The sequence below is a fragment of the Sphingobium sp. TomTYG74 genome (assembly GCF_055393875.1).
In genome coordinates this window covers 2540240-2596558 of record NZ_AP027341.1, presented here as the reverse complement: position 1 = coordinate 2596558, position 56319 = coordinate 2540240, and the positions used below count along the sequence as shown (strand labels likewise).

Sequence of the window (56319 nt, the reverse complement as noted above, 5' to 3'; positions counted from 1 at the left end):
AAACAGTCGACCCCCATCAACTGTGCCCCTGCCGGGCAGGGACCATCAGACGCAAAAATCCGTTTGGAAAAGCGGGAGCTTCCCCAACAAGTCTGCGCAAAAACAACCTAATGACGATCACCGGAATCGATTCGAGTGGCGATCAGAGAACTGAAAATAGACAGGCAATCTTCGCCTGATCAAGGGCGAGGCCCTTCAAAAATATGAAATAAAGACGTTGACGCGGAAAACCGGGGAAAATGGCGAAATGAACAGAATATCAAGTAATTTCAGATACTTAGCAAATATACACCTCTGTGCCCTTTTGCTCGAATCGTGAGGGAATCGCGGGAATCTGCGGATGTCCGTTACGGCTACGTGACGGAATCATGAAAAAACCCGCCCCAGAGCGGGACGGGTTTTTCGACTTTTACGTGACGATCGAGTGGAGCGGCTCAGGCGAGCGCGCTGACCCGCTTCGTGAGACGGCCGAACTTGCGAGCCGCAGTATTCTTGTGCAGCACGCCGCGTGCGACGCCACGGGCCAGTTCAGGCTGGACCGACTGAAGCGCCGTGGCCGCAGCCGACTTGTCGCCAGCGGCGAGAGCGGCTTCGACCTTCTTCACCAGGGTACGGATCCGGCTGATGCGGGCGCCGTTGATTTCGGCGCGGCGTGCGTTGCGGCGGATGCGCTTCTTGGCTTGCGGCGTATTGGCCATTTAAAGTCCTCGGTCTCGTCAAATCTCGTGAAAGGGTCAGCCGGAATCGCCAGCCGTCCCCCGTGAAGGTGCGCCCCTTACAGGGGATAAGCCCAAGCGTCAACGGGAAGGCGCGTGCTATTTCTGGCATTTCGGGCAGTAGAAGGTCGATCGCCCGCCGTCCACGCGACGCCGGATCACGCCGCCACAGGCGCAGCTTTCGCCTTCCCGGCCATAGACGCGCCACTGTTTGGAGAAATAGCCAAGCTCCCCATCGGGCCGGGCATAATCGCGCAGGGTCGAGCCTCCGGCCGCAATCGCGGCTGTCAGCACTTCCCGAATCGCGTCGGCCAGCAGCCCGAGCCGCGCCCGACTGATCCGCCCCGCCTCGCGCGTCGGAGAAATACCCGCCATGTTGAGCGCTTCGCAGACATAGATGTTACCCAGTCCCGCCACGATTCGCTGATCGAGCAGCGCCGCCTTGATCGATGTCGCCTTCCCTTTCAGCACCTGCGCCAGATAGTCAGCCGAAAAATCAGGCCCGAGTGGCTCTGGCCCCATGCGGGTAAAGGGTCCGTAGGCGTGGAAGCCATCGGTGCGCACGAGGTCGATCGAGCCGAAGCGCCGTGGATCGTTCAGGGAAAGCAGGTGGCCGTTTCCGGTCTCGATCAGAAGATGGTCATGCGTCCCGATCTCGGCAGGATCGATTCGCCAACGTCCCGACATGCCGAGATGGAAGATCAGCGTGTCGCCGCGATTGGTTTCAATGAGCCCATATTTGGCGCGGCGGGACAGCGATGTGACGGTCGCGCCAGTCAGCCGCTGCCGCAGATCGACAGGAATGGGGAAGCGGAGATCCGCGCGGCGTGCCTCGACACGGGTCAGAACCGCGCCCTCCAGAACCGACCGAAGGCCAGCGACAGTGGTTTCGACTTCGGGCAGTTCAGGCATTAAATCTCTCTTGGATAGCGATCGGATCGTCAGGCCGAATAATGCCGACAAGTCACTGAACATTTTCGCCGATCTGGGGTGTTTCCACCGGACATGCAAATGCTCTAGGAGGCTGACCCATGAACAACACTGCTTCTTTCGGCTATCGCGATGTGGATGCCTCTGAAAAACAGGGGATGGTGCGCGCGGTCTTTTCCAACGTCGCGTCCAAATATGACCTGATGAACGACGCCATGTCCGTCGGCGCGCACCGGCTGTGGAAGGACCAGTTTGTCGGGCGCGTGAAGCCGCGCAAGGATGAAGCGATCCTCGACATGGCGGGGGGCACTGGCGACATCGCCTTTCGCATGGCCAAGCATGGCGCGCACGTCACCGTGTCGGACATCAACCCGGAGATGCTGGCCGTGGGCGTCGAGCGGGCGAAGAAGAAGGGTCTCGAAGGGCTGATCTGGTCGGAGCAGAATGCGGAGGAACTGACGTTCAAGGACCGCAGCTTCGACGCTTATACGATCGCCTTTGGTATCCGCAATGTGACGCATATCGATAAGGCGCTGCGGGAAGCGCACCGCGTGCTGAAATTTGGCGGGCGCTTCTTCTGCCTGGAATTTTCGACGACGACATGGCCGGGCTTTTCCGATGTGTATGATGTCTATTCGCACCGGCTGGTGCCGAAGCTTGGCAAGCTGCTCGCCGATGATGAGGACAGCTATCGGTATCTGATCGAATCGATCCGGCGCTTTCCGCCGATGCCGGAATTCGAGCGGATGATCCGGGAGGCTGGTTTCGTGCAGACGAAGGTCGAGCCGATCCTGGGTGGGTTGGTGGCGATCCATTCGGGGTGGAAGATTTGATGGTGGCGCATTCAAAGCCCCTCCCCTTCAGGGGAGGGTTCGAAGTAGTCACGTGCCTGCTTCGAAGGGTGGGGTCTGTCCACCTGGCACAGCGCTTGGGGCGTTCCCCCACCCCCAACCCCTCCCCTGAAGGGGAGGGGATTAGGTAGATGCCCTCCCACATTACGCATATTTGGCGGCTGCTGAAATGGGGCCGGACGCTGGCGCGACATGGGGCGCTGCGGGGGATTGAGCGCGATCCGTTGACGCCTACGCCCGTAAAGCGGCTGGTGCGGTTGGCGCGGGTGGGGGCGCGAGTGCCCAAGCAACCGCGCTATGCCGATGCCTTTCAGGCGATCGGGCCTGCAGCGATCAAGCTGGGGCAGACGCTGGCAACACGCCCCGATCTGGTTGGGGATGAGGCGGCGAACGACCTTTTGCGGTTGCAGGACGCACTGCCGCCCGTGCCTTTCGCCACCATTCGCGCGCAGATCGAACAGAGTTTCGGACGTCCGCTGGAGAGCATCTATACCAGCTTCGATGAAGCACCGGTGGGTGCTGCGTCGATCGCGCAGGTGCATCGCGCCATTACCACGGACGGCCGCGATGTCGCGGTGAAAGTGATTCGGCCGGGCGTCACGGACCAGTTCAACCGCGACATCCAGACCTATGAATGGGCAGCCGCTCATGTGGAGATGCTGGGCGGTGAGGTCGCGCGATTGCGGCCGCGTCTCGTCATCGCCAACATGAAGCGCTGGACCGCGCGCGAACTGGACCTGCGCCGGGAAGCTGCGTCCGCATCCGAACTCGCCGAGGCGATGGAGGCGATGCCGGGCTATCGCGTGCCCATGATCGATTGGGATCGCACGACAGGCAAGGTCATGACGATGGAGTGGATCGACGGGATCAAGATTTCCGATCGCGACGCCCTGATCGCTGCCGGTCATGATGTGAAGGAGCTGGGCGCGCGGCTGGTCAACGCTTTCCTGCGGCAAGCGATCGCCGAGGGGTTCTTCCATGCCGACATGCATCAGGGGAACCTGTTCGTCACCGCCAATGGCGATATCGTGGCGATCGATTTCGGCATCATGGGGCGGATCGACCGGCGGGCGCGCATGTGGCTGGCGGAGATTCTCTACGGGCTGATCACCGGCAACTATAAGCGGGTCGCCGAAATCCATTTCGAGGCGCAATATGTGCCCGGCCACCATAATGTCGAGGAGTTCGCGACCGCCCTGCGCGCCGTGGGCGAACCGATGCGGGGCAAGCCGGTGCGCGAACTATCGGTCGGGGGCATGTTGGACGGGTTGTTCGCCATCACCCGCGACTTCGACATGCAGACCCAGCCCCATTTGCTGCTGCTCCAGAAGACCATGGTGATGGTGGAGGGTGTAGCGACCGCGCTCGATCCCGACATCAACCTGTGGGAGACGAGCGGCCCCTATGTGAAGGAATGGCTGCGCGCGGAACTGGGGCCGGAAGCCAAGGCGGCGGATGCGCTGATCGAGAATTGGCGGACGCTTCAGCGGCTGCCCGGCCTTGTACGCCGGATCGAGGAAGCCTTCCCCGAGAAGGGCGGTGCGCCGCCGCCGCCGCCGCTGACCGAGGTGAGGCTGATCCGCATCGGCGGAGGGTGGCGCTATGCGGCCGTGGCGGGGTTTGCCGCAGTGACTGGAGCGGTCGTTACGGCCCTGCTACACCTGCAATTATGACTCAGCGTCGCGTCCTCCTGATCGTTGCCGGCGGCATCGCTGCTTATAAGTCGCTGGAGCTGGTGCGGCTGTTGAAGAGGCGTGGCATCGCTGTGCGCGCGGTGCTGACCGACAGCGCCACCCATTTCGTGACGCCGCTGTCGCTTGGCGTACTGACCGAGGACCATGTCTATGGCGACATGTTCGACCTGAAAGAAGAGCGGGAGATCGGGCATATCCAGCTGAGCCGACAGGCTGATCTGGTCGTGGTCGCGCCCGCGACGGCGAACATTCTCGCCAAGATGGCGAATGGCATTGCCGATGATCTGGCGACGACGTTGCTGCTGGCGACGGACAAGCCGGTGCTGGCGGTGCCCGCGATGAACGTGCGCATGTGGCATCATGCCGCGACACAGCGGAACCTGGCGGGGTTGCATGCCGATGGCGTCCATCTGATGGAACCCGATAGCGGCGAGATGGCTTGTGGCGAGTTCGGCAAGGGGCGTTTGCCTGAACCCGAAGCGATCGTTGCGGAGATTGAGCGGCTACTTGAACATCCGGCTGTGAAAGACCCGCTTGCCGGTCAGCCGGATTTTGAGGGGGCTGAACTGCCGCTTAAGGGGCGGCATATCCTGGTTACCGCTGGACCGACGCATGAGCCGATCGACCCGGTGCGTTACATCGCCAATCGCTCTTCGGGCAAGCAGGGCTTTGCCATTGCGGCGGCGGCGGCGCGGGCGGGGGCGCGGGTGACGCTGGTCGCCGGGCCGGTACATCTGGCGACGCCTGCGGGCGTGGAGCGCCTCGATGTGGAAACCGCGCGGGAGATGCTGGCGGCGGTCGAGGGTGCGCTGCCAGCCGATGCGGCGATCATGGTGGCGGCGGTTGCCGACTGGCGCACGGCTGACGCTTGCGAACAGAAGCTGAAGAAGGATGGGTCAGGCAAGCCTGCGCCGCTCTCGCTGGTGGAGAATCCTGACATTCTGGGCACCTTGGGCAAACATGCGGGGCGTCCTGCCCTGCTCATTGGTTTTGCCGCCGAGACCGAGAAGGTTGCCGAACATGCCGAGGCCAAGCTGGCGCGCAAGGGTGCGGACTGGATCATCGCCAATGATGTGTCAGGTGACGTGATGGGCGGCGACAGCAACAGCGTGCATATCGTCACGGCGAACGGCATCGAAAGTTGGGAGCATTTGCCCAAGGACGCCGTCGCCACCCGAATCATGGAAAAGGTTGCTCATGCCCTCGCCGCTCTCTCCGATTGAAATCCGCCTGAAGCGCCTGCCCCATGGTGAGGGGCTGCCGGTGCCCGCCTATGCGACCGAACATGCGGCGGGCATGGACGTGGTGGCCGCCGAGGATGTGATCATCGTGCCGGGCGGGCGGCATGCCGTGGCGACGGGCTTTGCGATGGCGATTCCCGATGGCTATGAGGTGCAGGTGCGGCCACGGTCGGGGCTGGCGCTGAAGCATGGGATCAGCCTGCCCAATACGCCGGGCACGATCGATGCGGATTATCGCGGGGAACTGAAGGTCATCCTCATCAACCTGGGCGCTGAACCCTTCGTCATTTCACGCGGTGACCGCATCGCGCAGCTGGTGGCTGCGCCTGTGCAAGTGGCGCGCTTTGCCGAGGTCGAGGAACTGGACGAGACGGTCAGGGGTTCGGGTGGTTTCGGATCGACGGGAGTGAGTAGCTCATGACCCTTTCCGACGAGCAGCTGGAACGCTACGCGCGCCATATCGTCCTCAAGGAGATTGGCGGCGCGGGTCAGGCGCGGCTGCTGTCGGCCGATGTCGCCGTGATTGGCGCGGGCGGGATTGGCAGCCCGGCGATCCTCTATCTCGCGGCGGCGGGCGTCGGCACGATCCGGGTGATCGACGATGATCATGTCGCGCTTTCCAATTTGCAGCGGCAGGTGCTGTTCGGCACCGGCGACATCGGTGTCGCCAAGGCCGAGGGCGCGATGGCGGCGGTGGCGCGGCTTAATCCCGATGTGAAGCTGATCCCCATCAATGCGCGGATCGATGCGGATAATGCCGCGCTCATGCTGCGGGACGCGGATGTCGTTCTGGACGGGTGCGACAGCTTCGCGACGCGGCTGGCGGTGGCGGACTGCGCGCAGCGGCTGCGCATTCCACTCGTGTCGGCGGCGGTCGGGCCGTTCGAGGGGCAGCTCGCTACCTATCGCGGCTGGGAAGTCGATCAGCCCTGCTATCGCTGCCTCGTCGGCGACCCGCAGGACGCGCCGGAGCGGAACTGCGCCGAAACAGGGGTGATTGGCGCTCTTACCGGCATGATGGGAAGCCTGGCCGCGCTGGAAGTCATTCGCGCACTGGTGCCCTTCGGCGTCGATATGGCGGGCAAGCTGCTGCTTGCTGACCTGCTCTCCATGCGGTTCCGCACGGTGAGCGTCGCCAAGGACCCCGGCTGCAGGGCGTGCGCCACCGAACTATGCGCGAGCTGAGGATTATCGTCGCCACGGCTGACGCAGAGCGGCTGCGCGGCGCGCTGGTGCTGGCAAGCGCGCAGGCGGCGTTAGGCGGAACAGCGAGCATCTTCCTGCAACTGGATGCGGTGGCGCTGCTGCGGCAGACCGCTCAAGCGTCAGAAGATGCCGCGCATCTGGCGGCGGGCCTGCCTTCCCTCAGCCAATTGATCGCCGAGGCGCTGGCGCTGGATGTCCGCATCCTGGCCTGCCAGAGCGGCATGGCGCTGCATGATGTCGCCGCCAGTGAATTGCCGGAAGGCGTTTTCATCAGCGGCCCCATCGCCTTTCTTCAGCAGACCGGGGATCAAGCGCGGCTGCTCTTCGCCTGATCAGAAGGGCTTTCCCCAGAATTTCGCAACCTTGGGGTCGGCCGCGCAGGAGGAGCGCAGCGCCTGCCATGAACCGCGATCGAGGGCCGGGCGATAGGCAGAGCCCAGCTTGACCGCATCGACGAAACGGCGGCGGCGATCGGCGGAGAGCGGGTGCGAGGAGAGCCATGTCATGGCCCTTTCTCCGCTACCGGCCTCCTTGCCGCCGAGCTTTTCGAAGAAGGCCGCGGTGGCGGCGGGGGAAATGTTGGCGGCGCGCATCTGATCGATGGCGACGCCGTCGGCTGCCGCTTCCGCATCCCGCCCATAGCTGAGCGCAAGCACACCGTTGAGGTAGCTGCCTGCACCGCCCCCCGCTCCGCCCAGCACAGCGCTAAGGCCAAGTTGGCGGACAAGGCCGGTCAAGGTGTCGCGGTGACGAACATGGCCAAGTTCATGACCCAGTACGCCCACGACCTCGTCGGGCGAGGCCGCCTGCTGAATGAGGCCGTCGAACAGGATGATACGACCGCCGGGCAGCGTTACCGCATTGACGATCGGGATGTTGGCAAGCGTGATTTCGCGCGCTTCATGATGGGGGTCGATCCTCTCCGCCAACGTCCGCAACGCGGCATCCCCGGCGGGCGTGTGGCAGAAGCGGCCGCCGAAATCCCCGACCATGGTATCGCCCATCCGGTTTTCCCAGGATTGCGGAATCAGTGGGGCGATGGCGCCGGGCGCTTCGAGTGCGCCCCAGACAACCAGTCCCGCCACGAGCGTGAACGCCCCCGCCGCGCGCCAGAAGCCGAAGCGGTCGATCCAGCGGCCATAGCGTTCGCCCTGGGGCAGATGCGCTGACAGACCCGCTGGTGGCTCTCCTGAAAAACCCATGCGCCATCCGGGAATGGCGCTGTGCCCATAGGCAGAACGCCCACCTTCCGAGCCGATAACGGTCAGGTCGGACCAGATGGCTGGCGCACCGGCCCATCCGCTTTCCGGCTCCTCCAGCACGAAGCCGTCCCCGACCGGGCGGAGAAGCACGCTCCGCCGGGTCGCGGTGACGCCGTCATAATGCCAGAGCCGGAAATCGGCCAGGCCGGTCAGAAGGCACCTACGTCGAGCGCGTCGAGCAGGCCTTCGCCGTGGCGGCTGGTCTTCGTCTGCGACTGGGTAAGTTCGTCGGTATAGATTTCGCCGGTCGCATTCATGTGGGTGATGAAGAATTTCCAGTGGCGATATTGGAGGAAGATCGACCCGATGCCGAGGGTGCAGACGACCAGTGCGATGTCGCCGAAGAACAAGGCAAGCCAATCGTCCGTACTGGCCTCAAAGGAAAATTCCAGGCCCGCGAGGGTCAGATTGCCGATCGTTTCGCGCAGGAAGGCCGCATAATAAGCGAGCGCGATGAGGCCAAGCAAAGCATAGACGCCCACGAAGATGACGATGAACGACAGGATGCGCAGCAGCGGCGGGAAGCTGGATGTCACCCAAACGCCGCCAATGGCCCCTCCGAAAGTGCCCGCCATCGCGACGCCGAGCAGGACGAAAAGCAGCGGAGCAAGATAGAAGAGCAGGAACCTCTTCATGAGCGGCCTCGCGCGACCGACCGCAACGAATGGATGCGAGCCGAAGCTCATAGCGTTCATGCGCCGGTTCCAGAGCGAAACCATCGACCATGGGATAAGGAGGCCCAAGGGTATGTAGGACACTATGGTGCGCCACATATATTGCAGGCCGAAACCGAAGCCGCTGTCGTCGGCGCCACCTCTGATGCCGTGCCACCAGGTGCGGCTGAACCGATAACGCAGCGCGCGGAAGCGGGCGACGCCCGTTAAGTAGAAGATAGTGAAGGCCGCCGCCATGGTGAGCACGGCCGCGAGGCCTGCATGCCCCCGAAGGACCAGCGCCTGCGCGCCGAACTGAAGAAACATGAAGGGCACGCCCATGAGCAGCAGCACCATCAGGAATCCCAGCAACAACTCCTTGCCGGTGCCCGTCCATTCGAGCCGATCGTCGATGAAGCGCGTATTCGCCCAGAGATAGCGCCGCGTCCGCGTCGTCGCCCAGAAACGATAGATGCCCAGTGTGACGATCGTCAGCAGCAGGTTGGTAAAAGCGATGGGCGCATATTCGCGCCAGCTTCCTTCAAAGGCGAAGCTCTCGCCGTAAAAGCGTTCCTGGTCCATGATCCCCCCGTAGTCCCCGGCAGCAAAAGACTATGCACCGGGCGACTGGTCAAGGGGGATCATGTTGGCGGGCGGTTTCTGTCAGAAGGTGGCGTAGCGCTCGTTGCCAACAAAGCCCATATTCTTGACGCCCGCTCGGCGAATGTCGGCGAGCACTTCGTCCACCACGACATAGCGGGCGTCAGCGGCGGGCTGGAACTGCAACTCCGGTTCGACAGGCTTCGCAAGGGACGCGGCGAGATATTGACGCAGAGTGAGCCGATCGATTGCCGCCCCGTTCCAGCGCAGCACCCCCTCCCCATCGATCGTCAGCCTGTTCTTGACGGGATTTATCGGCGGCTGCGTCACCGTGTCAGGCGTTTGGGGAAGGTCGACGCCAACACTGTGCGTCTGGATCGGTATCGTGATGATGAACATGATCAGCAGCACCAGCATCACGTCGATCAATGGGGTGGTGTTCATCTCGCCCATCGGTTGTTCGGGCTGAGACGTGTTGGATTGCGCAAAGCTTGAAGCCATGAACCCCTCCTGTTGAATGATATATCAACACATTCAGCATGCCTGTATCAGCGTTCCTTGGCAAGGGTCCCTTCTATTGACAGACGGGGCCGCCCATTTATGGGGAAAGCGCGGCATTTTGCGCTGCCATCCAATCACAGAAAGACCTGTCCCTTGTCCGCCATGCTCAAGATCACCCTGCCCGACGGTTCCGTGCGTGAAGTCGCGCCCGGCACTACTCCGGCAGATATTGCAGCGGCAATCGGGCCGGGTCTGGCCAAGGCGGCAATCGCGGCGCGTGTGGATGGCGAGCTGCGCGATATCATGCGGCCTTTGGAAGGCGACGCGCAACTCGCGCTGGTGACGAGCAGGGATGAGGCCGACGCGCTGGAACTGGCACGGCACGACTTTGCGCATCTGCTGGCAGAAGCTGTGCAGGCGTTGTTTCCGGGAACGCAGATTACCTTTGGCCCGGCGACCGACGATGGCTTCTACTATGATTTCGCGCCGAAGGATCGCCCCTTCACCGAGGAGGACCTGCCAGCGATCGAAGCGAAGATGCGGGAGCTGATCGCCGCCAACAAGCCTCTGCGCCGTGAGGTGTGGACGCGCGAGGACCTGATCGCGCGCTGGAAGGCGGAAGGCGAGACGTTCAAGGCGGAATGGGCGGCAGAGCTTCCCGAGGGCGAGGAACTGACGGTTTACTGGTCTGGTAGCGAGTGGCTCGACATGTGCCGGGGGCCGCATCTGGCATCGACGGGAAAGCTCGATCCGGCAGCGTTCAAGCTGACGCGGGTATCGGGCGCTTATTGGCGTGGCGATCAGAAGAATGCGATGCTGTCCCGCATTTACGGCACCGGCTGGCTCAACAAGAAGCAGTTGGCCGAGCATCTGACGCGGCTGGAGGAAGCGGGCAAGCGCGACCACCGCAAGCTGGGCGCGGAGATGGACCTGTTCCACCTTCAACAGGAAGCGCATGGCTCGGTCTTCTGGCACCCCAAGGGCTATCTGATCTGGCGTGAACTGGAAGCCTATATGCGCCGCGCCATTGACGATGCGGGCTATCGCGAGGTCAAGACGCCGCAGGTGATGGACGCGCGCCAGTGGGAGCAGTCGGGCCATTGGGGCAAATATCGCGAGAATATGTTCGTGATTCCCGACGAGGTGCCGAACGTCGCTGACGAAGGGCCGCTGGTGTCGGATGATGCCGACTGGATGGCGTTGAAGCCGATGAACTGCCCGGCGCATGTCCTGATCTTCCGTCAGGGGATCAAAAGCTATCGCGACTTGCCGCTGCGCTTCTATGAGAATGGCTGCTGTCACCGGAACGAGCCGCATGGGGCGCTGCACGGGTTGATGCGGGTGCGCCAGTTCACGCAGGATGACGCGCATATCTTCTGCCGCGAGGACCAGATCGTCGCCGAAGTGCAGGCTTTCTGCGAACTGGCGGATCGGATCTACAAGGATTTCGGCTTCACTTACTCGATCAAGCTGGCGTTGCGCCCGGAGAAGCGCTTCGGCACCGAGGAGATGTGGGACAAGGCCGAGGAGGAACTGCGCAACGCTGTCGCCGCTGCGGGGTTGAACACGCCCGAATATGGCTGGGAGGAGCTGCCGGGCGAAGGCGCCTTCTATGCGCCGAAGCTGGAATGGCATCTGACCGATGCGATCGGGCGGACCTGGCAGGTGGGCACGATCCAGTCCGACCGCGTGCTGCCGGAGCGACTCGACGCGTCCTATGTCGGTGAAGATGGCGAACGGCATCGGCCGGTGATGCTCCATCGGGCGATTTTCGGCTCCTATGAGCGCTTCATCGGCATCCTGATCGAACATTATGCGGGCAAATTCCCGCTCTGGCTGGCGCCGGTGCAGGCGGTCGTCGCAACCATCGTTTCGGACGCGGATGACTATGCGAACGCGGTGGTGGAGAAGCTCCGCGCCGCCGGAATCCGGGCCGAAGTCGATGTTCGGAACGAGAAGATCAACTATAAGGTGCGCGAACATAGCCTTGCCAAAGTGCCGAATTTGCTGGTTGTCGGCCGTCGCGAGGCCGACGAGGGCACGGTGGCGCTGCGTGAGTTGGGTAAGGAAGGGCAAAGCGTCCTTGCCGTCGATGATGTCATCCAGCGTCTTGCAAAAGAGGCGCTCGCCCCCGATATGCGGTGAGGCAGCGATGCCACATGGGGCCGGTGAATCCGTAACTGCGGACTTGCCGCCCCTTTCGGCTTTGCGCTAAAGGCCGCCAGAGCCGTTTTGGAACAACCATAGGAGAAGCCGCTATACGTCCCCCAATGATGCGCCGCCCGATGGCGCCGCCGCCTAAGTCCGGTCCCCGTTACAATGAGTTCATCACCGTGCCCAAGGTGCGCGTGATCGACGACGAAGGCGAAAATCTGGGCGTGATGTTTACGCAGGAGGCCATGGAACGCGCGTACGAGATCGGGCTGGACCTGGTCGAAGTGTCGCCGACGGCCGATCCGCCGGTCTGCAAGTTCCTGGACATCGGCAAGTTCAAATACGAAGCCCAGAAAAAGGCGAATATCGCCCGCAAGACCCAGAAGACGCAGGAACTCAAAGAGATCAAGATGCGTCCGAACATCGACGATCATGACTATGATACGAAGATGAAGAAGGTCCATGATTTCATCGGCGACGGGGACAAGGTGAAGATCACCCTGCGCTTCCGTGGCCGCGAGTTGAGCCACCAGCAGCTCGGCATGCAGTTGCTCCAGCGCGTGGCTGAGAATGTCGGCGAAATCGCGAAGGTCGAAGCCTATCCGCGCATGGAAGGCCGCCAGATGCTGATGGTGCTGGCGCCGAAATAAGGCTTGCCGGTTTTGGTAGATGCATTTCGGGCGGGGTCTGGGGTCAGACTCCGCCCGATGTGTTTTGGGCAGAGCTTTACGAACCGCTGACTTTAGCCCATTATGTCGGCGTTCGCGCGACTGGCGAGAAGAGGTGGATGACCACCGGGGAACGCGAACTTGATACGCCGCTCGCCTGGGCACCCCTTCCTACGCGGAGCAGTGTCATTGCCCAAGATAACAGAGAGAGCGACCCCAGCGGCATTTTCAACTGGCAGCGGATAGATGATCGGCTGACGACTTCCGGTCAACCGAGCGAGGAGCAATTGACTGCTCTGGCAAACCTCGCTGTCACGCACATCGTGAATCTTGGCCTGCATAGCCATGAGAAGGCGCTGCCTGACGAAGAAATGAGCGTCCGTGCGCTGGGCATGAACTACATCCATATTCCCGTCCCATTCGACAACCCTGCCGAGAATGACTTCGAGCGGTTTAAAAACGTGATGGAAGCTTTCTCCACCAAGACGATCCATATCCACTGCATCGCCAATCTGCGGGTTTCAGCCTTTTTCTACCGATATCGGCGAGACATGCTGGGTTGGGAGGAGGCGAAAGCGCGCGACGAAATGGAGCGGATCTGGCGGCCCGGCGGCGTATGGGCAGAGTTCATCGGCGACGCCGCGAGCGCTGGATTGCCTCACAGCTATGCCGGGCGGGATTATTGAGTGCCCCCGGCAACAACTCAGTTCGGGACGATCAGATATTTCTCCCCGGTGCGCCGGGCGTTGTAAGTAAGCACGGCTTCGCGGCTAAGCGCTTCGGACAGAGAGATATGGCCCTTATAGTGGCTGGCGAAGGTCGTCGTGATATTGTCCATCACGCGCCGCTTCATCCGTTCGATGGTTTCCGGTCCCGCCTTTTGCAGGAAGGGGAAGAGCAGCCAGCCCCCAACGGACCAGCCGAAACCGAAGCTACGCGTCAGGATGGTGGGGGACAGGTCGAGGGCGCCGTAAATATAGGCTTGCTTGGGACTGTCGGAGCCATAGCGGCTGTAGGGCGCGTCCTTGCTCGCGACCTGTTCCATGGCATGCAGTATCTGGCTGACGAGATCGCCGCCGCCGATCGCGTCGAAGGCAATGGTCGCGCCGGTGGCTGCGATGGCGGCTTCAAGCTGAGCGGGGAAGTCCTCTGCCGAACTGTTGAGCACATGGTCCGCGCCGATCCCTTCGAGGATGGCCACCTGCGCATCGTTGCGCACGATGTTCACCAGCGGAACGCCGTCTTCCTGAGCGATGCGCACAAGCATCTGGCCCAGGTTGGAGGCAGCGGCGGTGTGGACGATGGCCTTGTGCCCTTCCCGCTTCATGGTTTCTACAAAGCCAAGGGCCGTCATGGGGTTCACGAAGGCGGAAGCGCCCTGCTCCGCCGTCACGTCATCGGGCAAGACCATGCAGGCGCGGGCGTTCACGACGCGATATTGCGCGAACATGCCGCCGCTGATCAGGGCGACGCGCTTGCCGAGCAGGGCCTGCGCTTCTGGCGATTCGCCAGCGTCGATGACGGTGCCGGCGCCTTCATTGCCGATCGCCATGGGCTGACCCACCCGGCCCGCCAGCGCGCGACGGGCTGCGTCGGGCATGGGGGCGACGATGCGGCCTTCGCTGTAATCAGCATTTTCAAGGTCGGCGGAGGCGAAAAGGAGCGCAAGGTCTGACGGGTTGATGGGTGCCGCTTCTACGCGGACCAGCACCTCGTCCGCCCGAGGCGGCGGCAGCGTCTCCTCCGCCAGTTCCACGGTCAGCCGACCATCCGCATCCAAGGTCGATAGAAGCTTCAATCCTTGGGTCGGGGTCATGGCTATGTCCTTTTCAGGCTGAGGGGCGGGCGCTGTAGAGGTTGGGGTACATCGCCTTGAACGCGGCGAGCTTGGGCACGTCCCAACGCCTGATATAGGGATGGCGCGGGTTGCGGATCATGAAATCCTGATGATAGGCGTCAGCGGCCTGGAAGCCAGTGAAGCGCTCGACCTTGGTAACGATCGGGTCGCGCCATAGGCCTGCCTTGTCCAATTGCGTCAGATAGGCGCGGGCGGCCTTGTCCTGCCCCGGAGTAAGGGGGAAGAGCGCGCTGCGATAATGGGTGCCGCGATCGGGGCCTTGATAATTGAGCGTGGTGGGGTCGGCGATCACTGAAAAGAAGACCCGCAGCAAGGTAGCGTAGCTGACCTGCCGGGGATCGTAGATTACGCGGACGGCTTCGGCGAAACCGGTGCCGCCCTGGCTGACGCGCTCATAATCGACCTTGAGTTTGGCAGGGCCGCCAGCGAAACCGGAGGTGACGAGACGCACGCCCTTGATGTGGGAAAAGACGCCCTCGACTCCCCAGAAGCAGCCGCCCGCGAAGACTGCGGTCTCGAGCTTTCGGGTTGCTGGAGCATCTATCGCGGGTGCTGGTGCGAGGACGGGACGCTCGGCGCGCAGGGGAGAGGCGACGGCGGCGGCCGCAGAGAGGGCGATGAGGAAGGCGTTAAAGGGCCGCATTTGCATTCGCCTGGGGGGCGCTGTCGGACGCGGCCATGGCCGGGGTCGTCAGGGCCGGAGGATCGGCGAGATGGAGGGCGAAGACGCCAGCGGACCCGATCGCAAACCCGCCGAGAAAGCGCAGGAACAGGTCGGATCTCAGGAATGCCAGCACGGCCTTCTTCCTTTCTATCATTTCCCGGAAGGACGGGGTTAGCAGTGAGCGGCTTAGCCCCCGGTTAACAGGGACCCCTATTAAGTTTCGAGTTGAAACGCGATATAGGCGGCCTTGTTCTGGCTGCAAGACGGTGTGCCGGACGGGAGTCCGTTTTTTTTGCAGAGGATGAGGGGAACGGCGATGTTGCGCGCTTTTCCCCTCCACCAGCTTCGCTGGTCCCCCTCCCCATCTTTCGATGGGGAGGATATTCAGGTCACTTCAGGGCGGCGCAGGCTTCCTGGATGCGCTTGCACGCCTTGGCCAGCACCTCTTCCGAAGTTGCATAGCTGATGCGGAAGGCGGGCGAGAGGCCGAAGGCCGCGCCGTGGACGGCAGCGACGCGGGCTTCGTCGAGGAAATAGCCGATCAGCTTTTCATCGGTGTCGATCAGCTGGCCCTTGGGCGTGGTCTTACCCATCAGGCCGCTGGCGTCGGGATAGACGTAGAAGGCGCCTTCGGGCGTCGGGCAGTCGAGGCCCGGCGCGTCGTTCAGCATCGAGACGACCATATCGCGGCGCTTCTTGAAGGCGGCGTTGCGCTCTTCAAGGAAGTCCTGCTCGCCGGTCAGCGCGGCGACGGCGGCCGCCTGGCTGATCGAGCAGGGGTTGGAGGTCGACTGCGACTGGAGCTTGCCCATCGCCTTGATGATCCATTCGGGGCCACCGGCGAAACCGATGCGCCAGCCGGTCATCGAGAAAGCCTTGGAGCAGCCGTTCACCGTCAGGGTGCGATCGTAAAGGTCGGGGCACACCTGCGCGATGGTCGCGAAGGGGGTCGGCGCGTACCAGACATGCTCATACATGTCGTCGGTCATGATGAGGACGTGGGGGTGACGGCGCAGAACCTCGCCCAAATCCTTCAGCTCGCTCGCCGAATAGGCGGCGCCCGAGGGGTTGGAAGGCGAGTTCAGGATCAGCCACTTGGTACGCGGCGTGATCGCGGCGTCAAGCTGGGCGGCGGTGATCTTGTAGCCCTGGCTCGCGGGACCTTCGACGAAGACGGGGGTGCCGCCCGCGAAGTTCACGATGTCGGGATAGCTGACCCAATAGGGTGCCGGGATGATGACTTCATCGCCCACATCGACGGTCGCGACCAGCGCGTTGAACAGGGTGTGCTTGCCGCCCGAGTTCACGCTGATCTGGCTGCGCTTGTAGGTCAGGCCATTGTCGCGGTTGAACTTGAAAGCGACCGCGTCCTTGAGGTCGGCGGTGCCGTCCACATCGGTGTAGCGGGTCAGGTTCTTGCGGATCGCGGCAATGCCCGCTTCCTTGACGAAGTCGGGGGTGTCGAAATCGGGTTCGCCCGCCGAGAGGCCAATGACATCGACGCCTTCGGCTTTGAGGGCATTCACACGCGCGCTCATCGCCAGGGTGGCGGAGGGCTGGATGCGACCGAGGGCAGCGGAAGTCTGGCTCATCGTGACACTCTTTCTGATGGATAGTGAGTCCGCGCGGGCGGACGCGAGGCTCCTTAATGCGCTATCGCGCAGGGGGCAACCGCCAGTTGGGGTGGGGTGGCTTGCATTGCGCAACAGTCGTCATTCCAGCGGAAGCTGGAATCTTGGGAGGCTTGGCGCGAGCTGGCCTGAGATCCCAGCGTTGGCTTCGCCGCCCTTCGGGTCGCTGGGATGACGGGATGTGGGGCATTTCCCCTCCACCACTCGCTTTGCGAGCGGTCCCCCTCCCCATCTGCGATGGGGAGGATTATTTGACGAGGGACGCAGCGACCATGCCCCGGGCGGCGTTGCCGATGAAGAAGCCGTGCGCGAGATCGCGGGGTTTGAGGTCGGCTTCGACCGCTTCGCCCATTTCGATGAGGCTGCGGCGCAAGACGCCGGGCAGGATGCCGCGCGACAGGGGGGGCGTTACCAGCTTGTCGCCGCGTTCGACGAAGATGGAGGAGAAGCAGCCTTCGGTGAGGAAGCCTTCCTCATCGGTCATCAGCACTTCGTAAGTGCCGCCGCGTTTCAGTGCGTCTCGATAGATGGCCCGGTCGGTCGTCTTGTGCGCGAGGCGGAGGTCATCGGCGGAGCTTTGACGGGGCACGATCGCCACCTGCATGATCGCCTGCGGCCAGGTGCGATGTTCGCGCACTTCGATGGCGATCGAGCCGCGCCGCGAGACGAGAAGGCGCAGGCGGCTGCGTTCACGCAGGCGGAAGGTCGCGGCTTGCAGTTCGTTGCGGACTTCATGGCGGTCGAAGCTGAAGTCGAGTGCCGCAGCGCTCGCCTTCAACCGTTCGAGATGCAGTTCGAGCAGCCTGATACCGTCGACCGGATCGAAAGCCATGGTTTCGAGCAGGTCGAACCGTCCGTCAGCCAATGACATCGAAACTATTCAAGCCCCCTACTGTCCTGCGGTCGTTAGGAAGCGCCCCTTGGCCAGGCATTCCGCCCACTCGGATGCCGCATCCGAGTCCGCGACAATGGCCGAACCCAATCCCAGGCGCCCCTCCCTGCTGCCTTCTTCAACCCAAATCGTGCGAATGGCAACATTGAAGGCGGCGTCTCCGTTCGGATCGATCCAGCCCATGGTGCCGGTATAGATATCGCGCGGATGTACCTCCACCGCTTCGATAATTTCCATCGCCCGCACCTTTGGCGCGCCGGTGATCGATCCGCAGGGGAAGAGAACGCGCAAAATATCGACAGGCGACAGGCCCGGCAGCAGCCGCGCGCGGATGGTCGATACCATCTGGTGCACCGTCGGATAGGTTTCGACATGGAAGAGGTCGGGGACGATCACCGTTCCCGCGCGCGACACGCGTGACAGGTCGTTACGCAGCAGGTCGACGATCATCAGATTTTCGGCGCGCTGCTTGATGTCCTCCTCCAGTTCGCGCGCCAGTGCCGCGTCGCGCATCGGGTCGGTGGAGCGGAGGGCGGTGCCCTTCATCGGACGGGCGGTCAGTTGCCCGCGCACATTGGTGAAGAAGAGTTCGGGCGAGAAGGAGAGGATATTGTGCGCGCCGGTGCGGATGATGCCGCCATAGCCCGCGCGCTGGCGGGGACGGATCGCGGCATAAAGCGCCATGAGGTCGCCATCGAAGCGCGCGGCGCAAGGGAAAGTCAGATTGACCTGATAGATGTCGCCTGCCCGGATATATTCCTGCACCTGAGTGAAAGCAGCGCGATAGGCCTGCTCGTCCAGCAGCGGTTGCGGCGCTTCTATGCTGGCGGTGGCGGGATCGGGCAGCAGGTCCGGGATCAGCGCGGGGTCGATCAGCCGATGCCCTTCGAACAGGCCGAACCATAGCAGCGGCATGGCGGGCGCACGATCACCATGGCGCAGAGCGATCGGCTGGAGGCGATCCTCCAGCATCAGCCCCGCCTCATAGCTCATGTAACCGGCGGCATGGAGGCCCATCTCGCCCGCTTCGGCGATGCGGTCGAGGGCGGGCTGCACATCCTCCAAACAATCGGCGCAGATGATCTCCACCGGGTCGCGATAGAGGCGCGCAGGCGCGGGATTGCGCTCTCGCGCATCGTCGAACAGGACAAAGGCTTCGGAAGAACCCGGCAGTCGCATGGGGGCCGTCTTAACAGCCTTTTGGCCGGGCGAAAGGGAGGCAGGCGTTTAAACCTTTGTTGCACGACCCGCCGCGTGGCCATAGGGACGGCGCATGAGCAATCATCCTTCCGCAGATGCCGTGGCGCGTCCGCTTCGCCCGGCCTTGACTTCAGGACTGCGCGGCCGGTGCCCCGCCTGTGGTGAGGGCGCGATGTTCGCAGGCTTCCTGAAGCCCAGTCCGGCCTGCGATGCGTGCGGCCAGCCATGGGACGTGTCGCGGGCGGACGATTTCCCCGCCTATATCGTGATCCTGCTGCTGGGGCACATATTGGTGCCCTTGATGATCGAGGTGAACCATGCGTTTGCCATTCCACTAGGGATGCAGGCAGCGCTTTGGCCCGGACTAGCCGTGGTGCTGGCGGCGGTTATGATCCAGCCGGTGAAGGGTGCGGTGATCGCCTTTCAGTGGGCGCGGCGGATGGATGGGTTTGCGGGCTGATCTAGCTCCACGCGTTCATCACTCCCCCTTACCTTCTCTTCAAGAAAGGAAAGCCGTTGGCTTCGCCGACCTTCGGCTCGACAAGCTCAGGGCGAACGGAGGTGAGGGTCGTGGTTTCGCCCGAACGAGGGTGAGGGACGGTGGTCCGGGGAGACGGCGCGGGCCAGGCTCACGAGATCCCAGCTTTCGCTGGGGTGACGATTTAAACTGAGGGTGACGCTAGCGGTTCAGGTCGGCTGGCGGAGGAAGTTGCTCTCCATGGCTTCGCGCAGGCTGGCGTCGATGATGCGGCGACCTTCCGCGCCGTGTGTGACGACGGTGGTGTCGCAGGTGGCGACGCAGACGCCCTTCTGGAAGGCGGCGGAGCTGACGGTCCAGCTCGTGCGGCCGATATGCCCGATGCCGCAATGCACTTCAAACGGATAGGGGAAGTGCGATTCCTCGACGAAGTTGAGCGAAACGGCGGCGACGAGCCAGCGCACGCCCTGTTCCTGCGGATGGCGGCCGAGATGATGGTGGAAGCGGATGCGAGCGGTTTCGAAGATGCCCGAGATGGCCACATTGTTGATGTGACCCATCGTGTCGATATCCTGGAAGCGCGTATCGATGCTGGTGATGAAGCTGTAGGCTTCCGGGCTCAGCCGCCAGGATTCGGGTTTTGCCATGTCGTGCTTTCCGATGGTTATCCCTGAAGCTCTTACCCTTCGCGGGCGGGGATTCAATCACTCACGGAAAATTGGCGCAACTGCGACCTTTTTGACACAGCGGCGTTTTGGTCGCTGTGCAAAAGCGCAGGCATCGCGCGGGAGATGGACTTTTGCCCCCGATTTCTGCCAAAGCGCAAACATGACCGGCAAGCCACAGAATGTCCGCATTGAAGATGGCGTCTTTCTGGGCTTCGTCCTGTTGGTCTCGGTGGCCTTTGCGCTGGTGATCGAGCCGTTTTTCGCGGCCATATTGTGGGGCGTGATCGCCGCCATATTGTTTGGCCCCATCAACCAGAACCTGCTGCGGCAGATGCCGGGCCGCCCCAATAGCGCGGCGGGGCTGACGCTCTTGCTGATCGTGGCCGTCGTCATCCTGCCTGCGATCGTCCTGGCCATCGCGCTGGTGCAGGAGGCAACGCTTTTCTACGGCAAGCTGCAATCGGGCGAAATCAATATCGCTCGGATGTTTGCCCAGTTCCAGGCGAACTTGCCGGACTGGGCATCGGCCTTGCTCCGCCGCGTTGGCATCACCAATTTCGCGACAGTCCGCGAGATGCTGGGCCAGGGCATTGCCAACAGCTTCCGGTCGGTCGCAGCACAGCTATTCCAGATCGGACAGAGCGCGTTCAGCTTCTTCGTCGCGCTCAGTGTGACGCTCTACCTTACTTTCTTCCTGCTGCGGGATGGACCGGCGCTGGCGGCGCGGCTGGACCGCGCGGCGCCGCTGCGTTCCACCCACCGCCGGGCACTGATGCAGCAGTTCGTTGTTGTCACCCGCGCCACGATCAAGGGCAGCGTGGTCGTAGCCATCGTCCAGGGCATGATCGGCGGCACCGTTTTCTGGGCGCTGGGGATCACCGGAGCGCTGCTCTGGGGTGTGCTGATGGGATGCTTTTCGCTGATCCCGGCAGTGGGCACGGGCCTCGTCTGGGTGCCGGTGGCGATTTACCTGCTGGCGACGGGCGCGGTGGTCAAGGGGATCATCCTGATCGTCTGCGGCCTGTTCGTCATCGGGCTGGTCGACAATCTGCTGCGGCCCATACTGGTCGGGCGGGACACGCGGATTCCCGATTATGTGGTGCTGATCACGACGCTGGGCGGCATCGACATGTTCGGCTTCAACGGCATCGTCATAGGGCCGGTGATCGCCGCGCTGTTCATCGCGACGTGGAACATCGTCACGCGGATGCGGACGGGCAACGGGCTGGAAGGGCCGTTGACGCAGGAAGAGACGCCGTCCTCTGAGGCAGATCGCTGAGAGCTGGCTAACCGCGCTAGGAGGAGACGTTGTCGGCGATGTCCTCGGCAAGGCGATCGAGTTCGGCGGGCTGCTTCTTCTTGCTGATGAGGGCATAGGCCAGTTCACCCTCCTGCCAATAAGCAACGGTCTTGCCATCGCGGGTGAGCACGGCCGGTTTGGCAGGCGCCACCCGATCGTCGCGGACGGCGAACAGGGATACCGGGCGGCTGACATCGTTGGTGATGGTCATCTGAAGGCTAGGGCCGCTGTCGGAAGGGAAAAGCTGGACGTCGGTGATGCGCCAACCCTGCGGCAGGACGGGAAGCGCGATGCGGGCGAAGGAGCCGACTTCGCCGACATTGAACACCGTGGGCGGCGAACGGCGCAGCGCGTTCCGCATTTCCGCGATTTTGTGCGACTGTAAGGCTTCCTTGATGAAATATTCCTCCGCCTGTCCACGATCGACCGACACGCCCTTGCCCATGGCGAACCAGCCGCCTGCCAACACCAGCAGGGCCGCAGCGACGCGCGCGAGGCGGGATGTTGATCGGGCGGGCGAGAGCGAGACGGGGGCGGCATGAGAAGGCCGCCGACGAAAAGGCGTGACGTTAACACAAGCCGCGACGGGGACTGCGGTGTCAGTCCGGCGGTGGAAAACCGCGTCGAAATGATCGCCTGCCCCGTCAGGATCGACGCGGGTGAAGCCATGGCGCTCTAGCAGGGTGAAGACTTCGCCTGCATCAGCACCATAGCGGTGAAGGTTCCGGTGATCGATTTCGACGACCGCTGCCCGCGTTTGCGGGAGGGCGAGGATCGGCGCCAGCCCCTGAAGGACAGCATGTTCAAATCCCTCCACATCGATCTTCACCGTGATGGATCGCTCGCCGATCAGCTTGAGGAGGCCGGGAAAGTCGCCGATCGACAATGTCATGACCCGTTCCCCATCCTCCACAGGCTCGCTGGCGATGGAGAAGCGCCCGGAATGCCCTGTCGCGCGATTGTCGAGCAGGTCGGGACGGGTCAGGGCCGCAAGGGCCATGTTGAAGGGCAGGACATTGCCGAAGGCGTTCAGGCTGATGTTCCTGACGAGCTTTGCAAAGGTGGAAAAGCAAGGTTCGAAGGCGACCACCAGACCGTCCGGCCCCACACGCTCCGCCGCAAGCAGGGTGAAGATGCCGCAATTGGCGCCGACATCGATGAAGCAGTCGCCGGGATTGAGGCATTCCACCTCATCGGAGACTCGCGCGCCATATTCCCCGGTCAGCCCAAGCACATGAGTCCGGTCACGCACGTCGAAGGCGAGGCGGACATTGCCATAGCTTGACCGAATCGGCGTGCCATCCAGCACCCCGGCGAAAGGCGACAACAGCCGCCACTTCCCGCGGAAGCGAGGCAATCGGTGGACATAGAGGTTCAACAGCCAAGGTCGAACCACCCTGGAACCCGGCATCAGCGCACCTCACTTCCCTTATGGTCGGCAATTTACGTCATGCATGATCGTCAGTGTCCGACTTTTCTGGAGTACCCCCGCAGTTGCCCGTCCCGCAGTTAGCGGAGATGCATGCGGGTCGGGCCGATGCTCCATACGGCGTCAGATAAGTCGCCGCCGTTACTGGAGAATGACGGCGCGCCTCACTTCGCGGCCATGGCTTGAGCGTCGATCGAGGCAGGATCACCGGTAATCCAGTGGCGCAAATCCATCTGGAGGATGTCTTGCAGGATCAACAGGTCCTCGCAGTAAAAATCGCGCAGCATCTGCTGCAATTCATCAGTGAGGGGCGGGTAGCGGATCGGCGCCGCCAGCGATGCGCGCAATTTTGCCAGATGGGGGTTGGAGCGTAGCGGGTCGAGCACCGGGCGCATCGGTTGCAGCATACGGCGCAGGGGCAGCGGCAACATCGGGCTGGCGCTGTCATTTTTCCGGCTGGCGACCTCTTCCGGCGCGATATGCACGGGCACGCCGATATGGGTGCAGACGTCCGCGATGACCTGTTCGGGCTGCTCGCGCAGCGATTCGTAGAGGATCACGTGGATCTGATCGCGCGGATAATGGCGCAGGAAGCGGCGCAGATGTGCGCCGTAAAGCCCGCCCGACAGGAATCGCGACTGTTCAGGCTGGGCGCTTTCCAGATATTTGCGCGGGTCGCCGCCGACCTGTCCGCGTCGGAAGAGCATGCAATAATCGGAATAGGCGCGCTGAACCGGGTCGCGCAGCTGAACGATGAGCCGGGCGTCGGGAAGCATGGCCCCCATACGCTCCGGAGCTTGCGGATGCGCCAGATAGTCGGCCGATTTTTCCCCGATGATGCGGCCGGGCGGAGCAGGATCGAAGAGGGAGGCGTACCATTCCGGGCCGCGATCATATTCCGAACTGAAATAATGCGGTTCGGCGTCAGGGAGCCACAGCCCCGGATGATTGCGGAGTTGATGAGCGATCCATGTGGTCGCGCCCTTCATGGCGCCGATAACGACGAAGCTTGGCTGGCGATCAATCATGTCCTTGAGATAGGGCGGATGTGGGCGCCGGGCAGTTGGGCATAGGTACGATCCGAAGAGGGGTAGCGGCCCTATCCCTTTGAGCAGAAATCAAATCCCGATCCCCATTCCTCATCCGAAAGTATGGGCAGCGCAGGGGTCAGCTGGCCTCAAGTATAGATGCGGAATGGTGCGGCCTTTTCCGGCTGCTTTGTCCTATGCTTGGCCCGTGCCGCCCCCTCTAGCGCGGCGATCCGGGGAGCAGTCACGGGACCGCATGAAGATCATCGTCATCGCCAGCCTCGCCTATTGGGTGATCAATTTTCGCGGGCGGCTGATCGCGGCAATGATCGGCAACGGGCATGAGGTCATTGTCTGCGCGCCCGGCCACGATCCCGAAATCGAGGCAAAGTTGGCGGCGATGGGCGCGCCCTACCTGCCCATGGCCATGGCGCGGGCGGGGATGAACCCCTTTGCCGATATGGGCACGCTGAGCTGGCTGATCGGTTGCTTCCGGAAAAATCGGCCGGACGCGGTAATGGCCTATACGCAGAAGCCGATCATCTACGGCGGCACCGGAGAATCCTGATGGGCGTGAGGCGGCTGATCGACATGTTGTTCGCGGCCACCGCCCTGCCGCTGGCGCTGCCGGTCATGGCGGTGATTGCCGGTGCCATAAGGCTGACCGATGGCGCGCCAGTGTTGTACCGGCAGGTCCGCGTGACGAAGGGAGGGCGACGCTTTTCCGTCATCAAGTTTCGCACCATGACCGACGCCCACGACCGGGATGGTCGGTTGCTACCCGACGCCATGCGGACGACACGGATCGGCGGGTTTCTCAGACGCTCGCGGTTGGACGAACTTCCGCAGCTTTGGAACATCCTCACCGGGACCATGAGCCTGATCGGCCCCCGCCCCCTGCTGCCCGCGACCATAGAGGAAGCCGGAGAGCGGGGACGGCAGCGGTGCGCGGTCAGGCCTGGCCTCACCGGATGGGCACAGGTCAACGGCAACACGCTGCTGGGTGAGCGGGACAAGATCGCGCTCGACCTCTGGTACATTGCAAACCGCTCCTTGTGGCTCGACCTCACCATCCTTGCCCGAACGATCAGCGTGGCGGTGCGCGGCGAACGGTCCAACCAGTCATCGATCAGGAGGGCACATGAAGGCCATAGTCGTTGGCGCGGTTGAAAGCACGCGGGTCGCGGTGACGGCCCTTGGCGCATCCCGCCAATGGGATGTGGCGGCGGTATTCACCCTGCCGCCGGACCTTGCTCATCGCCATTCCGATTTCGTCGATCTTTCGGGCGAGGCAGAAAAAGCGGGGGCGCGGACAGTGCGAACCGCCAATATCAATTCCGATGTGGCGTTGCAGGCGATCCGCGATCTGGCGCCCGATTATATCTTCGTGATCGGCTGGTCGCAGATTTGCGGGGAGGAGTTCCGCGCCACCGCGAGGCGGGGAGTCGTGGGCTATCATCCCGCGCCACTGCCACGCCTGCGTGGCCGCGCTGTCATTCCATGGACCATCTTGCTGGATGAGCCCATTTCCGCCTCCTCCCTGTTCCTGATCGACGCGGGGGTGGATAGCGGGCCGCTGCTTGGCCAGCATTATTTCCATCTGGCGCCGGATGAGACGGCAGCGACGCTCTATGCCAAACATATGGCCGCGCTGGAAGCGATGCTGCCGGACGTGCTTGAGGATATTGCGGGCGGATCGCCGACTCTCACGATACAGGATGAGCGGTGTGCCACCTATGCCGCGCGCAGGCGGCCGGAAGATGCACTGATCGACTGGTCGGCGCCAGGATCGGCGATCTGGCGCTGTGTCAGGGCCTGTGGTCATCCTTATCCCGGCGCCTGGACGAGCTATGCGGGCGAGAAGATCGTCATCGAAGAGGCGGCGCTGGTGCCCCTGCGCCATCATGCCGCCGCCATGCCGGGGCAGATTGTCGAGCGTATGGCGGAAGGCTTCGTCGTGCGCTGCGGCGACGATCAGGGATTGCATGTGTTGCGGTGGCAAACGGCACGGGAGGCGCCCCTACCCAACCACGCCATATTGGGACGGGCCAAGGCTGCGGCATGACGATGATCGATAGCATAGAGCGCGCATTGGTGATCGCGCCCCATCCCGACGATGAAGTGCTGGGCTGCGGGGGAACGATCGCGCGCCTCACTGCCATGGGCCGCCATGTCGAGGTCGTCATCGCGACGCAGGGAAAGCTGCCGCGCTTCACTGCGGCGCAGGTGGAACGGGTGCAGGCCGAAGCGCGCCAGGCGCATGAGCTGCTGGGCGTTGGGCGGACGCATATCCTGGAGTTTGAAGCGGCTGCGCTGGATTGCGTGCCGCGCGCGGAGTTGAATGAGGGCATCGCTGCTGTGGTTGCCGAGAGCCGTCCCGACACATTGTTCCTGCCCTTCCCCGGCGACCTGCATTTCGACCATGGCCTGATTTTTGAAGCCGCGATGGTGGCGGCGCGGCCGGTTGGGGCGCATTATCCAAGGCGCATCCTCGCCTATGAGACAGTATCGGAAACCAATTGGGCGGCGCCTTATCTGACGCCTCCGTTTCAGCCGCACGTCTTCATCGACATCAGCGAACATCTGGATCGGAAGATCGAGGCCTTTGGCTGTTTTGAATCGCAGGCTCGTCCTTTTCCCAATGAACGATCCTTCGAAACACTGCGCGCGCTGGCGCAGGTGCGGGGCAGTTGCGTCAGCCGAAGGGCGGCGGAAGCCTTTGTGCTGATAAGAGAGGTAGCCTGACATTAACGCACCCGCGACCCGGACTGGATGAGCATCGGCGCGTCGAGGGATTTCACGGCGCCCCGATCACGCGGGTGGCAGACGGTGCAGATTGCTCGACCCGACCGTATCATCGAGACGCTGGAAGAGTTCTGACGATCGCGGTTATTTCCGCGCGTCTTCCACCGTCCACGGGGCGGCGTTGATCGCCCGACGCAGACACAGCGTCAAGCCGCCCAGCCAAATCACGCCGAACAACAGATGGGCGATGTTCGCGCCCATTGCTCCGACCAGCGGAACCAGCGGAAACACCGCGCAATAAAATGCCAGCGTGCATGCCATCACCGTGCGAAGAAGCGCGCGCTGGTCACCCAGGGCCAGCAGCCCAGCGCGGCTGGCAGACCCGCTGATCGCGAAGGTGACGGCCAGGATCTGGACAGTGAGCAAGGGGACAGCTCCAGCAAAATGCGGCCCGACCGCAAGGCGCATCAACGGCCCGCCCACTAACAGCATGGCAACGAAGCAGAAGGCGCCAAAGGCCCCCAGCAGCAATTCGGTTTGAACGAGCACGCGGACGAAGGCGTGACGCTTGCCCGCCGCCACCAACCGACTGAGGTCGGGGTAGACCACGGCCTGAACCTGCGCGCCGACCTGGAGAAGGATGCGGCTGATGCGTTTGGCGATGTGGAACAGGCCCGCGCTTGCCGGGTCGGCGAGCCATCCGACGATCAGCGTATCGACCACCTGCACGCTCGACCAAAGGGTGAGGGAGAGGTTCGACCCGAGCGCGAAGCGCCAGATGTCGGGAAAGCGGCCGGTGATCCCTTTCGCCCTTGCTCGTAGCAGCTGGCGAAATCCAGGCTGGGGCAAAAAGCGCATGGCAAAAACGAAATTGGCAATCGAGCCCAAGATCTGGGTGATCGTCCATATGAGGATGATCTGGAGAATGCCCGCGCCCGCCAGATAAGCACCCGCCACGCAGAGGAGGCGGACGAACGCGTTCGCGACCTGAATTTGCGCCACCGCGCGATATTGGCCCGCGAGCCTGAATATAGCGGTTGAGACACCGTTGAAGTTGAACAGTAGCGAGGTGGCGAAGAGGAGCGTATAGCCGACGTGCTGGAAGGAGAAGCCGAACAGATAATGTCCGGCGATCGTCAGCACGCTCGCTATCGCCCAGGCCCCGATGCTGCCGCCGATATCGAGCAGCCAGCCGAATTTGAGCAGCGCGAAATAGGTGGCCGGGTCCGCGTGAGGATCGACGGTCGCGCCGTTGCGGATGAGCGGTTGCCACGACTGAAAGCTGACGAGCCGCTCGCACGCCTGACCCAGCGTCAGGATCATGGCGAAGATGCCATAGGTGGCAGGCCCCAGAAGCCGCGCGACCAAGGCAATGGACAGAAGCGTCAGCGCCAGTGTCGCGGCGGTGCCGGACAGAAGATGGAAGACGGCCCGCGCACGCCGATGAGTCAGCGCATCGCGCAACCAAATCGCGGAAAAGGTCATCTTCAATCGAAATCCCACCGCATTCATCGGCACGCCACCTTCAGTCCTGTTTTTCGAGACTTATGATGGGACCGAAGCAGGGAAGACGCAGCTTCTCTGTCGTCTTAACTCCGAATAGCCGGCGCGGGGGAAGAATTGCGAAACGGGGCCGCGCACTCACCCGCAGGCAAGCGGCGCCCCGTTCGGTTCAGAAACAACCGGTCTGCAACGCCATCAGGCGAAGATGAAATCCGCAGCGGTGAAATTATGGGCGGTCAACGTCCCCAGGGGATCGGCAATGTCGATGCTGAACTTCACCCCCGAAGAGGTCACGACATCCAGCAAGACGTTGCCCGAGGCTCCGTCATGCGCGAACACCGTACCCGGCGTCCCGCCCGCAGCATATTGAGTGACTCCCAGCTTTTCCAGCACGATGCGGTCGGTGCCGTCCTGGAAATCCTCTATCCGGTCGCCGCCGTCCAGCGCGCCCGCACTTTTGAACACGAACCAGTCCGCGCCCTCGCCACCCCATAGCCTGTCGGCGCCCAGATCGCCGGTCAGCTTGTCAATCCCGGCATCGCCGTGCAGTTCGTCGGCACCGGCGCCGCCCAATAGCAGGTCATCGCCATCGCCGCCAAAGAGGATATCGTTTCCAGCCTCGCCATTCAGGGAATCCGCGTCCTTGCCGCCGTCGAGGAAGTCGTTGCCGCCGCCTGATTCCATCTTGTCCCGGCCATCGCCACCGTAGAGCTGATCCATGCCGATCTCGGAATCGAGAATATCGTCGCCGATGCCGCCCGACAGATAGTTGTTGCCGTCGCCGCCATCGACCCGGTCATTACCGCTTCCGCCGTAGACATGGTCGTCGCCCGACTGCCCCTTCAGCTTGTCGTTGCCGTCTTCACCATAGATCCAGTCATTGCCAGCCCCGCCCGCCACGGCCTGTGTCGTCAGCTTGCCAGTGGCCGGATTGATTTCGTTCAGGAACCCGTCATCGCCAGCGCCAGCGTAGATGATGTCATCTCCCGCGCCCCCATCGATATAGTCGCGGCCGCCGCCTGCAAGGATGGTGTCATTCCCGGCGTCTCCCAATATCTGGTCATGTCCGCTCAGGGTTTCGATACGATCATTGCCGTCGCCGCCCGTGACGATGTTGTTGCCCAGGCCGCCATAAATACGGTCGTGCCCCGCGCCGCCGTCGAGCGAGTCGTTGCCGTCCTCGCCCCAAAGCTGGTCATCGCCCAATCCGCCCTTGAGCAAGTCGGCGCCCGCTTCCCCATGAAGCACGTCGTTGCCATCATTCCCCTCAATATAATCGTCGCCCAATCCGCCCCACAGCTGATCATTGCCTGCCCCACCGAATATAGTGTCGATTAAGGATGTTCCCTTGATGACGTCGTTTCCGACAGTCCCGTAAAACTTCGCCATTTCACCCACTCCCGTAGAGGCCCCATACGCATGAAAATGGCGCGGGGCCGACGTGACTGTCGCATGCTAATATAAATGATAGGTTGATTGAAATTGTCGGGCGGGCGCGGATTCCGGCGGGTCGGGGGCGCGAGAAAGCCCATCTGGAGCCGCGCTTCCGGCATTATGCGTTTTAGCGCAGTGACTTCTCCGGACGGGAATCCGGTTCGCAGGCGTCAGGGGGCGCGCGCCGACACGAATTCAGCATCGTTTAGAAGTGTCAAAAACAGGCTGCACCGTTCAGATAGCGACAGGCCTGATCGAGCTTGCCCCGGACTGGCGCGGGGCGATCGCCTCCGTCGCTGCGCGCTCCCATTGGACGAGGACGCGGTCGACGGTGAAACGCTGAGACGCGGCCCGCGCCCCTTCGGACAGGCGGCGTCGCTGATCGGGGTCGGCGCACAATGCGGCGATGGCCGCGCCAAGAGCGGACACGTCGCCATCCGGAACCAGCAGGCCGCTGATCCCGTCGGCGATCATTTCGCCGGGGCCGAAGCGGCAATCAAAGGAAATCACGGGGACGCCCGCCGCCAGGGCCTCGCCCACGACGATCCCCCACCCTTCAAAGCGAGAGGAGAGGACGAAGATGTCGGCTTCACGCAGCCAGCCGCCATGGTCCTTCGTAACGCCCGGCATCGACACCCGGTCTTGCAGGCCTAGCGCGTCCCGCTGCGCTTCGAGCTTCGCGCGCTCCGGCCCCTCCCCCCAGATGGTGAGCGACCAGTCGGGGATGAGAGGGGCCGCGCGGGCGAAGGCGTCGAGCAGCAGGTCGAAGCCCTTTTGCGGCACCAGCCGCCCGACGGCGACGACCTGCCTGCCGCATGGGCGCGCCTCATCGAGTGTGACAGGCGCATAGGTGGGATTGGGAATGACCCACTGGCGGGGACGCATGACCTTGGGGAAATATTGCATCGCGCCTTGCGTCATCGTCACCAGCCCATGCGCGCGCGCATAAGTGTAGCGACGCAGAGCCAACCAGAAAGCGCCGGGTCGTTGCTGGGCGGGATTGTTGCGTTCCGACACGATCACCGGGATGCCGAGCGGCTTTGCGGCAAGAACGGTGACGACGTTGGTGCGTGTCAGGAAGCTGATGATCAGGTCCGGGCGCGTGCTTGCCAGTACCTTGCGGAGCGCGCCGATGCGATTGAAGACCGCGAGGGCGGATCGCAGCACCGGCAAGCGCCCGACGGGAAAGCCCAGCTGCATTATGCTGACCGCCGGATCATGCGCATAATAGGGGCGCGCTCCAGGTTCTTCGAAGGCGAACAGGCTGACCGTCCAGCCCGACCTGCTAAAATGATTGCACAGCAGGCTGACAATATGTTCCGATCCTCCAGCACGCAGGCCGGGTAGAATGAAGGCGATGTGCGGCTTGCCTCTGCCTGAGGCATCCGTCCGGATCGGCATTGTCATCCGCGCACAGTGAGGCCTTGGCCGCGTCAAATCCATGGGACTTGCGGATTATCGCCAGTTGGTCGCGGCGGCCAAGCGGCTTAGCCAGAACCGCAGGCTGCTCGCATTTGGGCTAATCCCTATTGGCCTGCGTCATAGCCAAGCGCCCACTTCATGACGCCGCCACACATTGTAGGCTCAACGGCTATGATAGTAGCAGCAACAGAATTTTTCTCGCACCCGGCAGAAGCCCTTCCGCAACAGGTGGAAGACGCCTTCTTCAGTTCCATCAAGAACCCGAACAACACGTTCAAATGCACGTGGGGCGGACGGTTCGGCGCGCTGGACGGCCGTCTGGTGGAAGCGGTCAAGGCACGTGGGCTGAATGTGCGGGAAGTACTGGACGTCGGCGTATCGTCGGGGACGACCACGCTGGACCTGTGCGACGCCTTTGCACGCGAGGGATGTCGGCCGCGCATCACCGGCACCGATTACGCCATCCATGCGTGGATCGTCCCGCTGGGCAAAAGGTGTGCGGCGCTGCTGAACCCCGAAGGTCAGCTGTTGCAGGTCGATCTGTTCGGCCGGTCGATACAGCCATGGCGCCGTCGCCTGGATTATCTGACCGGCATGTGGCTGGTGCGGCCGATCCTGTCCCGCATCGTCGGCGGTCTGGCGGCACGCAGGCTGCGCGGGGGTGTGGGCGTCAGGAAGGTCGAACTGGTCAGCCCGCGCGTCCGCAACCATGGCCTCATCACGATTGTCGAGGATGATGTGCTGGCCCCGCGTGACGGTTTCGGTCGGCGTTTCGATCTGGTTCGCGCCGCCAACGTCCTCAATGAAAATTACTTCGCCGAAACTGACCTTCGGAAGGCGGTGGATAATCTTCGGTCCTATCTCAAGGGTCCAGGATCGCTGCTGTTCATCGTGCGCACGCGGGTGTCCGGGGACCATCATGGGACGCTGTTCGCCATGAGCGACAGTGGCACCCTGGAGGTGGCGGAACGGATCGGTGCCGGATCGGAAATAGAAAAGTTGCTGACCGCAATGTGAGCGGCACGGCTTCAGGAGCCCCCATGAAGATTCTCCACGTCATAACCGCTTTGAATGTCGGGGGCGCGGAAACCATGCTCGCGAAGCTGGTGGATCATGAACGCAAACAGGGCGGCGCGATGCAGCCGTCGGTCGTGTCGCTGATGCCACCGGGTGTCGCTGGAGACCGCATCCGTGCGAGCGGCGTGCCGCTTCGTCATTGCGGCATGAAAAGGGCCATCGACCTGCTACCGGGACTCGCTCGCCTGCGCGCCGTCATCCGGCAGGAACAGCCAGCGGTCATCATGGCGTGGATGTATCACGCCCATCTCGCCACCCGGCTGGCGACCTTGGGAAGCGCGGACACTGTGCCGGTGATCTGGAATGTGCGCCACAGCATCGACGAGTTGTCGCAGGAAAAGCCTCTGATGCGGGTCATCGTGCGGCTGGCCGCCGCATGTTCATCCTGGCCGCGCACGATCATCTATAACTCCCATGCGGCGGCGGCGCAGCATCAGCGGCTGGGTTTTCACGCGGAAGATATGGCGGTCATCCCCAATGGGTTCGATTGCGACCTCTTCCGCCCGCGCGAAGAGGCTCGCGATGCGCTTGTCCGTGATCTGGAGATTGCACCGGGCGCGCTGATCGTCGGGATGGCGGCGCGCAATCATCCGATGAAGGATGCGGCCAATCTGGTCGAAGCAGTGCTACGTGCGCGCGAGCGTGGCACGGATGTTCACCTGCTGCTGACGGGTCAAGGCATGGACGAACCCACCGGAGCGCTTGCGCGTCTGCTGGCATCCATGCCCGCCGATCGCTTGACCCTGCGGAGCCATGACCGGAAGCTTGAGACGTTGCTGCCCGGCCTCGACATAGTCGCGCTGCCTTCGGCCTGGGGTGAAGGTTTCCCCAATATTCTGGGCGAGGCGATGGCATGCGGCGTGCCCTGCATCGCGACCGACATTGGGGACAGCGGCTGGATCGTCGGCAAAAGCGGGATGGTGGTTCCTCCCCGCGACCCGGCGGCACTTGCCGAAGCGATCATGGCCATGGACCGGCTGGGTCCCGCTGGCCGCCGCCAATTGGGCGAGATCGCCCGCAAGCGCGTGCAGGAGCAGTTTTCGATGAGCCAGATCGCGGCGCGTTACCACCAGCTTTACCGGGATGTATCCGGCTCCTCCTTTCAGGAACGGGGAGCCACCGCCTCGCCACGCCGCGCACAGGTGATGTGAACATGTTGCAGGTCTTGCCCGCCTCCCCCTCTCTGTCCGGAACCACCGCGACGCTGGACCGCGAAGCCGGGAGCGCTGCCCCAGCGCGCATCTGCTTCCCCTTTGCCGGGGGCGCCATGGGGGGGAGCCATATCTCCGCGACCAAGCTCATCCATCAGCTGGATCGGAGCCGCTTCTCGCCCCTCATCGTCCTGCATTATGGATCGGGGCAGTTCGGCGATTTCCTGCGATCTGAGGGACTGGAGTTCGTCACTCTGCCCGACACCCGATTCTTTGGCGAATCCCCTGGCGTTCCCAAGGCGGGAGGCAAGGCAGAGACGGTGAGCGCCTTGATCGATCAGTGGCGCATGACCCGCTTTCTGAGGCTGAACGACGTCCGGATCGTCCATACCAACGATGGGCCGATGCATATATCTTGGGCACTACCCGCGCGTCTGGCGGGGGCCAAGATGCTGTGGCACCATAGGGGCAGTCATGATGCCCGGGGCGTCCGCTTCGTCGCCCCCTTCGCGGCGGATCGCATCGTCGGCGTATCAGCCTATGCCTTGTCCGAAGTGCGCCGTCGAAAGCGCACGGCGCGCAAGACTTCCGTCATCTACAGCCCCTTCGACGCGGATGCCGAGCCGATCGACCGGGCGCAAGCGCATCTGGCGCTGACATCGGAGCTGGGCGTCGATCCCGATACCCGCCTTCTTGGCTTTTTCGGCCATTTCATCGACCGCAAAAGGCCGCTGATGTTCGCGGAAACGCTGGCACATATTGCCCGGACGCGGCCCGATCTTCCAGTGATGGGATTGATGTTCGGATTGCCGCTGATGGACGGGATAGAGGAACAGATCAACGAAAAAGCCAAGGCGCTGGGCGTAAGCGATCGCCTGCGCCTCATGGGCTTTCGCTATCCATCGGCGGCATTAATGGCGGGCTGCGACATTCATGTGGTGACGGCCGTCAACGAGCCTTTTGGCCGGTCGCTGATCGAAGCCATGCTGCTCGGCACGCCCGTGGTTGCTGCCGCATCGGGCGGTAATATCGAAGCGATCGACCATGGCGTGACGGGCATGCTGGTCGAACCCGATGATCCCACCGCCATGGGGCGAGCCATCGTCGAGTTGCTCGATTGCCCGGATCGCCTGACGGCGATCGCCGCGCAGGCGCAGATCTTGGCGAACCGCCGTTACGGCGTGGAACAGCATGCGTCGCAAGTGTCCGCAATCTATCAGTCGCTCCTCGGGACGGGGCCGCGCCGGAACCGGAGGCGATGGTGAGTTCGAATGCGGTGGCCGCCCTGGGTGTCGGGATCGCCGCGCTACTGGTGGCTCCGTTTGTCACGCCTTCCGATATCGTGCGGCAATTGACGGGCACTGGCAATTCCGACGGAACGTCAGTATTGCCCGAAGTACCCGGTGCCGAAGCGTTCCCCGGAGCCGAAGGCTTTGGCAGGCGAACCCGTGGCGGACGTGGCGGCATGATCATCCCTGTCACCACGCTGGCGGACCACGGCCCCGGTTCCCTGCGCGCATGCATAGAGGCCAAAAAGCCGCGCGTGTGCATCTTCCGCGTCGCTGGCGTCATCCGTTTCACGACGGATCGGCCCGTGATCAACCACCCCTATATCACCATCGCCGGCCAGACCGCGCCTGGCGGCGGAATATTGATCACTCATGCGGGAGGCGAAGGCGGCAACACTCCTGTCGTTGCCAAGAATACGCATGACGTGATCGTTCGCCATATCCGCGTACGAACCGATCTGAACGGCAATGCCGCCGCCAGCAACGGGTCATTTCTTTTTGAGAACAGCCACAACGTTATTTTCGATCATGTCAGCGGTGCCTGGGCATTAGGTCAGATCATCAGCGGCTTTGGCGTGAACGACAATATCACAATGTCCAACTCCATCTTTACAGAGGGCATTTCCCGGCGGAGCAAATGCGCGATGCTCGCTTTCGACCCGCGGGAGCCGCAGAAGGTCAGCTTCATCCGCAATCTGTGCGCTCATAATGGAAGCAGAAGTCCGGACGTGAATTTCACGCCCAAGTCATGCGTGGAGATCGTCAACAATGTTCTTTATAATGCCAGGTCCCAATTCACCCGCGTGCAGGAAATCTATGGCGGAACGCCCGTCAACATCGTCGGCAACTATTACAAAAACGGTCCGGACGGTACGGACAAGATTGCCGCAATAGATCGTGATGTGGGCGCCAGTACCGGCCAATCGGAAATATTCATGGCCGATAACAGGCTGGATCAGGTCAAGGTCATGACAACCCGCGCCGCAGCCGCTGCACGTGTGGGGCGGCCCGTCTGTCCCCTCAGCATGAAAGTCGCCTCACCCGAAAAGGCCTATTCCCAGGTGCTGGACGGCGCTGGAGCATTTCCGCGAGATGCGCTCGACCTGCGTACCGTCAGCGACGTGCGCAACCGGACAGGGAATATCCTGCGTGATGCAAGAATGCGAGCCGGACCACGCCCGCTACCCCGGATCGCGCCCGGAACGCCCTATGTCGATCTGGATGAGGACGGGATGGCCGACAGCTGGGAGCGGGCCAATGGCATGGACACCCGGCGTAACGATGCCTGGCAGGATGCCGACCATGACAATTGGCTCAATCTGGACGAATTTCTGGATTTCGCCCATCGCGAAGTCATGGCCGGGCGGCAGATACGCTGATCCTCTACCCAATCAATATTGCAGGCGGATTTCCGCGCCGACGATCGTGCGATCGAAATCGTCGAACGCTCTTGTGCTGTCGCGATTGGCGATGCGTCCTGTGAGCGCGAAGGAAATATTGCGGTTCACCAGATATTCGACTTCGGCCACACCGGCGATCGTCCGTTCGTGCTGGCCCGAACCGATGAAACTGCTGCGGCGGTACAGCACGGAAGCCTGCCAGCGCAGATTGTGGTAAATCTCATTCTGCACACCCAGACGAAACCTCGTGTCAGTACGCGACTGCGCGCCGGTGCGGACGGTGGCAACATCACCCCGGAACCCGTCGAGCGTGACCGCCCATCTGGGCGAAGGCGTGTAGGTAAGCCCCGCTGAAACCGACAGGCCGGTCCTGCTGTCAAATCGCGCGTCGTCGGGGTTAAAACGGAACACGCCGACCGACGCTTCGCCACGGATCAGGCCGCCGGGTTCAAAGGCGACCCCTGCCCGTGCGCCATAGGTTTTGGAATCGCGGTCTACACCCGACGCGTCCACCGGCAACCTGAACTCGCGCCGGTTCACAAAACCCTCGCCGAACACATTCATCATGCCGCTGACCCGGTATCCCAGCCGTGCGGAGCCGGAATATTGGTCGAAGTCGCGTTCGGCATCGACGGCGGCCAAGGCGTTGTTCTTCAGCCAGGTGCCCTTCACGCCGACATTGAAGCGGGCGCCCTGATGCGTGTAGCCAAGGTCGCTCTGCCACTGGTCATATCTGCGCGGCGACGTGCCGACGCCCGTGCGGGATTCAGGTTCGCCACGATCCTCGATCAGCCGCATCCATCCCGCGCTGGCGGTGATATTATCGGCGCCCGACAGGTGATACACACCGCCGATACTGGTATTTATGCCTTCGGAATTTTCACTGTCATTCTTGAAATAGCGCCGCACTACGCCGCGCGCCTGCGCCGCCAGCTCGAACTTGTTATCGCTCAGCCGCAGGTTGAGCCAGGGCGAGATGGTCAGGCGTTCGTCGTCGACTTCATTCGATGACAGGGCGTAGATGTTGGAATCATATTCAAGCCGGGCATCCGCGCCGAGATAGGCCGATATTCTGCCCAACTGCACCGCTCTCGCCTCATATTCCTCCGGCGTTTCCAGCAGCGGCGTGGCTCGATCCAGCTGCTGTGCGGCAGCTGGAAAGGCCATGCCCGTCAAAATGACGCATGAGCAGAAGGGGATGAGGCGCTTTGCTGTCAAAACCATTTCTCCACGACTTTGATGGTGTCACCCGGCTGGATCGGCGTATTTTCGGAAGCCTTGGCGGTGGACGCCTGGCCATTCACCTGACGGATGATGGCAACCGTGTTGCGATTGGCGCGGAATGTGTACCCGCCCGCCACCGATACTGCGGTGACGACGGTCATGCCGGGGCGATAGGGATATTCGCCGGGGCTGCGCACTTCGCCAAGGATGTAGATGGGCCGCAGCTTCACTGGCTGAACACTGACGGCAGGCGATACCATCAGCCGTTTTTCCACCAGCAGGGCGGCGATGCGCTGTTCCAGTTCGGGGATAGTCGATCCCCTGACCGGAATCCCGCCCATCAGCGGCAACGTCAGTTCGCCGCGATCATTGACGACGAAGGCCGTGCTATTGTCGATTTCGGTAAAGCCGGGAACGATGATGCGAAGTTCATCACCCGGGCCGAGCCGATATTGATCGGCGTTGGCGGTGGAAACGGCAGGCAGACCGGACACAGAGCCGGTACAGGCCGAAAGCGCGAGCATCAGGGAAATGCCGATAGAGTGAACTAGCCGCATGACCACCTCCCATTTCCTGGCCACTTCTGGCCATTTTTGTTACAGTTTCAGAACAGAAATAAATTAATGTCAATTGCTGCTGGATAGTTATTTGTTCGCAAAGGATAAACTCTGGTCACCTTCACGAGCATCTTCGAGCGCCTCCAGCAGCGCATCGACGATGATTTGCATATCATTGTCGCCCAGCAGATGATCGACCGGCAGCATCAGGCTGCGTTCGCCTATTGCGGCGGCGACCGGCAGGGGGCGGAGATTGGGGTGGGCACTGTTCCGGACTGCCAGTTCCCGGGACATGTCCGGGCATGATCCTGTCCCGGCGGGTATGCCATGACGGGCGAGCGCGGCGATGACGGCAGGCCGTTCGACCGCCGCATCCAGCATGAGGTAGAATTTGTAGAAGGCGTGATTCACCCCCTGCGGCACCTGTGGCACATGGATCAGCGGATGATCGCCCAGCCCTTCGCGCAGGATGGCGGCATTGGCGCGCCGCCGCGCCAGCCAGGACGGCAGCTTGCGCAATTGCGCCCGCCCGATCGCGGCCTGCATTTCCGTCAGCCGCCAGTTGGTGCCGAAACCTTCATGCAGGTAGCGGAAGGCGTTACCTGCCGAAGGCGCCGAGAGCATCGCGGGGTTCTTGCCATGGTCCTTATAGGCCCAGGCGCGTTCCCAATGCGCTTCGTCCTTCAGCAGCAACATGCCCCCTTCCCCGCCCGTCGACATGATCTTGTCGGTGCAGAAGGAGAAGGCGGCGGCGTGGCCGAAGGAACCGACCTTCTTTCCGTCGATGGCGGCGCCATGCGCTTGCGCGCAGTCCTCCACCAGCCACAGCCCATGCTGATCCGCGATGGTGGACAGGGCGTCCATGTCACAGGGCCAGCCAGCCAGATGGACGCACAATATGGCCCGCGTCCTGCCGTTGATCAGCGGAAGGACGGCGGCGGGGTCGATCGTGTGGCTGTTCGCGTCGATGTCCGCGAATATCGGCACCGCACCGACTGCGGCGACGGCAGAGGCGCTGGCGAAGAAGCTGCGTGCCGGAACGATCACCTCATCGCCTGGCCCGACGCCCAAGGCGCGAAACGCCAGCTCCAGTGCCAGCGTGCCGTTGGCGAGCGAGATGGCGTGGGGCATGCCGCAATACAGCGCGAACTCTCTTTCGAAGGCGCGGCACTCATCACCATGCATCAGCGAGTTGACGCGGCCGCTTTCCAGCACCCGGACCACGGCATCGATCTCGTCCGGCTCATATTGGGGCCAGCGCCGGTCTGGCGGCGGGAAAGGCGGGATGGCGACGGCCGCAGCACCTAGTTCACGCGTCTGGGCTATGCGATTCATATCCTCATCCCCAGGGTCATGGGCATCGGCCGCCGCAAACGATGGCACCCGGTCATTCATTCGCAGCCTTGCCGACAAGGTCGATCTCCCGAGTCAGCTCTCGCAACGTCTTTGCCCAGTTCGATTGGGCGGGCGCGCGCAGCAATTCCTTCATCAGGTCGCGCACCCCATCCTCGTCATGGGTATGGATGAGGTTTGCCAATTCGGTGAAGGCGTTCACCAGCTTTTCGAGCGGGACCGGGCAAGGACTCGCTTCGATCACGCCGGGGATGGTAGAGCGAAGCTGTTCCTCGGTGGTGTCGAACAATTCCTCGTAAAGCTTCTCGCCGGGACGAAGGCCGACGAACTTGATCGGCACATCGATGTCCGGACGCAGGCCCGCCAGACGGATCATTCGCCGGGCGATGTCGACGATCTTGATCGGCTCGCCCATGTCGAGGACGAAGATGGTGCCGCGATCAATGTTGGTTTCCATCGCACGGGCGCTGCTTTGCAAGATGAGCTGCACCGCTTCGCCCACGGTCATGAAATAGCGCTTGATGTCCGGGTGCGTGATGGTGAGCGGTTTCCCGGCGGCCATCTGCTGTTGGAGCAGGGGCACGAGCGATCCGCTGGAACCCAGCACATTGCCGAACCGCACCGTCATGAAACGCGGGCTGTCGGGGTCGCACTGGCCGATCAGGTCAAGCGCCTGGCAGTAGAGTTCGCCGAGGCGCTTGGTGGCGCCCATGACGCCCACCGGATTGACCGCCTTGTCGGTCGATACCTGGATCATCGCGAGCGAGCCATAAGCACAGACGGCATCCGCGACATTTCGTGTTCCAAGCACATTGGTATGGGCGCCCTCGCACGGATTGGCTTCGACAATGGGCACATGCTTCAGCGCAGCGGCATGGAAGACAACCTCCGGCTGATGGCGCTGAAAGACATCATTCAACGCGGCGCGGTCGCGGATCGAACAGAGTTCGGGCCGACAGATGACATCCGGGAACTTGTCCCGCGCCTGCATCTCGATGGTGTAGAGATTGAACTCGCAATGATCGAGGAGAACGATCTCCGCCGGGCGGAAGGTGGCGATCTGGCGCACCAGTTCGCCGCCGATCGTACCGCCCGCGCCCGTCACCAATATCCGGCGGCCGCGGATCAGCCGATCGACGATGCTGCGCTGGAGGGAGACCTCGGGTCGGCCGAGCAGATCGGCCAGCTCGAACTGCTTGATTTCCAGGCGGGCCGTCCCATCCTTCGCCTTTTGCAGGTCATTGGCGTGCGCAACTGTCAGGTCGCACTGATCGGCCAACTTCACCAGATGGGAGAAGGACCGGCGCGGCATCGTCCTGTCGCCGCGTATGACGAGGCTTTCGGGCTTTAGCCCTCGCGTCGCCAGCATCTCAACGATCTGCGGCAGTTTGTCGGGCGAACCCAGCACAGGTACACCGGCGACCTGCAACCGCGTCTCGCGTCCGTCAAAGGTCAGCGCGCCGACGACATTGAAACGATTGGTCCGTTCGGCGCGGAGCATGTCCATCAGCGACCGTATCCAGTCCAGTTCGCCCAACAGCAATATGTTGTGACCGCCGCCGGGAGGGACGATATGCGCCAAGGCGAATTCACGCAGACCCCGGCGCACCGTTCGCACGCCGATCATCGCCACCAGCAGCAATGCCGAATGCAACAGCGCGAAGCCGACCGCCTCCAGCGGCACCGCCCGTATCTTTGCGGAGATGATCAGGCACATGCTCCATGCCGCCGTCGCTCCGCCCGCGACACCGGTGGAAAGCGCGATGCAGTCGCCGAAGGAGAGGAAGCGCCAGCTTCGCCAGTAAAGGCCCGTCAGGCAGAGAGCGAACACCGCCACCAGGGTGAAGAAGATCATGAGGCTGGGACGGTCATAGAAAGCCGCCGAAACGCTCCCCGGTATGGCCATCACGACCAGAAGCAGGGTGGTCAGGATCAACGAAGCGTCGATCAGCATCAGCGCCGCGAAACGGGCCGGGCCGGGAAAGCCGGTTGGCCGCGTCAGCAGATCGTGCAGCAGTATCGCCCAGCCCGGCCCACCAGCGGAAACCTCCGCCCGCGGGTCTGCGAGATCGTCGATAAGCGGGTCAGATCCAGCGGGCGGCGCGCTCGCATCCATAGCAAAACCCTTGCGGTTCAAGAAAAGGACCTTCGACGAACAAGCCCCGCATGCTGCCAACGAGGGCCTGTCGCAGCATGCGGAGCGCGATCGTCCAGATCACGAGTAAAACGGTAACAACTTGGCCCTCGGCCGCAATGAACCAGACAGCTATCATCCCTTGTGGCAGGAATCGGCGCGGGTGTTGGCCGAACGAGCAGAATATCCGCAGGCCGTCGCCCCGAATGATTTGCGGGAGGAAGCTGGATTAAGTCTTTTGGCTAATTGACATGTGCGTCGGGCCGTCCTTGCCCACAGCATCGTCTGACGGGATGCATCCAAGCCGCTGCCAGAAGATCATTTCCACAATAGGTTACGCGCGAATCACGCATGCTGTTCAGCACATGTCATCAGGCCACCCTAAAGGACAGCGCTTCCTTGCTATTTGGGATGGTTCAGACAAATTCATGAATAGACAAGCGGTTAGCGAAATCGTGCCAACGCACGATCTTCACGTAAGTTAAGTTTTTCCAAAATGTTACGCCTATTGTTCAACGCTGCATTTGTGATACTCTCCGATCCGATAAGATTGGGGTCGCCTTCAGCAAGTGCTTTTGCATTCAATCCATCACGGTCTGTCTGTGATGTTGAGGGAGGCGGACGATGACAATGGATTCAGATGTTGTGCTTGTGGGCGGAAGCTCCATCGTCAGAGAGGGTCTCCGACGGCTTCTTTCGTCACAACAGCGTCAGATACTCTATACCGGGGCCAGACTGGACGAGCCTTGCCCCGCCAACGTCGCCGATTCCGACTGCCTTTTGCTGCTGATCGAAGATCAGGACATGGAATGGAACGGCGCGGCGCTTGCCCAAGTGCGCGAATATTATCCAAGCGCGCGGATCGCGATACTCGCCAACAAATTCGATTTCGACGCAATGCTGGATGCTTTTCGATCGGGCGCCGAAGGTTATCTGATCAATGACCTGTCATGCGAACGATTGGGAGGGTATCTCGACCTGATCGCGTTGGGGGAAAAGATCTTTCCTTCTCAACTGGCCCAGAAGCTGATCGATCAATCCGCCGTCTGCGAGGAAACGCCCAACGCTGTGTCTATCGACTGCGCCAATCTGTCGGCACGGGAAATGGAGATATTACGGCGCCTGATCGCAGGCTTGCCCAACAAGGTCATCTCGCGCGAGCTTTCGATCAGCGAAGCCACCGTCAAGGTTCATGTGAAAGCGGTCCTGCGCAAGCTGCGGGTGTCCAACCGTACCCAGGCAGCCATATGGGCGGCAGGACAGGGACTGCATGGTCAGGCAGCTGACAGCGCAACGCCCTCGTCGCCCAGGGCCAGCTCTGCCGCTTTCCCGCCGAGAGGCGCCCCGCGCGGCACCGCCGATTGTTCGGCAAGTGCGTGACGACCGCCGGAGGACAAAGGCAGCATTTTCACGGGCGGCGCTAACCATCCGTTTTCATTGCCTGACCCCCTACCCAATCGGATATCGTGCCCTGCCCTTTTGAACGCCGGGCAGGCATTATGTGCAATGGACTAAGTCCGGCCAGATTTGCATCCTAGTCGCGGAACAAGGCAGAAAAATAGCCGGAGCGCCAGGCGTGCAAACCAGTCAGTATCAGGCAAGCCATTATCCATTGCCCGGCGGCCGTCGTGCCGGCCCCGCCCAGGAACGAACGCAATTCTGGACGGACGAACTCCACAGATGGGAATTCGTCCTGCTGGAAGGTGCGGTGTTTTTCGCGCCTTATAATGCATTCCGCCATCCCAGCCTGTATATAACCCTGAGCGACGTGATGTTCGCAGGCGCCTTCTTCCTGCGTGTGTCGACAGGGAGGGTGGCATCGCCCTTTGCCAGCCTGACCTGGCTCTGGGTGCTGGGGCTGCTGATGCTCAGTGGCGGCCTTTTCATAGGCAGCGTTTTCAAGGGCGATATGACCCGATGCCTGGTGTTGGTCACGCAATATTCCTTCGCCTATCTGCTCGTGCCGCTCGTCCTGCTGCGCCGGTCGGAAGAGGAAGTCGTCCGCCTCATCAAATGCGGGATCTGGGGCATGGTGGTCATGTGCGCGCTGGGCGCGATGGTCTACTCGGCCGGCTATTACAGCACCGACAGGGAACAGATGGCCCTAGTCACCGGCAACAAGCGGCTACAGGGCTTTGCGGGCAACCCCAATGGCATGGGCGTGCTGACGGTCATGGCGATGACGCTCGTCTGGCTGATGCTCCTGTCCAAACAGATGCGGCCGATGATTGCGCTGCCCTGCCTCGCCATTCTTATCACGGGCGTGATCCTGACCAGTTCCAACACCGGACTTTACAGCATGATCGCCGCTGCCCTGATTTTCTTCGGTGGCAGACGGAATTTCAAGACCCTGATCATCGTCGCGTCGCTGGGCGCGACTGTGCTCGCATTCGGCCAGAATTATCTTCCCTCGACATTCCAGACCAGGGTCCTTTCCGCCCTGAACTCGGGCGATCTTTCGACCGCGGGGACGTTCGAGTCCCGGCAGGAACTCAACAGGGAAGCGTTGGAGATGGCCGATAAGAATCTCATCATCGGCCTTGGCGCGGATCAGTATCGGCAGGAAAGCCGCTATGGCCTTCCTGTCCATAACCTTTACCTGCTGCTGTTGAACGAAGGTGGCGGCCTGTCGTTGCTGGGCTATCTGGTGCTGATGACCGTTCCGATATTGGCGGGCATCGTGGGATATCGAGCCCGATATGGGAAGCTGGTGCTTCTAACGATCGTCACGACGCTCGTAACCTTCGCCAACGCGGTGATGGGCATGCCGCACGTCTATGGACGATGCTGGTTCCTGTTCGTCTTCCTCGCCGTCAGTCCCGCACTGATCGGGCCGGGCGTGATCAGCCCTCGCTTCTTGCCTTCCCCCTCACAACGCAGAAGCATGCGCGGCCATCTTCCCCCGCTGGAAAGCTGAAGGCTCTGCCCGGTTTTCAGTGACCATTGCCCATGCTCGCGCTCCTGGGCACCATTGACACACCTTCCGGATCATTCACCCTCCTTCCGTCTGAGGCCCTTCGAAAGGCCAGACCGGAGGGTTAAGTGGGCGTGTCGATTTCGGGAGAATACGCGGGCGCCATGGCATCTGCGGCGATTGCGATTTCGCGGGGCATCTCTGCGCGCCTGGCTGTTAAGTCCATCGTTCCTCAGCAGCGTTCATGACCCAAATTCGCGCATGAGATTGCACGAGGCTGGTTTTAGAAGAAAGGCGCTTCAACTTGGCACTCTGCTTGGGGAGAGCACCTGCCCTCGCGCGCGCAGCGACAGCCCAGTCCACAAAAGGCTGCACGAAGGGATCGCGCAGCCTTCAGGCCATCATGCCATATGGTCCGCACGGTCGCGCCAGCGCGATGGGGCCATCCGCTCATACCAGCGGCGAGGGGTCGGCATCTCGCCACTGAAATATTCCGCTGAATCCATGTAGAACTGGACCGGATCGCCATAACCGCGACGGGCGTGTTCCGCATAATCCACGCGATTGATGACGACACCGTCCACCGGCTTTTGCAGCACCTGCAACGCCGCGCGCACCTGTTCGATCGTGGTGCGGCCCCAGCGCACGACCAGCAGCGTATGATCGGCCGCATCCATCAGCATGCGTGAATCCCGCGTGGCAAGCGTGGGGGGCGCATTGATGATCAGCAGATCATAATGCTCCCGCAGATGATCCAGCAGGTCGTTGACCTTCCCCAGCCGCATGATCGCGGCCGGATTACGCGCAGGTTCACGCGCGCTCAGGACAACGGGTTCATAGGTGGTGATTTCGGACGGCTGCTCCGCGCCTGGCCTCTGTGTCAGGGCGAGCGTTGGAAGCATATGTCGCGCATCGACCGCACCGCTGAGATAATCGATGAGATCCGGCTTCCCCCCCGCATCATCGGTGGGACGCAGAACGTCACTGGGACGGCGCAGATCGAGGTCGAGCACGATCGCTCGGCGGCCCATAGCGACGGCCGCAGCCAGCAGGGTGAGGGTGACGGTCGATTTGCCGTCTCCGGTGATGGGCGAGGTGATCAGAACGGTCTGCGCCCTTCCCGGCTGGGCCAGTTCGGCGACCTCGCTTCCCAGCCCACGAGCCACCTCGGCAAAGAGCGACTGGGGGTCCTGAAGCACCGGATTCGCCTTTGCCGACCTCAGGGCGTCGCCATCCAGTTCGGGCAGCAGGGCAAAGGTGCGCAGGCCGAACTGATGATATATCTGCTCGGCATTCCAGAGGCGGTTGTCCGTCAGTTCGATGCCGAACACCACCAGCAGTCCCAGGATCAGCGACCCTACGAACGCGGCGAAGGTTGCGGATTTGGGCCGGGGCGAAATCGGCTCCTGCGGGACGGCGGCGGGCGACATCAGGCGCGAATGGATGCCGGATGCGGCGAGGCTGGCCTTCACCTGCTGCGCACGCGTGCTCATGGCGGTGAAGGCACTGCGCGCGGCTTCCGCATTGCGTTCGAGCGCGTTCAGCTCAACCGTCGCGGCGGTGTTCGCGAATGCCTTGCCCGTGATCGAACGGAGCGTTCCTTCCAGCTGGCCTGCGCGCGACGCGGCAGAGGCCGCCTCGCTCCTCGCGATGCCCGCTTCACGGGCGGCGGCGTTCTGAGCCTGGGTCGTGGCCGCAGCGATGACCCTGGCCTGTTCCTGCTGCATGCTGCCGGTGGTTTCCGCGATCTGCGCTTCCACACCGCGCATTTTGGGATGTTCGGACCCGTACATCATGGCGAGTTCGCTGCGCGTGCGGGTCAGGTCGTCCAGTTGCCGTCTTTGCTGGTCGAGTAGCGGGGATGTCGCGCCCGCCGTCGTGATGTTGCTCACTGCGCTCGCGATGCCAGCTGCCCGCGCGCTTTGCGCGGCACGCATGGCGGCGGCGGAAACAGCTTCGGCGGCGATCCGGTTGATCTGTTGATAATCCTCCGACCCGCCAGCGCCGGTAAGCATCTGATGCTGGCGGCGAAAATCGGCGACCGCCTGTTCCGCCTGATGCGCCTCGGTCGCAAGCCGTGCCCGCTCGTCATCCAGCTGGCTGACGATCTTGCCCTGCCGGTCATCGCGCATGACGGAGCGATAGGCGGCGAGGCTGGCGGGATATTGATTGGCGATTTCCGACGCCAGGTCTGCCGACTCGGATCGCACGGTGATGTCGATGAAGTCAGAATCCTTGGAGCTTGAAATCGATATGCTGGATATCAGCCTGCCCGCGAGCCGGGACAGGCGGCGGTTGTCGACGACGGCGTTAGGGGGAAGCGGCGTTTCGACGAAGCGCGGATCGGACGCGAGCTTCAAATCCTGCACCACGCGTTCGGCAAGGGAACGGGACCGGTAGATGCCCGCTTCGTTGGCAACGCGCTGCTGGTTACGCGCGGCCATGTCGGGCGATCCGCTGTCGTCATTCAGTTCGACCTGCACCGTCGCCGTCGCCTGATAGATGGGCGTCGAGGTCAACTGAACCACCAGCACGATAAGGACCGCGAAGAACACGATCGCGCCGAGCAACAGTTCGTGCCGCCGGATGATCTTGATGACTTGGCGGGCCGACAGGCTGGAGGGCCGGGAGCCCCCCTCCATCGGCCGGTCAGACATTGCCTCGAGCAGGGGCGCGTTCAGCGTTCCCGATTGCGATAGCATGAATAGATCCTCCACGGCGGCATTCTGACCTCATTGGCCGCCGACCCTCCCGCTTTTGCCAGGTCCGATCAAACAATCTTCGGTCGCAGAGCGCAGGAATAATGATTAACCCCTTCGGGCATCGCGTGACGCAAGAGGCGCAGGCCCTGCCCCCTTCCGCGCACGCCTGCGGGCCGTGTCTTGAGTCCAAAAGCGGCATCTCGGCTAACCACTTCCACCCGGGGCGATTTTTCTATACGTTACCAATGCGGTTATTTCCGGGGCGACTCAACAAAAGCCGGGTCAATGGCTGTGAGGCGCGCCTGCATTGATGGGAGAGAGCCTGTGCCGATTGCGATCGCCATCGCCTTGCTGGTGTTTGGTTCGGTCGCATTTCATTTGTTCAGCCCATGGTGGCGAACGCCCATCGCCTCAAATTGGGGCTCCATCGATTCCGCGCTGGACGTAACGCTCTGGATTTGCGCGGCCGCCTTCATCCTCCTCAACCTGTTCATGGCCTGGGTGCTGGTCCGCTACCGGCACCGCACCGGGCACAAGGCGCATTATGAGCCGGAAAACGCCTCATTGGAGAAAAGGCTGACGCTCTGGACGGCGATCGGCATCGCCGGGATGCTGGCTCCGGGTCTGGCCGCATGGGGCCGCTATGTTTCCGTGCCGCAGGACGCGACGGTCATCGAGGCGGTCGGTCAGCAATGGCAGTGGTCCTTCCGCTATCCCGGACCCGATGGGGTGCTGGGCGCGGCTGCGGTCAAATATGTGACGCCTGACAACGCCCTCGGCCTCGACCCCCTGGACCCGTTCGGGCGCGATGATGTGCTGATCGAGGCAGGCGATCTGCATCTGCCGCTGGGCAAGCCGGTCAAGATCGTGCTGCGTTCCAAGGACGTGCTGCACGATTTCTACGTGCCCGAATTCCGGGCGAAGATGGATCTGGTGCCCGGCATCGTCACCTATTTCTGGATGACCCCGACCAAGGCTGGCACGTTCGACATATTATGCGCCGAACTGTGCGGCACGGGCCACCATGAGATGCGTGGCAAGGTGATCGTGGAATCTCCAAAGGCCTTCGCGGCGTGGCAGGCCCAACAAACAAGCTTTGGACAGATCCTGGCCGAAACGCCGCCTGCCGCCATGTCCATCCTGCTGATCAAGGCCAATGCCTGCACCGTCCCTGCGTCCTGGAGCAAGAGTTGATGGCTACTACCCTGGCTGACGATCTGCGGCCGCTGCATCATCCCCACAGCTGGGTCACCAGATATGTCTGGAGCCAGGATCACAAGGTCATCGCCATCCAATATAGCGTGACAGCTATCGCGATCGGCCTCGTGGCGCTGTTTCTGTCCGCGCTGATGCGGTTGCAGCTTGGCTTTCCGGGCGTGTTCCCCGCGATCCAGCCGGACAATTACCTGCAATTCGTGTCGATGCACGGCATGATCATGGTCGTGTATCTGCTGACGGCGTTGCTGCTGGGGGGATTTGGCAATTATCTCATCCCGCTGATGATCGGCGCGCGGGACATGGTCTTTCCCTTCGTCAATATGCTGAGCTACTGGCTCTACCTGTTGTCGGTCATTGTGCTGGTAGCAGGGTTTTTCGTTCCAGGCGGCCCGACGGGCGCGGGCTGGACGCTCTATCCCCCGCAGGCAATCAGCGAAGGGACGCCCGGCCACCAATGGGGCATCGCGACGATGCTGGTGAGCCTTGCGATATTCGTCGCCGCGTTCACCATGGGCGGGCTCAACTATGTGACGACAGTGCTGCAGGCGCGGACCAAGGGCATGACGCTGATGCGGATGCCGCTGTCGGTATGGGGCATCTTCACCGCGTCGATCATGGGCCTGCTCGCCTTCCCGGCGCTGTTCGTCGCGGCGATCATGATGCTGTTCGATCATTTCGCGGGCACCAGCTTCTTCATGCCGACGATGCAGTCGATGGGGGCAGTCACCCCCACGGAGGGAGGAAGCCCCCTCCTCTTCCAGCATCTCTTCTGGTTCTTCGGCCATCCCGAAGTCTATATCGTTGCCCTGCCAGCCTTTGGCATCGTGTCGGACCTGATCAGCGTCCATGCCCGGCGCAACATCTTCGGATATCGCATGATGGTGTGGGCCATCGTCATCATCGGTGCCTTGAGCTTTCTTGTTTGGGCGCACCATATGTATGTGAGCGGGATGAACCCCTATTTCGGGTTCTTCTTCGCGACATCGACCCTGATCATCGCGATCCCGACCGCGATCAAGGTCTATAACTGGCTGCTGACGCTCTGGCGCGGCGACATTCATCTGCGCGTGCCGATGCTGTTCGCGATCGCGTTCATCTTCACCTTCATCCACGGCGGACTTTCAGGATTGTTCCTGGGCAATGTCAGCGTGGACGTGCCCTTGTCCGACACCTTCTTCGTCGTCGCTCATTTTCACATGGTCATGGGCGTGTCGCCGGTGCTGGTGATTTTTGGCGCGATCTATCACTGGTATCCCAAGATCACCGGGCGGATGTGGAACCAGACTTTGGGCCAGCTCCACTTCTGGATCACGTTCCTCGGCGTTTATGCGATCTTCCTGCCCATGCACTATCTGGGCATTTTGGGCGTGCCGCGCCGTTATTATGCCCTGGGCGAAACGGGCTTCATTCCGGATTCGGTGCATCTGGCCAATGAATGGATCAGCATTGCGGCACTGATCGTCTTCGCGGCGCAAGGACTGTTCTTCTTCAACATGATCTGGAGCCTGTTCAGGGGGCCGCGCGCCGATCCCAATCCCTGGGGCGCGGCCAGTCTGGAATGGCTGACGCCGCAAACCCCGCCTGCGCACGGCAATTGGGGGCCAAAGCTGCCAATCGTCTATCGCTGGGCCTATGACTATAGCGTGCCAGGTGCACCTCGCGACTTCATCCCCCAGACGGAGCCGCGCACATGACGATCCTGGCGCGCCTTGCGGAGAAAAGCTGGGAACCGGCAAGCGACCGGGACCCCGCCGCACGGACCGGCCCCCGCCCGTCTGCTGGCGGTATCGGCCTCAGCGTCTATTTCGCCGTTGCGATGGTCATGTTTTCGCTATTGGGCGCGGCCTATTTCATGCGCATGGGTCTGCACGCGTCCATGGGTCATGGCGACGATTGGGTCGCCATGCCCGATCCGCCGCTGCTCTGGATCAACAGCGCCTTGTTGGGGGCAAGCAGCATCGCATGGGAAACAGCGCGCCGATCTGAGGCGGCGGGCCGGGCGGCGGGCGCTTCCCTCGCGGGCGCGGTGCTTGGCCTGGCCTTTCTGATCGGCCAATGGATGCTGTGGCGTCACTATCTTGGCCAGGGCTATTATCTGTCGTCCAACCCGGCCAACGCCTTCTTCTATCTGCTGACGGCGCTTCACGGTCTTCACATCGTCGGAGGCCTGGCAGCCGCAGCCTGGGTGCTGGCGGAGCGAAACCCCGGCCATGTCCGCCTGTGCGCCGTTTATTGGCATTTCCTGCTCTTCATCTGGATTTTGATCGCCGCCCTGCTCGTATCGACATGAGGTCAATCGCCATGGCTCACACGGTGTCCGACGGTAGAGACAAGGAGATCATCACTCCCGCCCTGCGGGAGATCGTCGCTGACTGGTCGGCCGATCAGGAAGTCTTCCGCCATACCCATTGGGGCAAGGCGATGATGTGGATTTTCCTGCTGTCGGATACCTTCATCTTTTCCTGTTTCCTGACAGGTTACATGACGATGCGGGCATCGGCCGTGGAGCCCTGGCCTAATACAGCGGAAGTATTTGCCCTCACCATCGCAGGGCAGAATATTCCGCTGATACTGATTGCGATCATGACGTTCGTCCTCATCAGTTCCAGCGGGACGATGGCGATGGCGGTCAACTTTGGCTATCGCCGCGACAAACGCAAGACCGCCATGCTGATGCTGCTCACCGCCCTGTTCGGCGCGACCTTTGTCGGCATGCAGGCGTTTGAATGGACCAAGCTGATCCATGAAGGCGTGCGCCCCTGGAGCAATCCCATGGGCGCGCCGCAGTTCGGTGCCAGCTTTTTCATGATTACAGGCTTCCACGGCCTGCATGTCAGTTGCGGCGTCATCCTGCTGCTGATCATCGCATCAAAAGTCGCGCGCGGGCATTATGATCGTTCGGGCGACTATAGCGCCGTGGAGATCGCCGGACTGTACTGGCATTTCGTCGACCTCGTCTGGGTCTTCATCTTCGCCTTCTTCTACCTGTGGTGATGTCCATGAAGCATGAGATAGCCAGCAGCGATAGCTCCATAGTCCATGAGGGGCAGCATCATCCGATCAGCCTGTACCTGAAGGTCTGGGGCTATCTGTTCGTGCTGAGCGCCATGTCCTACATGGTCGATTATATGCATGTGCAGGGGATCGTGCGCTGGACGCTGATCATCCTCTTCATGCTGCTCAAGGCGGGACTGATCCTGTCGATCTTCATGCATCTCGCCTGGGAAAGGCTGTCGCTGATCTATGCGATTCTGGTGCCGCCGCTGGTCCTGCTGGTGCTGGTGCGGATCATGACGATCGAGGCGGACTATGCCTATTGGACGCGGGCGATCTTCATGGGTGGGGGAGGGTGAAGCCATGGACCGGATGCGCTGGCTGGTGACGGGGCTGTGCGTCGCGGGGGCGGCAGGCGCGCTCTGGAGCTTCAACTGGTTCGCGGGACAGCTGTATCCCAATGCCGATGCAGGCTCCCTCGCCTACAGGCCCGCCGACGACATGCCGCCGCGCGTGGACATGGCGTCGGTGCAGCGGGACTGGCCATCCAGCCTGGGCGACCCGGGCGAGGGCAGACGGCTGATCGCCTATCATCGGGACATGCGGGGCAAGGCGCCTGTTCCATCCTCCGGCGGCGGTGCTGCTCCGGCGGCGGCGGCCGTCGATCTTGGCACATTGCTCGCCAGCGCGGACGCGAATGCTGGCAAGGCGAAGATGCAGCTTTGCGCGAGTTGCCACGACTTTGGCCAGGGCGGGCCGAACCGAATCGGGCCTAATCTGTGGGGTGTGGTAGGGCGGCCGGTCGGTAGCCATGCAGGCTTTGCCTATTCGCCTGCGATGAAAGCGCATGGGGGCAGTTGGACCTACGACCAGCTGTTTGCGTTCCTCGCCTCGCCAATGCGGGATGTGCCGGGAACGAAAATGAGCTTTGCAGGGCTCCGCCGTCCCGAAGATCGGGCGGCTGTCATCAAATATCTGGCGACGTTGGGAGGCGGAGCGCCACCGTTGCCGAAGCCGGGCGCGCAAGCCGGTCAATGACCCGGCCCAAACCTGCTCCCGATGAGCGGGAACAGGCGTAGCCCGAGCAGCCCTCAGCGCACCACCGCGCGCGTATAGAGATGCCAGGTCGAATATCCCAGCACCGGTAGCACGACGGCAAGCCCCACGAGCCCCGGCAATGCGCCCAGGATCAGCAGGACCACCACGATCAGTCCCCAGGTCGCTACAGTTACGGGACTGGTCCGGGTAACCCGAACCGACGTCCGCAGCGCATTGCCCCAACTGACCTTCTTGTCGACGATCATCGGGAAGGACACCACGCTGACCGCCAGCGTGATGATGGCGAAACACAGGCCGACAAGATTGCCGACGATGATCATCTGCCAACCTTCGGCGGTTCCGAACACCGCGTTCACAAAGGCCCCGAAGGATGAGACGACTTCCGGCCCGAACCTGCCGACGGTCGAATTAAAGATGAACCAGGCCGCTGCCAGCCATGCCAGGAACAGCAGGGCCGTGATGCTGGTCAGGTCGAATAGCGACGGCGCCGACGGCCCCCGAACCACGTCGAGGAAATGACGCCAGCGGGAATCCAGTCCATGTTCCCGGCGCCGGGCGAGTTCATAAAAGCCGCTGGCCAAGGCAGGGCTGAACAGGACAGAGCCCGCCAGCAAAGGAAATAGCAGTGGCAGGATCGACACGCGGCTGGCTATCAGAATAGCGAACAGCACGACCACGGGATAAATCAGCCCAATGAAGACCAGATCGCCACGCTTGGCCTGGAAATCTTCCCAGCCCTGCCGCAGCGAGATACGCAGATCATCGAAGCCGATCTTGCGGATTTCATAATCGTCCCGACTGGAATCCAGATCAGCTGGATGCGTAATCGCCATGGTCGCTCTCCCTTCGCGAAGTCACCATGACGGACGCTAAGTTTCAATCCTCAGTCGGGACAGGTGACGGGGGCGGCCTTTTAGCCCGCGCAGCGCATCGTCTCGGCATGAGGAACGCCCCATGGCCAACAGCGGCAGATTACACCAAAGCGTAATGGAGCGGAACCAAAAAGCAGCTTGTCCTGCGCCAAGGCCGTGCAGACAAGCCGTCGGTGATCGCTTTTATCGATCATCATGACCGATCTTAATCGCTTACCTGGCGCGCCCATCGGGACTAGCCTGCTGATCTGCATTCAATAGGAGAGCCAAATCATGGACGCGAAAACTGGTGAAAGCCCGCTGAGCTGCCCTGCGAAGGAGCCAGCCGCGCTGCGGTCATTGCTGGGGCGCACCAACCGTGACTGGTGGCCCAATCAATTGTCGCTCGAAATCCTTCATCAAAATGGCGCACACGCGAACCCGATGGGCGAGTCCTTCGACTATGCCAGCGAATTCGCGTCGCTCGATCTGGAAGCGGTCAAGAAAGACCTGCACGCGCTGATGACGGACAGCCAGCCATGGTGGCCGGCAGACTATGGCCATTACGGCCCCTTCTTCATCCGCATGGCGTGGCACAGCGCGGGTACATACCGCACGGGCGACGGCCGCGGTGGCGCGTCTTCAGGCGGGCAGCGTTTCGCGCCGCTCAACAGCTGGCCGGACAATGCCAATCTCGACAAGGCGCGTCGCCTGCTTTGGCCAATCAAGCAGAAATATGGCCGCAAGCTGTCCTGGGCCGACCTGATGATCCTGACCGGCAACGTCGCCATCGAGTCCATGGGCGGGCCCGTCTTCGGCTTCGGCGGCGGGCGCGAGGATGTGTGGGAACCCGAAAAGGACATTTATTGGGGCACGGAAGAACAATGGGTCGGCAGCCCCGAAAACCAGACCCGCATCCAGCCCGAGAAGGAAATGGCGCTGGAAGATCCGCTCGCGGCGATCCAGATGGGGCTTATCTACGTCAATCCGGAAGGTCCGGGCGGCAACCCCGATCCCTTGCAGTCGGCCCGCGACATTCGCGAAACCTTCGCGCGCATGGGCATGAATGACGAAGAGACGCTGGCATTGACCGCTGGCGGCCACACCTTCGGCAAGGCGCATGGCGCAGGCGACGCTTCAAAGATCGGTGCCGAACCGGAAGGCGCGGACATCGCGCAGCAGGGGCTCGGCTGGCAGAGCGGGCATGAAAGCGGCATGGGCGATCACACGATCACGAGCGGCATCGAGGGCGCATGGACCCCCACGCCGATCCAGTGGGACATGAGCTTCTTCCACATGCTGCTCGACTATGACTATGAGCTGGTGAAGAGCCCGGCGGGCGCGCATCAGTGGCAGCCCATCAACCAGAAGCCGGAGGATATGGCACCGGGCGCGCACAGCCCCGACAGGCGGCTGCCGACGATGATGACCACGGCGGACATGGCGTTCAAGATGGACCCTGAATATCGCAAGATCGCCGAACGCTTCCACAATGACCCGGCCGCTTTCGCCGATGCCTTCGCGCGCGCATGGTTCAAGCTGTGTCATCGCGATATGGGACCCAAGAGCCGCTACCTCGGGAGCGATGTTCCTGCGGAGGATCTGATCTGGCAGGACCCGATCCCAGCGGCGGACTATGCCCCGATCGAGCAGGCAGACATCGCCGCGTTGAAGCAGGAGATCGCGTCGTCCGGACTGACCGTATCGGAACTGGTGCAGACGGCATGGGCTTCGGCATCCACTTTCCGGGGATCGGACAAGCGTGGCGGCGCCAATGGCGGACGCATCCGCCTTGCTCCGCAAAAGGATTGGGAGGTGAACCAACCCGATCAGCTGGCCCGCGTGCTTGGCGTGCTGGAAGGCATCAAGGCCAAGTTCGACGGCGCAGCTTCCGGCGGCAAGAAGGTCAGCATCGCCGACCTCATCGTGCTGGGCGGCTGTGTCGGTATCGAAAAGGCGGCTAAGGACGCCGGGCATGATGTGACCGTGCCGTTCACGCCGGGCCGGACCGACGCGTCGCAGGAGCAGACCGATGTCGATGGCTTTGCCGTGCTGGAGCCGAAGGTAGACGGGTTCCGCAACTATCTGCCAGTCAGCTATCGCGTGCCGGTGGAGGAACTACTGATCGACCGCGCCAACCTGCTGAGGCTCAGCGCGCCTCAGATGACGGTGCTGGTGGGCGGATTGCGGGTGCTGGGCGTCAATCATGGCGGATCGACGCACGGCGTCTTCACCAACCGACCGGGTCAGCTCACCAACGACTTCTTCGTCAACCTGCTCGACATGGGTACGGCGTGGAAGGCGGAAAGCGATAAGGGCGACGTGTTCGTCGGCAGCTGCCGCGATTCCGGCGAGCAGAAGTGGACGGGCACGCGCGTCGATCTCGTCTTTGGGTCGAACTCACAACTGCGTGCGCTGTCGGAAGTCTATGCGTCGGCCGATGCAGGGCGCAAGTTCGTCGATGACTTCATCGCTGCGTGGGTCAAAGTAATGGACGCCGACCGGTTCGATCTTCAAAGATCAGCAGTGACTGCCACCGTCTGAACACAAAAGCCGCCGCAGCTTTCATGAGGAAGCTGCGGCGGCCAATTTAATCTAACCTCAATGAAGATCCCGGCGGCCATAATCCGTGTCGCCGAAACGACTAGGCCTCGTCATGTGGGACATTCCGTCAGGTTCGCCAGGCTCGTGCACCAGTTCTTCAAACAGCGCGCGATAATGGATCATCGCCTGACGCAGATCCTCGGTATCGGCCTCCCCGCGTGCGTGACGTATGGCGATGTCATGGGCCGAGCGATAATTCTGCACGACTTCCGGGTGATAAACGGACAAGTCGGCTGAACGCCTGTCGAAATCGACGATGGGATAGCCGCGCGCCTCCATTACTTCGGTCAGCAGCACGTCAGCGCGCGACACCGCACCTTGAGGATCATCAACGAACTGGTTCTGGACCTTCATCCAGCCATCGGTGAACATGTCGGTCTGCTGCGGGGAAAGGCGGCGCAGCGAAAAGCTGGCCACGCGCTTTTCCCGTTCCTGCAATTCTGCTTCCGCCTTGCGGGAGCTGCCCGCCTCCTCGACAGTGCGGTCATATTCAGACCCGAATTTCGATCGCAGATTGGCATGCTGCCGGTTGCGCATGATCAGCACGGCTAACCCGGCCAGCAGAACAAGGACGACCAGCCCAAGGCCGATCTCCAGCGGAGTGAGCGTCACCATGACATCTCCTTGGCCCGTTTTTAAGGCCGCTTATGACGCCCGCCGCCAGATGTTGTTAACCGGGGTGAATGGGCTTTGTTCCCGCAAGACGAAGACGAGGAAATGGAAGCGGAGGGAACGATGCGCCGCTCCACCGGTTGCCCTCACTCCCCTATCAGGAGTGGCTCCCATGCATATCGAAACCCCCGAAGGTCATGTCATCCATGTGAAGGACATGGGGTCGGGCCATCCGGTGATCCTGATCCACGGCTGGCCCCTGACCGGCGACATGTGGGAATATCAGACGCTTGCGCTGCTGGAGTCGGGCTATCGCGTAATCACCTATGATCGTCGCGGTTTCGGGCAATCGGGTCATCCCGCCGATGGCTATAATTATGACGTGTTCGCAGACGATCTCGCCGCAGTCATTGATAAGGTGGGCGCGGCCAAAGTCTCCCTCGTCGGATTCT

Annotated in this window: 53 protein-coding genes and 1 riboswitch (1 of these 54 running past the window's edge); of the genes, 29 read left to right on the top strand and 24 right to left on the bottom strand. The window is 62.3% G+C overall.

The genetic code is table 11. The annotated features are described in order from the left end of the window. Positions 1–434: 434 nt before the first annotated feature. The gene (gene rpsT / locus ACZ5TB_RS13100; protein ID WP_196225209.1) at positions 435–698 is read right to left on the bottom strand and encodes a 30S ribosomal protein S20; all 264 of its coding nucleotides are present in this window, start codon (positions 696–698) and stop codon (positions 435–437) included. A 117-nt stretch (positions 699–815) separates the two neighbouring features. Continuing rightward, entirely contained in the window at positions 816–1628 is an 813-nt protein-coding gene (mutM, locus tag ACZ5TB_RS13095; RefSeq protein WP_464791542.1) for a bifunctional DNA-formamidopyrimidine glycosylase/DNA-(apurinic or apyrimidinic site) lyase, read from the bottom strand. A gap of 119 nt (positions 1629–1747) precedes the next feature. Between mutM and ACZ5TB_RS13090 the strand changes: the two genes are divergently transcribed. The 6 genes from ACZ5TB_RS13090 (at position 1748) to ACZ5TB_RS13065 (ending at position 6970) form a co-directional block, all read left to right on the top strand. After that, positions 1748–2479 (top strand): class I SAM-dependent methyltransferase, encoded by a 732-nt coding sequence (locus ACZ5TB_RS13090; protein WP_464791541.1) that lies wholly within the window; start codon positions 1748–1750, stop codon positions 2477–2479. A 149-nt stretch (positions 2480–2628) separates the two neighbouring features. Further along, positions 2629–4170, top strand: coding sequence for a 2-polyprenylphenol 6-hydroxylase (gene ubiB / locus ACZ5TB_RS13085; RefSeq protein WP_464791540.1), 1542 nt, complete (start codon positions 2629–2631; stop codon positions 4168–4170). Continuing rightward, positions 4167–5414 (top strand): bifunctional phosphopantothenoylcysteine decarboxylase/phosphopantothenate--cysteine ligase CoaBC, encoded by a 1248-nt coding sequence (coaBC, locus tag ACZ5TB_RS13080; protein ID WP_464791539.1) that lies wholly within the window; start codon positions 4167–4169, stop codon positions 5412–5414. Before ubiB ends, coaBC begins: the two co-directional genes overlap by 4 nt. Next, entirely contained in the window at positions 5389–5853 is a 465-nt protein-coding gene (dut, locus tag ACZ5TB_RS13075; protein WP_464791538.1) for a dUTP diphosphatase, read from the top strand. Before coaBC ends, dut begins: the two co-directional genes overlap by 26 nt. Next, a complete protein-coding gene (locus ACZ5TB_RS13070; protein WP_464791537.1) occupies positions 5850–6617 on the top strand; it encodes a HesA/MoeB/ThiF family protein in 768 nt (255 codons plus the stop codon). The genes dut and ACZ5TB_RS13070 overlap by 4 nt, the downstream gene beginning before the upstream one ends. Then, entirely contained in the window at positions 6605–6970 is a 366-nt protein-coding gene (locus tag ACZ5TB_RS13065; protein ID WP_464791536.1) for a DsrE family protein, read from the top strand. Before ACZ5TB_RS13070 ends, ACZ5TB_RS13065 begins: the two co-directional genes overlap by 13 nt. Here ACZ5TB_RS13065 and ACZ5TB_RS13060 read toward each other — a convergent pair whose 3' ends face one another. The 3 genes from ACZ5TB_RS13060 to ACZ5TB_RS13050 all read right to left on the bottom strand — a co-directional run bounded on the left by ACZ5TB_RS13060 (position 6971) and on the right by ACZ5TB_RS13050 (position 9654). Continuing rightward, positions 6971–7990: a M48 family metallopeptidase gene (locus ACZ5TB_RS13060; RefSeq protein ID WP_464791535.1), complete on the bottom strand. Its 1020-nt coding sequence runs from the start codon at positions 7988–7990 to the stop codon at positions 6971–6973. A gap of 59 nt (positions 7991–8049) precedes the next feature. Next, positions 8050–9135, bottom strand: a complete 1086-nt coding sequence (locus ACZ5TB_RS13055) for a YjgN family protein (protein WP_464778824.1) — start codon at positions 9133–9135, stop codon at positions 8050–8052. 81 nt (positions 9136–9216) lie between these two features. Further along, positions 9217–9654, bottom strand: coding sequence for an ExbD/TolR family protein (locus tag ACZ5TB_RS13050; RefSeq protein ID WP_464791534.1), 438 nt, complete (start codon positions 9652–9654; stop codon positions 9217–9219). A 162-nt stretch (positions 9655–9816) separates the two neighbouring features. On the opposite strand from ACZ5TB_RS13050, the gene thrS reads away from it, so the two are divergent. The 3 genes from thrS to ACZ5TB_RS13035 all read left to right on the top strand — a co-directional run bounded on the left by thrS (position 9817) and on the right by ACZ5TB_RS13035 (position 13162). After that, complete coding sequence (thrS, locus tag ACZ5TB_RS13045) at positions 9817–11799, top strand: threonine--tRNA ligase (protein ID WP_464792564.1); 1983 nt, start codon at positions 9817–9819, stop codon at positions 11797–11799. A gap of 125 nt (positions 11800–11924) precedes the next feature. Then, on the top strand, positions 11925–12458 hold the full coding sequence (infC, locus tag ACZ5TB_RS13040; RefSeq protein ID WP_037464624.1) for a translation initiation factor IF-3: 534 nt from the start codon (positions 11925–11927) through the stop codon (positions 12456–12458). A 106-nt stretch (positions 12459–12564) separates the two neighbouring features. Beyond that, a riboswitch (ZMP/ZTP riboswitch) is annotated at positions 12565–12646 on the top strand. 117 nt (positions 12647–12763) lie between these two features. Continuing rightward, positions 12764–13162: a protein tyrosine phosphatase family protein gene (locus ACZ5TB_RS13035; protein WP_464791533.1), complete on the top strand. Its 399-nt coding sequence runs from the start codon at positions 12764–12766 to the stop codon at positions 13160–13162. A gap of 17 nt (positions 13163–13179) precedes the next feature. Here ACZ5TB_RS13035 and ACZ5TB_RS13030 read toward each other — a convergent pair whose 3' ends face one another. From ACZ5TB_RS13030 to pabB, 6 genes are all read right to left on the bottom strand, one after another. Next, positions 13180–14292 (bottom strand): zinc-binding dehydrogenase, encoded by a 1113-nt coding sequence (locus tag ACZ5TB_RS13030; RefSeq protein WP_464791532.1) that lies wholly within the window; start codon positions 14290–14292, stop codon positions 13180–13182. A 13-nt stretch (positions 14293–14305) separates the two neighbouring features. Beyond that, a complete protein-coding gene (gene msrA / locus ACZ5TB_RS13025; RefSeq protein WP_464791531.1) occupies positions 14306–14977 on the bottom strand; it encodes a peptide-methionine (S)-S-oxide reductase MsrA in 672 nt (223 codons plus the stop codon). Next, positions 14964–15131 (bottom strand): hypothetical protein, encoded by a 168-nt coding sequence (locus tag ACZ5TB_RS13020; RefSeq protein ID WP_464791530.1) that lies wholly within the window; start codon positions 15129–15131, stop codon positions 14964–14966. Before ACZ5TB_RS13020 ends, msrA begins: the two co-directional genes overlap by 14 nt. 256 nt (positions 15132–15387) lie before the next feature. Beyond that, the gene (locus ACZ5TB_RS13015; protein WP_464791529.1) at positions 15388–16590 is read right to left on the bottom strand and encodes a pyridoxal phosphate-dependent aminotransferase; all 1203 of its coding nucleotides are present in this window, start codon (positions 16588–16590) and stop codon (positions 15388–15390) included. 286 nt (positions 16591–16876) lie between these two features. Next, positions 16877–17500: an aminotransferase class IV gene (locus tag ACZ5TB_RS13010; protein ID WP_464791528.1), complete on the bottom strand. Its 624-nt coding sequence runs from the start codon at positions 17498–17500 to the stop codon at positions 16877–16879. 18 nt (positions 17501–17518) lie between these two features. Further along, positions 17519–18700: an aminodeoxychorismate synthase component I gene (gene pabB, locus ACZ5TB_RS13005; protein ID WP_464791527.1), complete on the bottom strand. Its 1182-nt coding sequence runs from the start codon at positions 18698–18700 to the stop codon at positions 17519–17521. Positions 18701–18794: 94 nt separating this feature from the next. Here pabB and ACZ5TB_RS13000 point away from each other — a divergent pair, with 94 nt between their 5' ends. Beyond that, complete coding sequence (locus tag ACZ5TB_RS13000) at positions 18795–19181, top strand: DUF983 domain-containing protein (RefSeq protein WP_464791526.1); 387 nt, start codon at positions 18795–18797, stop codon at positions 19179–19181. A 227-nt stretch (positions 19182–19408) separates the two neighbouring features. On the opposite strand, the gene ACZ5TB_RS12995 is transcribed toward ACZ5TB_RS13000, so the two are convergent. Then, the gene (locus ACZ5TB_RS12995; RefSeq protein ID WP_464778814.1) at positions 19409–19846 is read right to left on the bottom strand and encodes an acyl-CoA thioesterase; all 438 of its coding nucleotides are present in this window, start codon (positions 19844–19846) and stop codon (positions 19409–19411) included. Between the two features lie 181 nt (positions 19847–20027). On the opposite strand from ACZ5TB_RS12995, the gene ACZ5TB_RS12990 reads away from it, so the two are divergent. After that, the gene (locus ACZ5TB_RS12990) at positions 20028–21146 is read left to right on the top strand and encodes an AI-2E family transporter (protein WP_464791525.1); all 1119 of its coding nucleotides are present in this window, start codon (positions 20028–20030) and stop codon (positions 21144–21146) included. Between the two features lie 16 nt (positions 21147–21162). Here the strand turns inward: ACZ5TB_RS12990 and ACZ5TB_RS12985 are convergent, their stop codons facing one another. Next, on the bottom strand, positions 21163–22494 hold the full coding sequence (locus ACZ5TB_RS12985; RefSeq protein WP_464791524.1) for an FkbM family methyltransferase: 1332 nt from the start codon (positions 22492–22494) through the stop codon (positions 21163–21165). 266 nt (positions 22495–22760) lie between these two features. Beyond that, positions 22761–23624 (bottom strand): sulfotransferase family protein, encoded by an 864-nt coding sequence (locus ACZ5TB_RS12980; RefSeq protein ID WP_464791523.1) that lies wholly within the window; start codon positions 23622–23624, stop codon positions 22761–22763. A 256-nt stretch (positions 23625–23880) separates the two neighbouring features. Here ACZ5TB_RS12980 and ACZ5TB_RS12975 point away from each other — a divergent pair, with 256 nt between their 5' ends. Genes ACZ5TB_RS12975 through ACZ5TB_RS12960 form a run of 4 tightly spaced genes read left to right on the top strand, consistent with a single transcriptional unit; the run spans position 23881 to position 26369 of the window. Further along, positions 23881–24192, top strand: a complete 312-nt coding sequence (locus ACZ5TB_RS12975) for a hypothetical protein (protein WP_464791522.1) — start codon at positions 23881–23883, stop codon at positions 24190–24192. After that, positions 24192–24794 carry a sugar transferase gene (locus ACZ5TB_RS12970; protein WP_464791521.1) on the top strand — a complete coding sequence of 201 codons (603 nt, stop codon included), beginning with the start codon at positions 24192–24194 and terminating at the stop codon, positions 24792–24794. Before ACZ5TB_RS12975 ends, ACZ5TB_RS12970 begins: the two co-directional genes overlap by 1 nt. Then, positions 24766–25689 carry a methionyl-tRNA formyltransferase gene (locus ACZ5TB_RS12965; protein WP_464791520.1) on the top strand — a complete coding sequence of 308 codons (924 nt, stop codon included), beginning with the start codon at positions 24766–24768 and terminating at the stop codon, positions 25687–25689. The genes ACZ5TB_RS12970 and ACZ5TB_RS12965 overlap by 29 nt, the downstream gene beginning before the upstream one ends. Next, on the top strand, positions 25686–26369 hold the full coding sequence (locus ACZ5TB_RS12960) for a PIG-L deacetylase family protein (RefSeq protein WP_464778807.1): 684 nt from the start codon (positions 25686–25688) through the stop codon (positions 26367–26369). The genes ACZ5TB_RS12965 and ACZ5TB_RS12960 overlap by 4 nt, the downstream gene beginning before the upstream one ends. A 144-nt stretch (positions 26370–26513) precedes the next feature. Here the strand turns inward: ACZ5TB_RS12960 and ACZ5TB_RS12955 are convergent, their stop codons facing one another. The 3 genes from ACZ5TB_RS12955 to ACZ5TB_RS12945 form a co-directional block, all read right to left on the bottom strand. Beyond that, on the bottom strand, positions 26514–27854 hold the full coding sequence (locus ACZ5TB_RS12955; RefSeq protein WP_464791519.1) for a lipopolysaccharide biosynthesis protein: 1341 nt from the start codon (positions 27852–27854) through the stop codon (positions 26514–26516). Positions 27855–28067: 213 nt separating this feature from the next. Beyond that, a complete protein-coding gene (locus tag ACZ5TB_RS12950; RefSeq protein WP_464791518.1) occupies positions 28068–29261 on the bottom strand; it encodes a calcium-binding protein in 1194 nt (397 codons plus the stop codon). Positions 29262–29540: 279 nt separating this feature from the next. Further along, the gene (locus ACZ5TB_RS12945; RefSeq protein WP_464791517.1) at positions 29541–30713 is read right to left on the bottom strand and encodes a glycosyltransferase family 4 protein; all 1173 of its coding nucleotides are present in this window, start codon (positions 30711–30713) and stop codon (positions 29541–29543) included. Between the two features lie 186 nt (positions 30714–30899). Here ACZ5TB_RS12945 and ACZ5TB_RS12940 point away from each other — a divergent pair, with 186 nt between their 5' ends. The 4 genes from ACZ5TB_RS12940 to ACZ5TB_RS12925 are packed head-to-tail and all read left to right on the top strand — an operon-like array spanning position 30900 to position 35624. Next, entirely contained in the window at positions 30900–31745 is an 846-nt protein-coding gene (locus ACZ5TB_RS12940; RefSeq protein ID WP_464791516.1) for a hypothetical protein, read from the top strand. A 23-nt stretch (positions 31746–31768) separates the two neighbouring features. After that, complete coding sequence (locus tag ACZ5TB_RS12935; RefSeq protein ID WP_464791515.1) at positions 31769–32956, top strand: glycosyltransferase; 1188 nt, start codon at positions 31769–31771, stop codon at positions 32954–32956. Between the two features lie 2 nt (positions 32957–32958). After that, the gene (locus ACZ5TB_RS12930) at positions 32959–34221 is read left to right on the top strand and encodes a glycosyltransferase family 4 protein (RefSeq protein WP_464791514.1); all 1263 of its coding nucleotides are present in this window, start codon (positions 32959–32961) and stop codon (positions 34219–34221) included. Beyond that, positions 34215–35624, top strand: a complete 1410-nt coding sequence (locus tag ACZ5TB_RS12925) for a pectate lyase (protein ID WP_464791513.1) — start codon at positions 34215–34217, stop codon at positions 35622–35624. The genes ACZ5TB_RS12930 and ACZ5TB_RS12925 overlap by 7 nt, the downstream gene beginning before the upstream one ends. Before the next feature lie 12 nt (positions 35625–35636). Here ACZ5TB_RS12925 and ACZ5TB_RS12920 read toward each other — a convergent pair whose 3' ends face one another. From ACZ5TB_RS12920 to ACZ5TB_RS12905, 4 genes are all read right to left on the bottom strand, one after another. After that, the gene (locus ACZ5TB_RS12920) at positions 35637–36812 is read right to left on the bottom strand and encodes an outer membrane beta-barrel protein (RefSeq protein WP_464791512.1); all 1176 of its coding nucleotides are present in this window, start codon (positions 36810–36812) and stop codon (positions 35637–35639) included. A 47-nt stretch (positions 36813–36859) separates the two neighbouring features. Next, positions 36860–37426 carry a polysaccharide biosynthesis/export family protein gene (locus ACZ5TB_RS12915; RefSeq protein ID WP_449470913.1) on the bottom strand — a complete coding sequence of 189 codons (567 nt, stop codon included), beginning with the start codon at positions 37424–37426 and terminating at the stop codon, positions 36860–36862. An 87-nt stretch (positions 37427–37513) separates the two neighbouring features. After that, complete coding sequence (locus tag ACZ5TB_RS12910) at positions 37514–38761, bottom strand: DegT/DnrJ/EryC1/StrS family aminotransferase (RefSeq protein WP_464791511.1); 1248 nt, start codon at positions 38759–38761, stop codon at positions 37514–37516. A gap of 52 nt (positions 38762–38813) precedes the next feature. Further along, positions 38814–40916: a polysaccharide biosynthesis protein gene (locus ACZ5TB_RS12905; protein WP_464791510.1), complete on the bottom strand. Its 2103-nt coding sequence runs from the start codon at positions 40914–40916 to the stop codon at positions 38814–38816. 621 nt (positions 40917–41537) lie between these two features. Between ACZ5TB_RS12905 and ACZ5TB_RS12900 the strand changes: the two genes are divergently transcribed. Then, positions 41538–42293 (top strand): LuxR C-terminal-related transcriptional regulator, encoded by a 756-nt coding sequence (locus tag ACZ5TB_RS12900; RefSeq protein WP_464791509.1) that lies wholly within the window; start codon positions 41538–41540, stop codon positions 42291–42293. Positions 42294–42489: 196 nt separating this feature from the next. Further along, on the top strand, positions 42490–43830 hold the full coding sequence (locus ACZ5TB_RS12895; protein WP_464791508.1) for an O-antigen ligase family protein: 1341 nt from the start codon (positions 42490–42492) through the stop codon (positions 43828–43830). Between the two features lie 398 nt (positions 43831–44228). Here the strand turns inward: ACZ5TB_RS12895 and ACZ5TB_RS12890 are convergent, their stop codons facing one another. Further along, positions 44229–46529 (bottom strand): GumC family protein, encoded by a 2301-nt coding sequence (locus ACZ5TB_RS12890; protein WP_464791507.1) that lies wholly within the window; start codon positions 46527–46529, stop codon positions 44229–44231. A gap of 324 nt (positions 46530–46853) precedes the next feature. Here ACZ5TB_RS12890 and ACZ5TB_RS12885 point away from each other — a divergent pair, with 324 nt between their 5' ends. Genes ACZ5TB_RS12885 through ACZ5TB_RS12860 form a run of 6 tightly spaced genes read left to right on the top strand, consistent with a single transcriptional unit; the run spans position 46854 to position 51779 of the window. Next, the gene (locus ACZ5TB_RS12885; RefSeq protein WP_464791506.1) at positions 46854–47723 is read left to right on the top strand and encodes a cytochrome c oxidase subunit II; all 870 of its coding nucleotides are present in this window, start codon (positions 46854–46856) and stop codon (positions 47721–47723) included. Beyond that, entirely contained in the window at positions 47723–49441 is a 1719-nt protein-coding gene (locus ACZ5TB_RS12880) for a cytochrome c oxidase subunit I (RefSeq protein WP_464791505.1), read from the top strand. The genes ACZ5TB_RS12885 and ACZ5TB_RS12880 overlap by 1 nt, the downstream gene beginning before the upstream one ends. Continuing rightward, a complete protein-coding gene (locus ACZ5TB_RS12875) occupies positions 49438–50037 on the top strand; it encodes a cytochrome c oxidase subunit 3 (protein WP_464791504.1) in 600 nt (199 codons plus the stop codon). Before ACZ5TB_RS12880 ends, ACZ5TB_RS12875 begins: the two co-directional genes overlap by 4 nt. Before the next feature lie 11 nt (positions 50038–50048). Further along, positions 50049–50741 (top strand): heme-copper oxidase subunit III family protein, encoded by a 693-nt coding sequence (locus ACZ5TB_RS12870; protein ID WP_464791503.1) that lies wholly within the window; start codon positions 50049–50051, stop codon positions 50739–50741. Positions 50742–50746: 5 nt separating this feature from the next. Further along, complete coding sequence (locus tag ACZ5TB_RS12865; protein ID WP_464791502.1) at positions 50747–51100, top strand: cytochrome C oxidase subunit IV family protein; 354 nt, start codon at positions 50747–50749, stop codon at positions 51098–51100. A 4-nt stretch (positions 51101–51104) separates the two neighbouring features. Beyond that, positions 51105–51779, top strand: a complete 675-nt coding sequence (locus ACZ5TB_RS12860) for a c-type cytochrome (RefSeq protein WP_464791501.1) — start codon at positions 51105–51107, stop codon at positions 51777–51779. Positions 51780–51832: 53 nt separating this feature from the next. Here the strand turns inward: ACZ5TB_RS12860 and ACZ5TB_RS12855 are convergent, their stop codons facing one another. Then, a complete protein-coding gene (locus ACZ5TB_RS12855) occupies positions 51833–52633 on the bottom strand; it encodes a DUF2189 domain-containing protein (RefSeq protein ID WP_464778786.1) in 801 nt (266 codons plus the stop codon). Between the two features lie 312 nt (positions 52634–52945). On the opposite strand from ACZ5TB_RS12855, the gene katG reads away from it, so the two are divergent. Then, complete coding sequence (gene katG, locus ACZ5TB_RS12850; RefSeq protein ID WP_464791500.1) at positions 52946–55195, top strand: catalase/peroxidase HPI; 2250 nt, start codon at positions 52946–52948, stop codon at positions 55193–55195. A 57-nt stretch (positions 55196–55252) separates the two neighbouring features. Here the strand turns inward: katG and ACZ5TB_RS12845 are convergent, their stop codons facing one another. Continuing rightward, positions 55253–55870: a hypothetical protein gene (locus ACZ5TB_RS12845; RefSeq protein ID WP_196225163.1), complete on the bottom strand. Its 618-nt coding sequence runs from the start codon at positions 55868–55870 to the stop codon at positions 55253–55255. A gap of 169 nt (positions 55871–56039) precedes the next feature. Between ACZ5TB_RS12845 and ACZ5TB_RS12840 the strand changes: the two genes are divergently transcribed. Continuing rightward, positions 56040–56319, top strand: the beginning of a protein-coding gene (locus tag ACZ5TB_RS12840; RefSeq protein WP_464791499.1) for an alpha/beta fold hydrolase. Its footprint extends 539 nt past the window's final position; 280 of the gene's 819 nt are visible here — the first part of the coding sequence; the start codon lies at positions 56040–56042; the stop codon falls past the right edge of the window.

Bases quoted from the DNA above. Each gene is read 5' to 3' on its own strand.
- rpsT (WP_196225209.1), bottom strand. From the start codon at position 698: ATGGCCAATACGCCGCAAGCCAAGAAGCGCATCCGCCGCAACGCACGC.
- mutM (WP_464791542.1), bottom strand. From the start codon at position 1,628: ATGCCTGAACTGCCCGAAGTCGAAACCACTGTCGCTGGCCTTCGGTCG.
- ACZ5TB_RS13090 (WP_464791541.1), top strand. From the start codon at position 1,748: ATGAACAACACTGCTTCTTTCGGCTATCGCGATGTGGATGCCTCTGAA.
- ubiB (WP_464791540.1), top strand. From the start codon at position 2,629: ATGCCCTCCCACATTACGCATATTTGGCGGCTGCTGAAATGGGGCCGG.
- coaBC (WP_464791539.1), top strand. From the start codon at position 4,167: ATGACTCAGCGTCGCGTCCTCCTGATCGTTGCCGGCGGCATCGCTGCT.
- dut (WP_464791538.1), top strand. From the start codon at position 5,389: ATGCCCTCGCCGCTCTCTCCGATTGAAATCCGCCTGAAGCGCCTGCCC.
- ACZ5TB_RS13070 (WP_464791537.1), top strand. From the start codon at position 5,850: ATGACCCTTTCCGACGAGCAGCTGGAACGCTACGCGCGCCATATCGTC.
- ACZ5TB_RS13065 (WP_464791536.1), top strand. From the start codon at position 6,605: ATGCGCGAGCTGAGGATTATCGTCGCCACGGCTGACGCAGAGCGGCTG.
- ACZ5TB_RS13055 (WP_464778824.1), bottom strand. From the start codon at position 9,135: ATGGACCAGGAACGCTTTTACGGCGAGAGCTTCGCCTTTGAAGGAAGC.
- ACZ5TB_RS13050 (WP_464791534.1), bottom strand. From the start codon at position 9,654: ATGGCTTCAAGCTTTGCGCAATCCAACACGTCTCAGCCCGAACAACCG.
- thrS (WP_464792564.1), top strand. From the start codon at position 9,817: ATGCTCAAGATCACCCTGCCCGACGGTTCCGTGCGTGAAGTCGCGCCC.
- infC (WP_037464624.1), top strand. From the start codon at position 11,925: ATGATGCGCCGCCCGATGGCGCCGCCGCCTAAGTCCGGTCCCCGTTAC.
- ACZ5TB_RS13030 (WP_464791532.1), bottom strand. From the start codon at position 14,292: ATGACCCCGACCCAAGGATTGAAGCTTCTATCGACCTTGGATGCGGAT.
- msrA (WP_464791531.1), bottom strand. From the start codon at position 14,977: ATGCGGCCCTTTAACGCCTTCCTCATCGCCCTCTCTGCGGCCGCCGCC.
- ACZ5TB_RS13015 (WP_464791529.1), bottom strand. From the start codon at position 16,590: ATGAGCCAGACTTCCGCTGCCCTCGGTCGCATCCAGCCCTCCGCCACC.
- ACZ5TB_RS13010 (WP_464791528.1), bottom strand. From the start codon at position 17,500: ATGTCATTGGCTGACGGACGGTTCGACCTGCTCGAAACCATGGCTTTC.
- pabB (WP_464791527.1), bottom strand. From the start codon at position 18,700: ATGCGACTGCCGGGTTCTTCCGAAGCCTTTGTCCTGTTCGACGATGCG.
- ACZ5TB_RS13000 (WP_464791526.1), top strand. From the start codon at position 18,795: ATGAGCAATCATCCTTCCGCAGATGCCGTGGCGCGTCCGCTTCGCCCG.
- ACZ5TB_RS12995 (WP_464778814.1), bottom strand. From the start codon at position 19,846: ATGGCAAAACCCGAATCCTGGCGGCTGAGCCCGGAAGCCTACAGCTTC.
- ACZ5TB_RS12990 (WP_464791525.1), top strand. From the start codon at position 20,028: ATGACCGGCAAGCCACAGAATGTCCGCATTGAAGATGGCGTCTTTCTG.
- ACZ5TB_RS12980 (WP_464791523.1), bottom strand. From the start codon at position 23,624: ATGATTGATCGCCAGCCAAGCTTCGTCGTTATCGGCGCCATGAAGGGC.
- ACZ5TB_RS12975 (WP_464791522.1), top strand. From the start codon at position 23,881: ATGAAGATCATCGTCATCGCCAGCCTCGCCTATTGGGTGATCAATTTT.
- ACZ5TB_RS12970 (WP_464791521.1), top strand. From the start codon at position 24,192: ATGGGCGTGAGGCGGCTGATCGACATGTTGTTCGCGGCCACCGCCCTG.
- ACZ5TB_RS12965 (WP_464791520.1), top strand. From the start codon at position 24,766: ATGAAGGCCATAGTCGTTGGCGCGGTTGAAAGCACGCGGGTCGCGGTG.
- ACZ5TB_RS12960 (WP_464778807.1), top strand. From the start codon at position 25,686: ATGACGATGATCGATAGCATAGAGCGCGCATTGGTGATCGCGCCCCAT.
- ACZ5TB_RS12955 (WP_464791519.1), bottom strand. From the start codon at position 27,854: ATGACCTTTTCCGCGATTTGGTTGCGCGATGCGCTGACTCATCGGCGT.
- ACZ5TB_RS12950 (WP_464791518.1), bottom strand. From the start codon at position 29,261: ATGGCGAAGTTTTACGGGACTGTCGGAAACGACGTCATCAAGGGAACA.
- ACZ5TB_RS12945 (WP_464791517.1), bottom strand. From the start codon at position 30,713: ATGACAATGCCGATCCGGACGGATGCCTCAGGCAGAGGCAAGCCGCAC.
- ACZ5TB_RS12940 (WP_464791516.1), top strand. From the start codon at position 30,900: ATGATAGTAGCAGCAACAGAATTTTTCTCGCACCCGGCAGAAGCCCTT.
- ACZ5TB_RS12935 (WP_464791515.1), top strand. From the start codon at position 31,769: ATGAAGATTCTCCACGTCATAACCGCTTTGAATGTCGGGGGCGCGGAA.
- ACZ5TB_RS12930 (WP_464791514.1), top strand. From the start codon at position 32,959: ATGTTGCAGGTCTTGCCCGCCTCCCCCTCTCTGTCCGGAACCACCGCG.
- ACZ5TB_RS12925 (WP_464791513.1), top strand. From the start codon at position 34,215: ATGGTGAGTTCGAATGCGGTGGCCGCCCTGGGTGTCGGGATCGCCGCG.
- ACZ5TB_RS12920 (WP_464791512.1), bottom strand. From the start codon at position 36,812: ATGGCCTTTCCAGCTGCCGCACAGCAGCTGGATCGAGCCACGCCGCTG.
- ACZ5TB_RS12915 (WP_449470913.1), bottom strand. From the start codon at position 37,426: ATGCGGCTAGTTCACTCTATCGGCATTTCCCTGATGCTCGCGCTTTCG.
- ACZ5TB_RS12910 (WP_464791511.1), bottom strand. From the start codon at position 38,761: ATGAATCGCATAGCCCAGACGCGTGAACTAGGTGCTGCGGCCGTCGCC.
- ACZ5TB_RS12900 (WP_464791509.1), top strand. From the start codon at position 41,538: ATGACAATGGATTCAGATGTTGTGCTTGTGGGCGGAAGCTCCATCGTC.
- ACZ5TB_RS12890 (WP_464791507.1), bottom strand. From the start codon at position 46,529: ATGCTATCGCAATCGGGAACGCTGAACGCGCCCCTGCTCGAGGCAATG.
- ACZ5TB_RS12880 (WP_464791505.1), top strand. From the start codon at position 47,723: ATGGCTACTACCCTGGCTGACGATCTGCGGCCGCTGCATCATCCCCAC.
- ACZ5TB_RS12875 (WP_464791504.1), top strand. From the start codon at position 49,438: ATGACGATCCTGGCGCGCCTTGCGGAGAAAAGCTGGGAACCGGCAAGC.
- ACZ5TB_RS12870 (WP_464791503.1), top strand. From the start codon at position 50,049: ATGGCTCACACGGTGTCCGACGGTAGAGACAAGGAGATCATCACTCCC.
- ACZ5TB_RS12865 (WP_464791502.1), top strand. From the start codon at position 50,747: ATGAAGCATGAGATAGCCAGCAGCGATAGCTCCATAGTCCATGAGGGG.
- ACZ5TB_RS12860 (WP_464791501.1), top strand. From the start codon at position 51,105: ATGGACCGGATGCGCTGGCTGGTGACGGGGCTGTGCGTCGCGGGGGCG.
- ACZ5TB_RS12855 (WP_464778786.1), bottom strand. From the start codon at position 52,633: ATGGCGATTACGCATCCAGCTGATCTGGATTCCAGTCGGGACGATTAT.
- katG (WP_464791500.1), top strand. From the start codon at position 52,946: ATGGACGCGAAAACTGGTGAAAGCCCGCTGAGCTGCCCTGCGAAGGAG.
- ACZ5TB_RS12845 (WP_196225163.1), bottom strand. From the start codon at position 55,870: ATGGTGACGCTCACTCCGCTGGAGATCGGCCTTGGGCTGGTCGTCCTT.